65 protein-coding genes (1 of these 65 only partly in view) are annotated in these 53,715 nt (G+C 60.0%); 32 read left to right on the top strand and 33 right to left on the bottom strand.

Annotation, left to right across the window (positions count from 1 at the left end):
• The 12 genes from ACGHJ7_RS12335 to ACGHJ7_RS12280 form a co-directional block, all read left to right on the top strand.
• A protein-coding gene (locus ACGHJ7_RS12335; RefSeq protein WP_390478100.1) for a hypothetical protein crosses the window boundary here: on the top strand, positions 1–586 show its 3' end. 1,466 nt of this gene lie to the left of the window's left edge; the window shows 586 of its 2,052 coding nt (coding positions 1,467–2,052); the start codon falls outside the window, past its left edge; the stop codon is at positions 584–586.
• A gap of 157 nt (positions 587–743) precedes the next feature.
• A complete protein-coding gene (locus ACGHJ7_RS12330; RefSeq protein WP_390478097.1) occupies positions 744–1,148 on the top strand; it encodes a YybH family protein in 405 nt (134 codons plus the stop codon).
• Positions 1,145–1,726 (top strand): VOC family protein, encoded by a 582-nt coding sequence (locus tag ACGHJ7_RS12325; RefSeq protein WP_390478094.1) that lies wholly within the window; start codon positions 1,145–1,147, stop codon positions 1,724–1,726. Before ACGHJ7_RS12330 ends, ACGHJ7_RS12325 begins: the two co-directional genes overlap by 4 nt.
• 57 nt (positions 1,727–1,783) lie before the next feature.
• Positions 1,784–2,755 (top strand): sulfotransferase domain-containing protein, encoded by a 972-nt coding sequence (locus ACGHJ7_RS12320; RefSeq protein WP_390478091.1) that lies wholly within the window; start codon positions 1,784–1,786, stop codon positions 2,753–2,755.
• On the top strand, positions 2,752–5,433 hold the full coding sequence (locus tag ACGHJ7_RS12315) for an SMP-30/gluconolactonase/LRE family protein (protein WP_390478088.1): 2,682 nt from the start codon (positions 2,752–2,754) through the stop codon (positions 5,431–5,433). The genes ACGHJ7_RS12320 and ACGHJ7_RS12315 overlap by 4 nt, the downstream gene beginning before the upstream one ends.
• Complete coding sequence (locus ACGHJ7_RS12310) at positions 5,430–6,212, top strand: SDR family NAD(P)-dependent oxidoreductase (protein WP_390478085.1); 783 nt, start codon at positions 5,430–5,432, stop codon at positions 6,210–6,212. Before ACGHJ7_RS12315 ends, ACGHJ7_RS12310 begins: the two co-directional genes overlap by 4 nt.
• Before the next feature lie 13 nt (positions 6,213–6,225).
• Positions 6,226–6,630 (top strand): nuclear transport factor 2 family protein, encoded by a 405-nt coding sequence (locus tag ACGHJ7_RS12305; protein ID WP_390478082.1) that lies wholly within the window; start codon positions 6,226–6,228, stop codon positions 6,628–6,630.
• Positions 6,627–7,454, top strand: a complete 828-nt coding sequence (locus ACGHJ7_RS12300) for a GNAT family N-acetyltransferase (RefSeq protein WP_390478079.1) — start codon at positions 6,627–6,629, stop codon at positions 7,452–7,454. Before ACGHJ7_RS12305 ends, ACGHJ7_RS12300 begins: the two co-directional genes overlap by 4 nt.
• Positions 7,451–8,845 (top strand): peptide MFS transporter, encoded by a 1,395-nt coding sequence (locus tag ACGHJ7_RS12295; protein WP_390478076.1) that lies wholly within the window; start codon positions 7,451–7,453, stop codon positions 8,843–8,845. Before ACGHJ7_RS12300 ends, ACGHJ7_RS12295 begins: the two co-directional genes overlap by 4 nt.
• The gene (locus tag ACGHJ7_RS12290; RefSeq protein WP_390478073.1) at positions 8,842–10,164 is read left to right on the top strand and encodes an MFS transporter; all 1,323 of its coding nucleotides are present in this window, start codon (positions 8,842–8,844) and stop codon (positions 10,162–10,164) included. Before ACGHJ7_RS12295 ends, ACGHJ7_RS12290 begins: the two co-directional genes overlap by 4 nt.
• Positions 10,161–11,501, top strand: coding sequence for an APC family permease (locus tag ACGHJ7_RS12285; protein ID WP_390478070.1), 1,341 nt, complete (start codon positions 10,161–10,163; stop codon positions 11,499–11,501). The genes ACGHJ7_RS12290 and ACGHJ7_RS12285 overlap by 4 nt, the downstream gene beginning before the upstream one ends.
• On the top strand, positions 11,498–12,280 hold the full coding sequence (locus ACGHJ7_RS12280) for a hypothetical protein (protein WP_390478067.1): 783 nt from the start codon (positions 11,498–11,500) through the stop codon (positions 12,278–12,280). The genes ACGHJ7_RS12285 and ACGHJ7_RS12280 overlap by 4 nt, the downstream gene beginning before the upstream one ends.
• A 165-nt stretch (positions 12,281–12,445) precedes the next feature.
• Here ACGHJ7_RS12280 and ACGHJ7_RS12275 read toward each other — a convergent pair whose 3' ends face one another.
• The 7 genes from ACGHJ7_RS12275 to ACGHJ7_RS12245 all read right to left on the bottom strand — a co-directional run bounded on the left by ACGHJ7_RS12275 (position 12,446) and on the right by ACGHJ7_RS12245 (position 18,493).
• Entirely contained in the window at positions 12,446–13,369 is a 924-nt protein-coding gene (locus ACGHJ7_RS12275) for a HEPN domain-containing protein (RefSeq protein WP_390478065.1), read from the bottom strand.
• Positions 13,370–13,497: 128 nt separating this feature from the next.
• Entirely contained in the window at positions 13,498–13,974 is a 477-nt protein-coding gene (locus ACGHJ7_RS12270) for a CopG family transcriptional regulator (protein ID WP_390478063.1), read from the bottom strand.
• Entirely contained in the window at positions 13,971–15,965 is a 1,995-nt protein-coding gene (locus tag ACGHJ7_RS12265) for a conjugal transfer protein TraG (RefSeq protein ID WP_390478060.1), read from the bottom strand. The genes ACGHJ7_RS12270 and ACGHJ7_RS12265 overlap by 4 nt, the downstream gene beginning before the upstream one ends.
• Positions 15,966–16,065: 100 nt before the next feature.
• Positions 16,066–16,767 carry an RES family NAD+ phosphorylase gene (locus tag ACGHJ7_RS12260; RefSeq protein WP_390478058.1) on the bottom strand — a complete coding sequence of 234 codons (702 nt, stop codon included), beginning with the start codon at positions 16,765–16,767 and terminating at the stop codon, positions 16,066–16,068.
• Positions 16,754–17,185, bottom strand: a complete 432-nt coding sequence (locus ACGHJ7_RS12255) for an antitoxin Xre-like helix-turn-helix domain-containing protein (RefSeq protein WP_390478169.1) — start codon at positions 17,183–17,185, stop codon at positions 16,754–16,756. Before ACGHJ7_RS12255 ends, ACGHJ7_RS12260 begins: the two co-directional genes overlap by 14 nt.
• Before the next feature lie 169 nt (positions 17,186–17,354).
• The gene (locus ACGHJ7_RS12250; protein ID WP_390478055.1) at positions 17,355–18,155 is read right to left on the bottom strand and encodes a sulfite exporter TauE/SafE family protein; all 801 of its coding nucleotides are present in this window, start codon (positions 18,153–18,155) and stop codon (positions 17,355–17,357) included.
• On the bottom strand, positions 18,155–18,493 hold the full coding sequence (locus tag ACGHJ7_RS12245) for an ArsR/SmtB family transcription factor (protein ID WP_390478053.1): 339 nt from the start codon (positions 18,491–18,493) through the stop codon (positions 18,155–18,157). The genes ACGHJ7_RS12250 and ACGHJ7_RS12245 overlap by 1 nt, the downstream gene beginning before the upstream one ends.
• Positions 18,494–18,573: 80 nt before the next feature.
• On the opposite strand from ACGHJ7_RS12245, the gene ACGHJ7_RS12240 reads away from it, so the two are divergent.
• From ACGHJ7_RS12240 to ACGHJ7_RS12230, 3 genes are read left to right on the top strand one after another with little or no spacing between them, the layout of a single operon-like run.
• On the top strand, positions 18,574–19,026 hold the full coding sequence (locus tag ACGHJ7_RS12240) for a beta-lactamase hydrolase domain-containing protein (RefSeq protein WP_390478050.1): 453 nt from the start codon (positions 18,574–18,576) through the stop codon (positions 19,024–19,026).
• A gap of 42 nt (positions 19,027–19,068) precedes the next feature.
• Entirely contained in the window at positions 19,069–19,974 is a 906-nt protein-coding gene (locus ACGHJ7_RS12235; RefSeq protein ID WP_390478047.1) for an MBL fold metallo-hydrolase, read from the top strand.
• Between the two features lie 58 nt (positions 19,975–20,032).
• Positions 20,033–20,491 carry a DoxX family protein gene (locus ACGHJ7_RS12230; RefSeq protein ID WP_390478044.1) on the top strand — a complete coding sequence of 153 codons (459 nt, stop codon included), beginning with the start codon at positions 20,033–20,035 and terminating at the stop codon, positions 20,489–20,491.
• A 100-nt stretch (positions 20,492–20,591) separates the two neighbouring features.
• On the opposite strand, the gene ACGHJ7_RS12225 is transcribed toward ACGHJ7_RS12230, so the two are convergent.
• Positions 20,592–21,995, bottom strand: a complete 1,404-nt coding sequence (locus ACGHJ7_RS12225) for a relaxase/mobilization nuclease domain-containing protein (RefSeq protein WP_390478041.1) — start codon at positions 21,993–21,995, stop codon at positions 20,592–20,594.
• 90 nt (positions 21,996–22,085) lie between these two features.
• Between ACGHJ7_RS12225 and ACGHJ7_RS12220 the strand changes: the two genes are divergently transcribed.
• A complete protein-coding gene (locus ACGHJ7_RS12220; protein WP_390478039.1) occupies positions 22,086–22,223 on the top strand; it encodes a hypothetical protein in 138 nt (45 codons plus the stop codon).
• Positions 22,224–22,574: 351 nt separating this feature from the next.
• Here the strand turns inward: ACGHJ7_RS12220 and ACGHJ7_RS12215 are convergent, their stop codons facing one another.
• The 19 genes from ACGHJ7_RS12215 to ACGHJ7_RS12125 all read right to left on the bottom strand — a co-directional run bounded on the left by ACGHJ7_RS12215 (position 22,575) and on the right by ACGHJ7_RS12125 (position 35,953).
• Positions 22,575–23,255 (bottom strand): lytic transglycosylase domain-containing protein, encoded by a 681-nt coding sequence (locus ACGHJ7_RS12215; RefSeq protein ID WP_390478036.1) that lies wholly within the window; start codon positions 23,253–23,255, stop codon positions 22,575–22,577.
• 4 nt (positions 23,256–23,259) lie between these two features.
• The gene (locus ACGHJ7_RS12210) at positions 23,260–23,592 is read right to left on the bottom strand and encodes a DUF736 domain-containing protein (protein ID WP_390478033.1); all 333 of its coding nucleotides are present in this window, start codon (positions 23,590–23,592) and stop codon (positions 23,260–23,262) included.
• A complete protein-coding gene (locus tag ACGHJ7_RS12205; RefSeq protein ID WP_390478030.1) occupies positions 23,589–24,170 on the bottom strand; it encodes a S26 family signal peptidase in 582 nt (193 codons plus the stop codon). Before ACGHJ7_RS12205 ends, ACGHJ7_RS12210 begins: the two co-directional genes overlap by 4 nt.
• Positions 24,167–24,694, bottom strand: a complete 528-nt coding sequence (locus ACGHJ7_RS12200; protein WP_390478166.1) for a DUF2840 domain-containing protein — start codon at positions 24,692–24,694, stop codon at positions 24,167–24,169. Before ACGHJ7_RS12200 ends, ACGHJ7_RS12205 begins: the two co-directional genes overlap by 4 nt.
• A gap of 161 nt (positions 24,695–24,855) precedes the next feature.
• Positions 24,856–25,737, bottom strand: a complete 882-nt coding sequence (locus tag ACGHJ7_RS12195) for a replication initiator protein A (protein ID WP_088712515.1) — start codon at positions 25,735–25,737, stop codon at positions 24,856–24,858.
• A gap of 9 nt (positions 25,738–25,746) precedes the next feature.
• Positions 25,747–26,019: an AlpA family transcriptional regulator gene (locus ACGHJ7_RS12190; RefSeq protein WP_010240237.1), complete on the bottom strand. Its 273-nt coding sequence runs from the start codon at positions 26,017–26,019 to the stop codon at positions 25,747–25,749.
• Between the two features lie 573 nt (positions 26,020–26,592).
• Positions 26,593–26,814, bottom strand: coding sequence for a hypothetical protein (locus ACGHJ7_RS12185; RefSeq protein ID WP_054523320.1), 222 nt, complete (start codon positions 26,812–26,814; stop codon positions 26,593–26,595).
• 400 nt (positions 26,815–27,214) lie between these two features.
• Positions 27,215–27,601, bottom strand: coding sequence for a single-stranded DNA-binding protein (locus ACGHJ7_RS12180; protein WP_390478025.1), 387 nt, complete (start codon positions 27,599–27,601; stop codon positions 27,215–27,217).
• A gap of 269 nt (positions 27,602–27,870) precedes the next feature.
• Positions 27,871–28,140: a hypothetical protein gene (locus ACGHJ7_RS12175; protein ID WP_390478023.1), complete on the bottom strand. Its 270-nt coding sequence runs from the start codon at positions 28,138–28,140 to the stop codon at positions 27,871–27,873.
• Positions 28,141–28,211: 71 nt separating this feature from the next.
• A complete protein-coding gene (locus ACGHJ7_RS12170) occupies positions 28,212–28,565 on the bottom strand; it encodes a hypothetical protein (protein WP_390478021.1) in 354 nt (117 codons plus the stop codon).
• Between the two features lie 283 nt (positions 28,566–28,848).
• On the bottom strand, positions 28,849–29,256 hold the full coding sequence (locus tag ACGHJ7_RS12165) for a hypothetical protein (protein ID WP_390478019.1): 408 nt from the start codon (positions 29,254–29,256) through the stop codon (positions 28,849–28,851).
• 14 nt (positions 29,257–29,270) lie between these two features.
• Entirely contained in the window at positions 29,271–29,942 is a 672-nt protein-coding gene (locus ACGHJ7_RS12160; protein WP_390478016.1) for a DUF2231 domain-containing protein, read from the bottom strand.
• 230 nt (positions 29,943–30,172) lie between these two features.
• Positions 30,173–30,904 carry a PepSY domain-containing protein gene (locus tag ACGHJ7_RS12155; RefSeq protein ID WP_390478014.1) on the bottom strand — a complete coding sequence of 244 codons (732 nt, stop codon included), beginning with the start codon at positions 30,902–30,904 and terminating at the stop codon, positions 30,173–30,175.
• Between the two features lie 27 nt (positions 30,905–30,931).
• Positions 30,932–31,372, bottom strand: coding sequence for a YybH family protein (locus ACGHJ7_RS12150; protein WP_390478011.1), 441 nt, complete (start codon positions 31,370–31,372; stop codon positions 30,932–30,934).
• A 103-nt stretch (positions 31,373–31,475) separates the two neighbouring features.
• Complete coding sequence (locus ACGHJ7_RS12145) at positions 31,476–32,789, bottom strand: copper resistance protein B (RefSeq protein WP_390478008.1); 1,314 nt, start codon at positions 32,787–32,789, stop codon at positions 31,476–31,478.
• Positions 32,786–34,594 (bottom strand): copper resistance system multicopper oxidase, encoded by a 1,809-nt coding sequence (locus ACGHJ7_RS12140; protein WP_390478005.1) that lies wholly within the window; start codon positions 34,592–34,594, stop codon positions 32,786–32,788. The genes ACGHJ7_RS12145 and ACGHJ7_RS12140 overlap by 4 nt, the downstream gene beginning before the upstream one ends.
• A 57-nt stretch (positions 34,595–34,651) precedes the next feature.
• The gene (locus ACGHJ7_RS12135) at positions 34,652–35,212 is read right to left on the bottom strand and encodes an RNA polymerase sigma factor (protein ID WP_390478002.1); all 561 of its coding nucleotides are present in this window, start codon (positions 35,210–35,212) and stop codon (positions 34,652–34,654) included.
• 6 nt (positions 35,213–35,218) lie between these two features.
• Positions 35,219–35,653 (bottom strand): periplasmic heavy metal sensor, encoded by a 435-nt coding sequence (locus ACGHJ7_RS12130; protein WP_322293667.1) that lies wholly within the window; start codon positions 35,651–35,653, stop codon positions 35,219–35,221.
• A 3-nt stretch (positions 35,654–35,656) separates the two neighbouring features.
• Positions 35,657–35,953, bottom strand: coding sequence for a hypothetical protein (locus ACGHJ7_RS12125; protein WP_284054754.1), 297 nt, complete (start codon positions 35,951–35,953; stop codon positions 35,657–35,659).
• Positions 35,954–36,104: 151 nt separating this feature from the next.
• Between ACGHJ7_RS12125 and ACGHJ7_RS12120 the strand changes: the two genes are divergently transcribed.
• The 11 genes from ACGHJ7_RS12120 to ACGHJ7_RS12070 all read left to right on the top strand — a co-directional run bounded on the left by ACGHJ7_RS12120 (position 36,105) and on the right by ACGHJ7_RS12070 (position 44,489).
• Positions 36,105–36,791 (top strand): class I SAM-dependent methyltransferase, encoded by a 687-nt coding sequence (locus ACGHJ7_RS12120; protein ID WP_390477998.1) that lies wholly within the window; start codon positions 36,105–36,107, stop codon positions 36,789–36,791.
• The gene (locus ACGHJ7_RS12115) at positions 36,788–37,255 is read left to right on the top strand and encodes a DUF411 domain-containing protein (protein ID WP_022674325.1); all 468 of its coding nucleotides are present in this window, start codon (positions 36,788–36,790) and stop codon (positions 37,253–37,255) included. The genes ACGHJ7_RS12120 and ACGHJ7_RS12115 overlap by 4 nt, the downstream gene beginning before the upstream one ends.
• A 44-nt stretch (positions 37,256–37,299) precedes the next feature.
• Positions 37,300–37,560, top strand: coding sequence for a DUF5676 family membrane protein (locus ACGHJ7_RS12110; protein WP_022674324.1), 261 nt, complete (start codon positions 37,300–37,302; stop codon positions 37,558–37,560).
• A gap of 201 nt (positions 37,561–37,761) precedes the next feature.
• A complete protein-coding gene (locus ACGHJ7_RS12105) occupies positions 37,762–38,508 on the top strand; it encodes a helix-turn-helix domain-containing protein (protein WP_390477995.1) in 747 nt (248 codons plus the stop codon).
• A 170-nt stretch (positions 38,509–38,678) separates the two neighbouring features.
• A complete protein-coding gene (locus ACGHJ7_RS12100; protein ID WP_390478163.1) occupies positions 38,679–39,986 on the top strand; it encodes an APC family permease in 1,308 nt (435 codons plus the stop codon).
• 100 nt (positions 39,987–40,086) lie between these two features.
• On the top strand, positions 40,087–40,848 hold the full coding sequence (locus ACGHJ7_RS12095; RefSeq protein ID WP_390477993.1) for a MauE/DoxX family redox-associated membrane protein: 762 nt from the start codon (positions 40,087–40,089) through the stop codon (positions 40,846–40,848).
• Complete coding sequence (locus ACGHJ7_RS12090; RefSeq protein WP_390477990.1) at positions 40,845–41,258, top strand: potassium channel family protein; 414 nt, start codon at positions 40,845–40,847, stop codon at positions 41,256–41,258. The genes ACGHJ7_RS12095 and ACGHJ7_RS12090 overlap by 4 nt, the downstream gene beginning before the upstream one ends.
• Positions 41,255–41,782, top strand: coding sequence for a DUF305 domain-containing protein (locus ACGHJ7_RS12085; protein ID WP_390477988.1), 528 nt, complete (start codon positions 41,255–41,257; stop codon positions 41,780–41,782). Before ACGHJ7_RS12090 ends, ACGHJ7_RS12085 begins: the two co-directional genes overlap by 4 nt.
• On the top strand, positions 41,779–42,267 hold the full coding sequence (locus ACGHJ7_RS12080; protein WP_390477985.1) for a DUF6692 family protein: 489 nt from the start codon (positions 41,779–41,781) through the stop codon (positions 42,265–42,267). Before ACGHJ7_RS12085 ends, ACGHJ7_RS12080 begins: the two co-directional genes overlap by 4 nt.
• Before the next feature lie 94 nt (positions 42,268–42,361).
• Positions 42,362–43,066 carry an NAD(P)-dependent oxidoreductase gene (locus ACGHJ7_RS12075; protein WP_390477983.1) on the top strand — a complete coding sequence of 235 codons (705 nt, stop codon included), beginning with the start codon at positions 42,362–42,364 and terminating at the stop codon, positions 43,064–43,066.
• A 70-nt stretch (positions 43,067–43,136) separates the two neighbouring features.
• Positions 43,137–44,489 carry a rhodanese-like domain-containing protein gene (locus tag ACGHJ7_RS12070; RefSeq protein ID WP_390477981.1) on the top strand — a complete coding sequence of 451 codons (1,353 nt, stop codon included), beginning with the start codon at positions 43,137–43,139 and terminating at the stop codon, positions 44,487–44,489.
• Between the two features lie 76 nt (positions 44,490–44,565).
• On the opposite strand, the gene ACGHJ7_RS12065 is transcribed toward ACGHJ7_RS12070, so the two are convergent.
• From ACGHJ7_RS12065 to ACGHJ7_RS12055, 3 genes are read right to left on the bottom strand one after another with little or no spacing between them, the layout of a single operon-like run.
• Complete coding sequence (locus ACGHJ7_RS12065) at positions 44,566–45,027, bottom strand: DoxX family protein (protein WP_390477978.1); 462 nt, start codon at positions 45,025–45,027, stop codon at positions 44,566–44,568.
• A 41-nt stretch (positions 45,028–45,068) separates the two neighbouring features.
• Positions 45,069–45,977 (bottom strand): MBL fold metallo-hydrolase, encoded by a 909-nt coding sequence (locus tag ACGHJ7_RS12060; protein ID WP_063505479.1) that lies wholly within the window; start codon positions 45,975–45,977, stop codon positions 45,069–45,071.
• A gap of 43 nt (positions 45,978–46,020) precedes the next feature.
• Positions 46,021–46,473, bottom strand: a complete 453-nt coding sequence (locus ACGHJ7_RS12055) for a beta-lactamase hydrolase domain-containing protein (protein WP_063511301.1) — start codon at positions 46,471–46,473, stop codon at positions 46,021–46,023.
• Between the two features lie 98 nt (positions 46,474–46,571).
• On the opposite strand from ACGHJ7_RS12055, the gene ACGHJ7_RS12050 reads away from it, so the two are divergent.
• The 4 genes from ACGHJ7_RS12050 to ACGHJ7_RS12035 all read left to right on the top strand — a co-directional run bounded on the left by ACGHJ7_RS12050 (position 46,572) and on the right by ACGHJ7_RS12035 (position 49,103).
• Entirely contained in the window at positions 46,572–46,904 is a 333-nt protein-coding gene (locus tag ACGHJ7_RS12050) for a helix-turn-helix transcriptional regulator (RefSeq protein ID WP_063505481.1), read from the top strand.
• Positions 46,905–46,923: 19 nt separating this feature from the next.
• Positions 46,924–47,724: a TSUP family transporter gene (locus tag ACGHJ7_RS12045; RefSeq protein ID WP_390477973.1), complete on the top strand. Its 801-nt coding sequence runs from the start codon at positions 46,924–46,926 to the stop codon at positions 47,722–47,724.
• Positions 47,700–48,308: an MBL fold metallo-hydrolase gene (locus ACGHJ7_RS12040; protein WP_390477970.1), complete on the top strand. Its 609-nt coding sequence runs from the start codon at positions 47,700–47,702 to the stop codon at positions 48,306–48,308. Before ACGHJ7_RS12045 ends, ACGHJ7_RS12040 begins: the two co-directional genes overlap by 25 nt.
• 525 nt (positions 48,309–48,833) lie before the next feature.
• Entirely contained in the window at positions 48,834–49,103 is a 270-nt protein-coding gene (locus ACGHJ7_RS12035) for a hypothetical protein (protein WP_390477967.1), read from the top strand.
• Positions 49,104–49,634: 531 nt separating this feature from the next.
• On the opposite strand, the gene ACGHJ7_RS12030 is transcribed toward ACGHJ7_RS12035, so the two are convergent.
• The 3 genes from ACGHJ7_RS12030 to ACGHJ7_RS12020 all read right to left on the bottom strand — a co-directional run bounded on the left by ACGHJ7_RS12030 (position 49,635) and on the right by ACGHJ7_RS12020 (position 53,517).
• Positions 49,635–50,297: a peroxiredoxin gene (locus tag ACGHJ7_RS12030; protein ID WP_390477964.1), complete on the bottom strand. Its 663-nt coding sequence runs from the start codon at positions 50,295–50,297 to the stop codon at positions 49,635–49,637.
• 135 nt (positions 50,298–50,432) lie between these two features.
• Positions 50,433–52,997, bottom strand: a complete 2,565-nt coding sequence (locus tag ACGHJ7_RS12025) for an NAD-dependent epimerase/dehydratase family protein (RefSeq protein WP_390477961.1) — start codon at positions 52,995–52,997, stop codon at positions 50,433–50,435.
• 94 nt (positions 52,998–53,091) lie between these two features.
• Positions 53,092–53,517, bottom strand: coding sequence for a CBS domain-containing protein (locus ACGHJ7_RS12020; protein WP_390477958.1), 426 nt, complete (start codon positions 53,515–53,517; stop codon positions 53,092–53,094).
• On the opposite strand from ACGHJ7_RS12020, the gene ACGHJ7_RS12015 reads away from it, so the two are divergent.
• Positions 53,516–53,715: hypothetical protein (locus tag ACGHJ7_RS12015; RefSeq protein WP_390477955.1), on the top strand; the 200-nt coding region annotated here is incomplete at its 3' end. The genes ACGHJ7_RS12020 and ACGHJ7_RS12015 overlap by 2 nt on opposite strands.

Genomic DNA, 53,715 nt, shown 5'->3' with positions numbered 1-53,715 from the left:
CTATGCGATGCTGAGCGTGGCCCAGCTCAATCTCGGCGACATCAACGCGGCCATATCTGCCGGACGAAGGATGGTCGATCTGGGTATGCCTGGAATGTGGCTTGCCAATGCCCTTTCAATCGCCGGGAGGCGCGAAGAGGCCGTTGACTTATATTACCGCTCCAGACTGCTGATGAACACGGTCATTCTGCCCCCCGCCGGGACCGAACCCATGGCCGATGAGGCGCGCGACGTCTATTGGCGGATTGCAGCAAATGGATGCTGCAGCGGCAGGGCCGAGGATCGCGAAATCTACTGCCGAATGCTGGACGGGCTTCATGCAACCATGCCCGATCCATTTGACCCTTCGATTGCGTTTCCGGCGATCTGGATGGGACATGCCGAACTCGTCATGAAGCTCTATTCGGGACAGATTCACCCTGCGAACATGTTTGGGCTGATGAGCATGTGGACCGATGCAGACCCGATCAATGCGGTGCGTGGGCACCCCGGTTTCATGGATTTCGCCGAGCGGATCGGATTGGTGGCCGCGTGGGAAAAGTACGGCTGGCCAGATCTCATTCCGCACGATCCACGCACGAATTGACGCTTTTTTGACGGTCGGCCGGATTGACGCAAGGCCGCCTCCTCAGCGAAAAATCTCTTTAGCAAACACGCCAAGAGTGAACCTGCCCTAGTCCTGAAAAGCCCTGCTTTTCGGACCTGGCGGAGCTTTGCCGGGACAGATTTTTGGGGAGTGCGAAATGACTGATACCATGTTGGCAGGCGCGGATCTGCATCACCTCTACGTTGCCGCGATTAACTCGAACGATGCGGCATTGATCGGAGAGCGCCTGAGCGACGATGTCGTCTTCCAGACCCCCGGCGAACCCGAACTGATTGGCAAGGAGGCGGTGGCTGAATGGGCATCGAGCTTCTTCGAGGCATTCGAAGCCCATTGGGACAAGCACGAGCAATCCTTTGAGCAATCGGGCGATCTCGCAATCAGCCGCTACACCTACACCGCGCGGATCCGTTCACGCGAGGATGCGAAAACCTTCGACGAAGCGGGAAAAGGCACCTGCGTCTATCGCCGGGAACCCGACGGCAGGTGGCTGCTCGCCATCGACAGCTGGAGCGTGAACGAGCCAGTGGAAGATGCGGCATGACCGTCCCCACACCGAAGCCAGCCCACGTCGTTTATCGCACGCGGCGTTTCTCTGAGATGCTCGACTGGTATGCCGCGGTGTTCGGCGCGAAGATCGTCTATCGCAACCCGGCGCTCGCATTCCTTGCCTATGACGAAGAGCATCACCGGTTTGCCTTCGCCGATCTCGACGTGATCGCTCCGGGCGGCGATGCCGACGACCGTGGTACGGTCGGCGTCGATCATGTCGCTTACGATTGCCCGTCCATGATCGCGCTTCTCGAGGCTTACGAGCGGCTCAAGGCCGGGGGCATAGCGCCCTATTGGTGCGTCAATCACGGAATGAGCGCTTCGCTCTATTACGCCGATCCGGATGGCAACCAGATGGAATTCTCGGTCGACTGCTTCGCCACTAAGGGAGAATGCAGTGACTATTTTACTGGGTCGCAGATTGGCGACAATCCGGTCGGTGTCGAATTCGATCCCGATGACTGGTTGGAGCGGCTGCGCGGGGGCGGAGACGAGCGGGAGCTGCTTCAACCCGATCCAGCAGGTGACGTCTCTCCGATCCGCGGCGCGCTGGAGATGATTGCGTCGTAACCGGGCTCAGCATCGCCTTTTTCATGCTTCGATAACTGAAAGAACAGGGGAATTTCGATGCTCATAAGGCCGCCCGAACAGGTGATCCGCAACTGGCACAGCGACACGTCTTGCTGGGCCGAGTTCGAACTGCGCGCGGGCGACATTGTGGTGGTGACCCCGCCAAAATGCGGCACCACATGGGTCCAGCGAATTCTCGACATGCTGCTCAACAGCTCGGCTGCGCAGCGCGAGTTCACCATGACGCAGCCGTGGCTCGACGCCTATTTCGTACCCAAGGATATCGTCCTGCCGGTGCTGGAGGCGAGCGAGGAGCCGCGTTCGCTGAAGTCGCATGCCCCGCTCACGGCGCTGCCGCTGCACGACGACGTTCTCTACATCAATGTCGCGCGCGATCCGAAGGATGCGTGCATGTCATTCCATGACCACACCACCGCCTACACTTCCAAGACCCTTGGCGAGCTCGACGAACGCGGGGCGCGGATCGAAAAACTCGGTGCGCCCTATCCGCGGGCGCCGGGCGATGCGCGCGCGTTCTTTCGCCGCTGGCTCCGCGATCCTGAATATGCTCCCTTCGACGATTACACAGCGTGCGAAATGTTTGAGCTTGAGCGCAGCTTCTGGGAGGAACGGCGCCGCTCCAATGTGCTGATGGTGCATTACAACGACCTGAAGGCCGACCGCGACGGCGAGATGCGCCGCATCGCCGAGTTTGTCGGGATCACGATCGACGAGCCGCTGTGGTCCGATATGGTCGAGGCAGCAGGCTTCGCTGCGATGAAAGCGGGGAGCGAAGCGATGCTCCCGAACCTTGCCGAGGCCTTCGAAGGGGGCCCGCGGCGCTTCGTGAACAAGGGCACGAACGAACGCTGGCGCGGTGTGCTGACCGACGCCGACCTCGCCGATTACCGGACGCTTCTCGCGGCAGAGACAACGCCGGACCTAGCCGACTGGCTGGAGAACGGCCGCCTAGCTTCGTTCGATCCCACACCACTGGACAGACATATCGAGCGGGAGGACGTACGATGACTACGCGCACACTCATAAGCACCGTGCTGGTGGCAGGGCTGGCTCTGTCTGTGCCCGCAGCTGCACAGGACAGCGTCGTTGAGAGCGAAGTCAACTACCTCACAGGCGACCCCGCCGATTGGCCGCCGGAGCTGGAGGCGACCGTCGCGGCGCCGGACAATCATAGGATATTGCTTGAAACCGATCAGGTGCGCGTTCTCGAAGTCACACTGGCTCCCGGTGAAGAAGAGCCGTTGCATTTCCACCGCTGGCCCAGCGTCCTCTACATCCAGCAGGCGGGAGATTGGATCGACCGCGACGCTGAAGGGAATGTGATTTTCGATTCACGCGAAGTGCCGCCGATGCAGTTTCCGCTCACTATGTGGAAGGGGCCGGAAGCACCACACTCTCCCGTCAATCTGAGCGATGATGTCGAAGTCCGTCTGATCCGGGTCGAGATCAAGGAAGGTATTGGCCGGTCAGCGGGCGTGATGCAGTCTTCGCTGTCTCCCGCCGGCCGCTCGCCGACCCATGCCGAAGACGCAGCCGGGGAGGCTGCCGCCCTGGAAGCAGCCAACGCTTTTCTCGCCACCCTAAGCACCAAGGATGCCGAGGCCTATGCGGCCATAACCATCCCGCAAGGGCGCGGCACGGGGACCGAAATCAAGGCCGACGGGTCGCGCATTTTCTTCACTTACACATTTGAAGAACTGGTAAGGGCTTTGCCTACAGCAATACCGGATGGCGCTGTGGAGGCGCTCGTCAATCCAATGGTCCGGGTCGATGGCGACATCGCTATGGTGTGGTCCGACTATACCTTCACTATCGATGGCCAGCTTTCGCATTGCGGCACCGACCATTTCGATCTGGTCCGGCGCGATAGCGTCTGGCGTGTGTTCAATCTGACTTGGACCACGCGCCATGACGATTGCGAGAGGCTGATCGCGGCACAAGATTCCCCGATTGAGCAGTTTGCGCGCGACTATGCTCGCGCCTGGTCGAGTGGAAAGCCTGAAGAGGTCGCAGCTCACTACGAGGCCGATGGTCGGCTTGCAGTTAATGACGCCGATCCGGTAATCGGACACGACGGCATTGCTTCGGTCGCACGCCGATTCATGACTGACCTGCCGGACATGAGGGTGAGCTTCGACGGGCTTGATCGCGATGGTCAGCGAATAATCTTCCGTTGGACGTTGACAGGCACCAATACGGGGCCGGGTGGCACGGGTGCCCGAGTAGAGATCAGTGGTGCAGAGGCTTGGCTAATTGGAGCTAACGGTTTAATCGCAGATTCGCTTGGCAGGTTCAACGAGGACGAATACGCGCGACAACTGGCAACCGCATCTGCGCCGCCCTCCCAACCCTTCAGCTTCTTTCCCGCCGACCGATCATTGACCCATGCCGAAGACGGGGTCGTGCTATCTGATGGTCGCCTGTTGGTGGGCGATTGGGATCACGGGCTGGTCACGCTGGATGGCGATGGCAAGAAGGAGCCCTTCGGCGATTTCGCCGCTGCGGGATTCAGAACCAGGCCCGATCCGCTGTGGAACAGCCCGAACGGCGTGTCGTGGGAGCCGGACGGGCGGCACGTCCTCGTCGCCGATATCACGGGCGGACATATATACCGCGTCGATACCAAGACCGAGGCGGTCGCACGGATCTACGATCACCCTTTCGGCGTGAATGCAGTGGTGCGCGATCCGAGCGGCGCGATCTGGTTCACTCAATCGACCGAGAATACTGCGGGCGAAGGGGCCGAAGCGCGCATGTTTGCAGCGGCCGATAAGCCGTTGGGTGATGGCTCGGTCTGGCGCATCGCCGCAGAAGAGGTGGGCAAGGCAGAACCTCGGGCCGTGAAGGTCGTCGACGGCCTCGATTTCGCCAATGGCATTGTATTCGACCCGGCGCGCGGGCGACTCTATGTCAACGAGATTGTGGCCAACCGCATCCTGAGTTTCGCGGTAGACCAAGCAACTGGCGCGCTCTCGAATCGCCGCGTGCTTGCGACGCTCCCGACCCCGGACAATATCGAACTGGACGATAACGGTCAGCTGTGGGTCGTCAGTCCCTTTGCCAATGCTGTCTACACGCTAAATCCAGACTCGGGAGCGTGGCGGGCCGTCTTTGCGCCCGCACCCGAGGCCAGTGAACGGATCATCACCGAGACGAGGCGTCGGCAGAGTGCTGGCGAGCCCATCCTGCCCCTGCTTACACCGGAGATGTGGGGGCCGATGCCGGGTCTGTTGACCGGTGTGATCCTAGCGCCCAATGGGACAGTCTATATCTCGGGGCTTGGCGATGCGCTGGTTAAGCTGGACGGAACTGATCCGCCGGAAATAGACCTTACTCCAATCCTCGCCAACCGCACGCGTGTGATCATCGACGGAATTCGTTCAGGCGATGTGTCGGAAATTATGGCGCTTTTCGGCCCCGGATCGCTCTATGCGGCGGACAGCGAGACGCTGCTGTCGGACCCCGCTTCGATCCGCGAATTCTGGATCAATGTTGCCGCTAGCCCAGCGCATGACGCAACGCTCGAAGTGCTGCGGATCGAGCGGCTCGGCCCCGACGCCTTTGTTGAGATCCAGAAATACGACGTTTTCGACGAAGCGGGCGAACGACTGTTCGGCGGCTACGCTTCGCTGCTGTGGCGCAAGGTTGGAGGCCGCTGGATAATCGCAGCGGATGTTTCGAATTGAGCGGCCCTTCCGCCTTCGACCTCACCGGCAAGGTCGCCATTGTCACCGGGGCAGGCAGCGGGATCGGCAAGGCGACTGCCGAACTACTCGCCGAGCGTGGAGCTTCGGTCGTTTGCGCCGCAAGAAGCGAAGACAAGATCGCTGCTCTTGCGGACAACATCGGCACAATTGGCGGCAAAGCCAGTTACATCCGTACCGACGTTGCCGAAGCCGAAGATGTGCAGCGGATGGTCGCGCACGCGGTCGAGACCCATGGACGGCTCGACATCGCGGTCAACAATGCCGGGATCGGGGCCGAGGTCTACCCGATTGTCGACACGCCCAACGAATGGTGGGACCGCGTTCAGAACACCAATCTGCGAGGCAATTTTCTTTGCCTCAAATACGAAGCGCGCGCCATGCTCGCTGCAGGCAATGGCGGATCGCTTGTGAATGTCGGCTCGGTCAATTCATTGCTTGGTTGCCCGATGGTTGCGGCCTACTGCGTTTCGAAATCGGGGCAACTGGCGCTGACCACCTCGGCATCGGCAGAGCTGGCTTCGCAAGGGATACGGGTACACCTCATGTGCCCCGGCGTTACCGACACACCGCTGCACCACGAGATCAAGGGCAATCTGGGCGTCGAAGCCTTTGAGGCCGTCAAGGCGGGCATTCACCTGCAACGGTTCGGTGAACCCGAGGAAATCGCGCGCGCCATCGCCTTTCTCGCTTCCGACGAAGCAAGCTTCATCACCGGCACCACGCTGACCGCCGATGGCGGGTTTCACCTCACGCTTTGAAGGAAAAAAGCCAATGCGAACCAATCTGGAAACAGTACAAGCGCTCTACGCGGCCTTTGCCGCTGGCGATATGGACGCCGCAGCTGCGGTCATGGCGCCCGATATGGAGTGGCGCGAGGCGGAGAATTACATCTTCGCCGACCGCAACCCCTATGTGGGTGCCGAGGCGGTATTCAACGGGGTGTTTGGACGAACAGCGGACCTGTTCGATGACTTCGCGGTCGAGGTGGGCACCTTCGTATGCGAAGGCGAGACCGTTGCGATGCAGGGCCGCTATTCGGCAATTTCCAAAGCGACGGGCGAGCGGGTAAATCCGCAGATCGTCCACTGGTTCAAGGTCAGAAACGGTCAGATTGTTAGCTTTCAGCAACATCTCGATACGCTCGCCATGGCCCGCGTATTGGGTGAGGTTCGATGAGCAGCGTTACAGGGGACGCCTCGGGCCCGCGCCTCGATGCACACGGCAGCGTTGTCAGCATGATTGACGGCTGGACCTATCTCGTCGGCCAGTACCCAAACCATGAAATCCAAATTGAAGGTCCGGTTAGGTCCTTCATTGCCAATGTCGACAACGCCTTTCTCAACATGCTGCTGGTCGCGGAGCCGGTCAGCGAACCCGCTGTGTTCCGGGCGGCACTGGCGGTTGCTGGAAAGATCATGGCATCCTGCCCCTATCCAACCATGCTCGCCAGCGTGCCGGCGTGGTATCCAGCGGATGGTCCCGACTTGTTCGAACGGCATGGCTTTGCACCGGCGCTCGATATGTGGGGCATGGCGGCTAGCGAAATCCTGCCGTCGCGTCGGTCCGAACCGGATATCGACTGGCGGAAAATCCATGAAGTGCAAGGCTCGGTCGACATCGGGCTCGTCAACGCGGCGGCTTACGACATGGACCCTGCGGCGTTCGCGATGACCGAAAATCTCCACCAATGGTCGGGTCAGCATTTCGCCATTGTCGGTTATGAGGGCGATACGCCGGTGACCGCCGCACTCGCCTATGTGCAGGAGGCGCAGATCTATGTCGGTTGGGTCGCCACCCTGCCGGATCGCTATGGCCGGGGTTTGGGCGAAGCCGCCATGCGCCGCGCCATCGTTGCCGCTCAGGAGGCCGCAGGACGTCCCCTGCCAATCTGGCTCCATGCTACCGAAATGGGTCGCCCCCTATACCGCAACATGGGCTTTGCCGATACGGCACTGATGCGCCTCCATACGTGGCCCGGTGATACGCGGGTGGATGGATGACCACCGAACCTGCCACAGTTCGCACCTTCCTCGGCCATCCGCGCGGGCTCGCCTATCTCGCCTTTACCGAGATGTGGGAGCGGTTCTCATATTACGGGATGATCTCGCTGCTGCTCCTTTACATGGTGCAGGAACTGATGCTGCCCGGCAGTATCGAGAATGTCGCAGGGATGGACGGCCTGCGCAGGACGCTCGAAAGCATGTTTGGGCCGCTGACCGCGCAACAGCTGGGCAGCCAGATTTTCGGGTTCTATGGCGGTCTCGTCTTTTTGACACCCATTATCGGCGGCTGGCTGGCGGATCGGTTTTTCGGCACGACGCGGATGGTGGTGGCGGGCGTCCTGCTGATGACTGCCGGGCATTTCCTGATGACGTTCGATCAGAGTTTTCTGATTGCCCTGCTGCTGCTGATTGTCGGTTCTGGCGCACTCAAGGGAAATATCGCCTCGCAGGTTGGACAGCTCTATCCTCCGGGGGAGGAAAGCAGGCGATCGCGCGGTTATCTGATCTTCTCGACCGGCATCAATATTGGAGCATTGCTCGGCTCGCTGGTGTGCGGTGTGGTCGCGCAGATATTTGGCTGGCACTTCGGTTTCGGCCTCGCCGGATTGATGATGCTGGTCGCGCTTGGAGTATACCTCGCCGGGCGCAGATATCTGCCCGCGCCTCCTGCGCCCAGGAAGGCAACCGCCCCGCGTGAACCGTTGCGGCGCGAGGACAGGCTGACGCTGGTTTTTATCGTCCTGATCCTTGCTATCGCAGCATTCGGTTTCACCGGCTGGGCGCTGGCCTTCAACGCCGGATTCATCTGGACCGAGGCGCATGTCGACCTGACGACACCGCTGGGCGCAGTCCCGATGGCGTGGTTTGTTTCGCTCGACGCGCTGATGAGCATCGCCGCGCCGATCAGCCTGATCGTGCTCTGGCGCGAACTGGCAAGGCGCGGCAGGGAACCGGGCGACCTTACGAAAATCGCCATCGGCTTCCTTCTGCTTGGCCAGTGCATGCTGGTGTTTGCATTCGGCGCACTCTCCGCCGGTGACGGGCGCACCAACATCATCTTTCCGCTCATCACGTTCATGCTAACAGGTGCGGGGTTCATGTGCGCATGGCCGGTGATCCTCGCGCTCGTGTCCCGCCGCTCACCGCCGCAGGTGAGGGCGATGATGATGGGTGTTGCCTATCTGGTCGCTTTTGCCAGCAGCACGTTCGCAGGCGTGCTTTCCGGACAATATGAAACGATGCCGCCCGAGCGCTTTTTCCTTGCCATGGCCGTCATCCCGTCGGTCGCCGGACTTGTTCTGCTGGTGATCCGAAGCCGTCTAATCCGCGCGCTCGACGCCAACGCGCAACCGATTCCCACGCTATCGCCCATGGAGCAGCCCGCATGAGCGATGCCACACTTGCCGACACGACTCTACAACGCGCTTGGCCCTCGCTGGTCGAGAACAAGCCACTGCGTTTTGCGGCGGTCATGATCCTTTACTTCATGCAAGGGGTGCCTTTGGGCCTGTCGCTTATAGTTTTGCCTGCTTGGTTCGCGGCGGCGGGAGCTAGTGCGGTCGAGATCGGCGGATTTGTGGGCTTTGCGGTCCTGCCGTGGTCGCTCAAACTGTTCGCCGGACTTCTGATGGACCGTTTCGCCTATCGCCCGATGGGACGGCGGCGCGCATGGATCCTGATTGCGCAAGGCTGCCTGGTCACGGTCCTTCTTGCGCTGGCTGCGGCCGCGCCGGACGCCAGCCAGATCGCATTACTCGCCAGCTTCTGTTTCGCGCTCAACATGTGCGCGATCTTTAACGACGTTGCGGTCGACGGCATGACCATCGACCTCGTACCTATCGAGGAACGCGGCGCAATCAATGGATGCATGTTCGGATCGCAAATCGTGGGAATCGCAGCAACCAGCTTTATCGGCGGACAAATGCTGGTGGCAGGCGGCACGGCGACGACCGCGCTATTTTTCGCAGCCTTGGTGGCCGTGCCCTCGGTGATCGTCAGTGTGTTTCGCGAACGGCCGGGCGAACGGTTAATGCCGTGGACCAGCGGCAGGCCGTCTACCGAATGCGAGGCGCTCCAGCAGGACGCCTGGTGGCCAATTATCAAGGGTGTGTTTGTGTCGCTCGCCGATTGGCGAATAGTCGCCTACCTGACGGGCTATGCTCTGTTCTGTGCGAACTGGGTTATTCTCGATAGCGTCAGCCCGGTCCTGAGCGTCCAGGAACTGGGCTGGAAAAGCGAGAGTTACAGCAGCTTCGCCGGCACAGCGAACCTCGTTGCCGGGCTGTTCGGCATTGCGATGACCGGCCTCCTTGTAAAATGGATCGGGCTTTCCCGAATGGTGACATTGGTCGCTGTAATCCTGGTATTGCTCGCTCTGACTGGAGGCATCACGTATTCGAGCTGGGATGGAAGCTGGTTGTTTTCGTCGATCCTCGTCTCGCAGACCATAGCCGCGACTCTGCTGACGATCCTTCTCATCGCATGGGGCATGATGCTGAGCAATCCGGCCGTCGCCGCGAGCCAATTCGCGCTGATCATGGCGATTCCCAATCTCTCGCGTTCCATGATGGCGGGCATATCGGGCCAGGTCGTCGAAACGTACGGATATGCCGCCGCCTACTTTATCGCAGCGGCGCTGACGGTCGTCACGATCGCGCTTTGCCTGTTTGCTTCCAGTCGAATCAGTGCGCGAGTAGACGCGGCATGAGCGATCCAGCAAACAAGCTCCAGAAACGCCTCGGCCTACCCTTCGCCATAGCGATTATGGCGGGAGCGGTCATTGGCGCTGGCATTCTGCGCACGCCCGGAGTGGTCGCCAACGAGGTGCCGGTATTCTGGATCGCCATGACGCTATGGGCGCTGGGCGGCGTCTACGTATTCCTGTCGGTCAATGTCGCGTCCGAACTGACGACCGCATTGCCAAAAGCAGGCGGTTTCTACGTGCCTGTGCGCGAGGCTTATGGCGATGGTATGGGGCTGCTCGCCGGTTGGGCGATCTGGGTGGGCTATGCCGCGGGAACGGCTGCGCTAGCGCTTGCCTTTGCAGATTTTCTCGGCACCGCGATACCGTTCGTCGCCGCCAACAAGATCGCCTTCGCCCTGACCGCCCTGCTGGCCGTGACCTTGCTCAACCTGCCGGGCGTCGAAGAAGGACGGGTCTCGAATATCCTCGGCATGGTCATCAAGCTTTCTCTGCTCGCCTGTGTCGTTATCGCGGCAGTGGTTGTCGGTCCGGCGGCGCCGCAGGTAGCATCCGAAGCCACGCCTGCGCTCACGGCTCCCGACGCGGCCATTGGCTGGATCGCCCTAATCACGGGCTTCCAGATCGTGCTGGGAGCTTATGACGGCTGGCAGGGTCCGGCATTCTTCGCCGAAGAGGACAAGGATCCCGCGCGCAACATTCCGCGCGCCTTTTTCCGTTCGGCGGTGATCATTTTGGTGGTCTATCTCGGTATCAATCTGTGCGTATTCACCGTTCTCAACATGGAGTCATTGCGTACGTCGGAGTTGCCGGTGGCGCTGGTGATCGAGGCGCTGCTCGGCCCGGTTGGACGAACCGTTACGGGCATAGCGGCCGCTGTCATGGCGCTGTTCACGCTGAACGCCATCATCATGACCAATCCGCGTATTCTGTTCGGACTGGCGCGCGATGGCTTGTTCGTGAAGGGCGTGGCAAAGGTCAATCGCGGCGGCACGCCTTGGGTAGCCCTGCTTATCAGCTCGGCCATCGCCATCCCGATGATCCTGACCGGCGCCTATGTCTTCGTGTTCAAGATTCAGGTCGCGACCGGTATTCTCGCTGGGGTGCTTTATAACGCGTCCTATTTCACCCTTCGCGCTAAACGGCCAGACCTGCCGCGACCGTTCCGCGCGATAGGCCATCCCGTATTGCCCGCGCTGATCCTGCTCATCACTACTGCACTGTTTTTTGGTGTCATCATCGCCGATCCCGAAGCTGGTCTGTGGACTGCGGGCCTGATCGCAATCTGCGTCCCTGTCGGTATCCATCTTGGCCGCCAGAGGCGACAGGCTACAAAGGCATGATCCTGCGCCGAATCTCCGAGCATCTGCGTATGCAGAACTGGACCGTAGTCATCATTGAGTTCGCCATTGTCGCATCGGGTGTCTTTCTCGGTATCCAGCTTGGCAATTGGAATGACCGGATGCGCGAGAAGGAAAGCGCCGAGATACTGGTCAATGCCCTCGATGCCGAATTTGCTCTGATAGAACAGCGCACTCTCACCAGTATCGAATTTCACCATGAGAACATTGCAGCACTGACGGGTATTCTCGAAGCACTGGAGCGAGAAAAGCTGGCGGAAGAAGACCGAGACCTGTTCGAATCCGGACTGCGGCGCGGTTACATGCGAGCCAGCTATATGGGGTCGACGACGCTGCGCGAGACCGTTTCGAGCGGTCGGCTTGGTCTGATCGAGGATCCGCAACTCTTGCAAGCCTTGCTCGACTATGAGCAGGAGACCGAGCTTGCTATCCGGACGGCGGGAGAAATCCGGGACATTTCAAATCAATATGTTCCCGCTTTCACCGCCCGATATTCCTATGATTTTACCACCGACGCCGAGAATATCTATCGCGCCGACGGCAGGGAAGAGGATGGCGGGGGAGCGGCGATGGGGTTTGGCCTCTCGCGAATTGGCGAATATGACTTCGATGCAATGGTTGCCAACCCGGACTTTGTCGAAGCCGCCGAAGAACTGCGCGAGACCCAGCGTCTTTGGCTCAATCTGCGCATCATCAACCTTGGGCGCATCAGGAATGTTCGAAGCCGGATCGGTGACTATAGATCGCATCGCGGGGAGTGAAGCCGCGGACCGACAAACCGAACGGCATCGACAGTTGCGATCAGTCAAACATGTTACAGACAATGTCCGCTCTTATGGCCCAACTTCCCGAAGCGCGACGTCTTCAATTGGGGCGCATAGCAGTCATCTAGTAATATACGCTCAGACCCAATAGGCGAGAGTCGATCAAGCGCCTGTTTCACTCCTGAGCTTTTCGAGGCGCTCCGAACATATCTCGTGTACTACGCAGCCGAGTTCTTCCACTTGTTCGCCAAGCCATTCAAGCTCCTCCTTGGTGATGCGGTAATGCTTTGAGTAGCGCGCCTTTACGTAAGCTTCCTTGAGCTTCTCGAACCGCGCACGATCACGCTTGGTGTCGCGCGGCCAGACATAGGTCAGGCGAGGGTCGATCCGCTCGGCCTGTGTTCGGAGGAAACCGAGATTGTGTACATGCGGTGTGTAGAAGGTGCAGACCAGAAGTACGCAGTGATAGAGGAATTCGGCTGCCTGGTGAGTATCGAAAGCTGCTTCTTTTAGGCGGCCCTGGCTAGCTGTGTATCGGGCCGTGTCCAATCGGCCAGCACCACCTGGAAACCACTCGTCAAAATACTCCTGCGCCATTGTCAGCGCTTCACCGGCAGTCTTGGGCTTCGGCGTGTGGAGCTCGGTGTCATCGGATTGGTAAAGCGCGATCCCGTCTTTCGCGACATCCATGAAGAAATAGCGTCCGTGCGCGAGACCGTCGTTCACCTCCTGCAGGGTGTGAACGATGAAGTTGACCGGCGTCTTCAGCGCCTTGGTGACGCCGTATTCGCGCATCAATCGGTCATCGAGTTTCGACCAGTATTTCACCCTATCGACCAGCCGCTTGTCGTTGACGATGATGAGCAGATCGTAGTCCGACTGGTAGCCCTTGGCGGTATGCGGTTCATCGACCCAGGTGCCGCGCGCATAGCTGCCGTAAAGTACGACCTTGAGAATGCGACCGGCCTTCTTCCACTCGTGCTTCGCCAGGGCAAAGGCATCGTCGAATTCTTCGAAGATCAGCTGCACCACGCGCTCAAGTTCGCGTTGCTTTTGCGGAGGCAGGTGATCGAGTTCGGTGCGCATTACTGGACCTTTAGCAAGCACTTGGAATGGTTGCACCCTCGCATTCCTGCCGGTGCGCCGGCACATCCAAGAAAGTGTGCCTCTCCTCTGTTCGGTGGGTTTCCCCGCCGGACTATCGAAGACCTCTGTCAGGGCTCCGCCGGAGACTCCGGACTGTTTCCGTCTTCTTTCTCAATCTCATCCAGCCCCGGTTCCGGAGCCGCGCGAATGAGATCGTCAGCGAGATGCCTGCCTGTCTCCATGCGACGCGCGAGCGCTTCGACAAAGAAGTCGAACCGCTTTTCTGCATCGGCACGCGCGGCGGCATTGGCTTCCGCCGGCATAGCCGGGGTCACCGCCAGCCATCGCCTGAGATAGAGCGCGAAAGCCTCGTTCCCGACCTCGATATGATAGTCGAGCTTGCCGATCTGTCGGCTTATGCGATCAAGTCGTCGGCTAAAGGCCGCCTCCATGCGCTCCGATCCGTCGGGTGAGAGGAAAGAGGCAATGGCAGCTTCCACTACCGAAGCCTGCGAGACGCGCTTGCGGCCCGCATAGTCTGCAAGCTGCCTTGAAAGGGCTGGCGGCAAGCGAAACGTGTGCTTGATGCGGTTGCCCTTGCTCATAGCTCGATCCCGTCGCCAGGATCGAGTGCAGCGCGCCGCGCATTGGCCTGCATCCGCTCGGCCATTCTGCGATTGCGGTTTGCCTGCTCGTCGTCCGTGCGGTCGCCAAACTCAAATTCGTTGGGGATTTCGACTGGTGGCGGCGCCACATCCTCGTATTCCGGCAATTCAGGCGATTGGCGGATCCCGCCATCGGACTGGCCATTATCGACCTCGTACTCTTCAGACCCGGCTACGGATTTCTCCAATTGCGAAGGCGGGCTCACATGTCTATCGTGCCATTCGCCCTCGTCCGGCGCGAAGTCCGACTTTTCAATCACTGGTGGACGCTCCACCCGTTTGCTGAGCCGGGGATCGCGGTAGTAGCGCGCTTTCCTGGCGCGGATCGGATGCACGCCTGCGAGCATCACGATTTCGTCGGTATCGGGAAGCTGCATGATTTCGCCTTGAGTCAGAAGAGCGCGCGCCGTCTCCGAGCGCGAGACCATCAGGTGACCAAGCCACGGGGAGAGGCGGTGTCCGGCATAATTGCGCATCGCCCGGGTTTCGGTCGCGGTTCCGAGGGATTCCGAAACGCGCTTGGCGGTTCGCTCGTCATTGGTCGCGAAGCACACTCGCACATGGCAATTATCGAGAATGGCATTGTTCTGCCCGTAGGCTTTCTCGATCTGATTCAATGACTGGGCGATCAGAAACGCCTTGATGCCGTAGCCCGCCATGAAGGCGAGCGCGCTTTCGAAGAAGTCGAGCCTACCCAAAGCGGGGAATTCGTCGAGCATGAGGAGAAGCCGCTCGCGATCGGCACCTTCCTGCAGGTCCTCGGTCAGGCGTCTTCCGAGCTGGTTGAGGATGAGCCGGATGAGCGGCTTGGTGCGGCTGATGTCTGACGGCGGGACGACGAGATAGAGCGTGACCGGCCGGCCCTGTGCCACGAGGTCCGCGATGCGCCATTCGCAATGCCGCGTGACGCTGGCGATGACCGGATCGCGGTACAGCCCAAGGAACGACATGGCGGTCGAGAGCACGCCCGAGCGTTCGTTCTCCGACTTGTTGAGCAATTCTCTCGCCGCGCTCGCGACAACCGGATGGACGCCGTCTTCCCCCAGATGCGGCGTGTGCATCATTGCGGTCAGTGTTGCCTCGATGGATCGGCGCGGATCGGAGAGAAAATTCGCCACTCCGGCGAGTGTCTTGTCAGGCTCTGCATAGAGCACATGCAGAATGGCTCCGACGAGAAGCGCATGGCTGGTCTTTTCCCAGTGATTGCGCCGTTCAAGCGAGCCTTCAGGGTCGACCAGGACATCGGCGATGTTCTGCACGTCGCGAACCTCGTTGATGCCGCGCCGCACCTCCATCAGCGGGTTATAGGCCGCCGACGCCTCATTGGTCGGATCGAACAGTAGCGTGCGGCTAAAGCTGGACCGGAATCCAGCAGTCAGCTCCCAGTTCTCACCCTTGATATCGTGGACAATCGCCGAATGCGGCCAGGTCAGCAGCGTCGGCACGACAAGTCCGACGCCTTTGCCGCTGCGCGTCGGCGCGAAACAGAGCACATGTTCGGGTCCGTTGTGGCGTAGATAGAGATTGTCGTGCTGGCCGATGATGGCGCCCTTGCCTGCCAGAAGGCCAGCACTTGCTATTTCTGAACGGGTCGCCCAGCGCGCCGAGCCATAGGTTGCGCTGTTCCTGATCTCTCGGGCGCGCCAGACCGACATGCCGATCGCGACCGCCACCGACACGAGACCGCCCGATGCGGCGATCATTCCGCCGGTCTCGAAGATGCGCGGTGCATAAGCTTCGTAGCTGAACCACCACCAGAAGATGGCGTAAGGCGGATAGACGGGCGACCCGGAAAGATTGAACCACGGCGCACCCAGTTGCGCCTGATAGCCAAGCGCGTGCGCCGTCCACTGCGTGCCCGCCCAGATGCCTGCGAGCGTGAGGGCAAAGACGACGATTATCTGACCCCACAATATCCGGGTTGCCGACAAGGCAGCCTCCTTTCGTGGAGGGCAGCACGGCGGCTTTGCATCGCATATTCAAGTCAGAAGCTGTGTAAGCGCAGGCTGGCGTAGCAAAAGCGGGAAGCTGCTAGATTGCTTCCCAACTATAGTCCGGATTGCCCGACCAGGTCAGGCGGTACATCGCTCCTTGCGCGACCGATTGCACGACATTGGGCCACAAGGCCGTTATGCAAGTTCCACCCGCATGGCGCACAGAGGGATAGATGATACCGTTATGGCCGACGGCGCGGGCCTGCGCCGCTAGAGCATTGCCGACAGGATAGCCCTTCGTCTTGTCCGGATCGAGGGCCGGGTGACCGGTCTGGTCGCGCAGATCGATAAAGACGCCTGCCATGCTGGCGATCATCTCGCCATATTCGACAACGGCATCGAAATCGCCGGCATCGGCGAGCGCCTGGGTCAGGTGATGGCCAACCTCGGCGATGCAGGTCTCGACATCGAGTGCGGCATACCATGCGCCGCGATTCGCGGGATTGAAGCGATTGGGCTCGCGCGGTTTGGCGTAAGCAAAGCTCGCATTGATGAACCTGGCATGCGGCACGCCGTGAACCAACTCGTCAGCTGTCAATCCTCGAAACCCGCGCTCTTCGGCGATCAGGCGCGAACTCGTCGCCCCCTCGATCTCAGCGAGCAGCGCAAGCTCGTCATCATTGTCGGCCAGCGGAGCCATGACCGCTTCGCGTAAACGCGCGCTGGAAACGAGCCGGACAGTCCGCTCGAACGCTTCGCGGATCTGCGGCGGCTCGCCTGCCTCCTCAGAGCCCGCCACGAAGCGCGTCGATGTATTGTCGGGCCTCTAGCATGCGCGGAATGCCGCCTTCGATCATTGCCCGGATCGGCGAGCGGCGATCGAACACCGGCGCCCTGTTTTCGAGCTTCGGCCAGCGATCGGCCATGTCGTTGGCAAACAGCAGGTGCAGTCCCTTGAACAGGCCGATCAGCGCCGACGCGCGGGTCAATTGGTCCTGACCGAGCGAACCCTCCCAGGTCCCGGCTTTCATCCGGTCCCAGGTGCTTTCGGACACGCCGAGCAGCGCGGCGCCTTCGGCGTTGCTCGCACCCCAGGCCTCGGCAAGGCGCAACACGGCTTTGACCGCAGCGCCAGTAAGGCGGCTGCGATCACCGTCACCTGCAAAGGTCTGGAGCCCCGTGGGAGCTTTGGCATGCTGAACTACCGAGCTAGCCATATCGCATCTCCTGACGCTGATATAAGCATCATGTGATGCTTTTGTCAAGTCTGCTTGTGACTGCGATGGGCCTGATCCTTGAAGATAACAGACAACGCAGAACCACAGTATTCACTATATCCGACCAGCGAATGCAGACTGGCAGCCATATGTCGCGCAGCCTGTCAGCCTACGTTGCGGTGAAGAACAGCCATTGGCCGACAATAAATATTCCAACCGCGATGATCGTATAGGAAAACAGGCGGGTAAGTGTCCGCTTGTGGTCACCCAGGCGACGAGACGCCAGCGAGCCCATGAAACCGCCGATTGCTCCTCCAAAGATAAAGCTCGCGGCGATGTGCCAGTCGACCAGACCGTCGAGCGCATAATTGGCGGCGGTTGTCGCGCCCAGCGCCGAGACCGAGACAAGAGAGGACCCGATCGCGTTCAAGATCGGCATCGCCGTTGCAGCGACAAGGCCGGGGACCACCAGAAACCCGCCACCGATGCCGAAAAAACCAGCGAGAGCGCCGACCAACACGCCGCCCAGCGCAAGGCGCGGAGTAAGCCGAAGCGCTGTTTGCGACGTTAGCTTCACGTCGGGATCGCTGCCACCCTTGTGATCGCGCAACATTGCAAGTCCAACGACGACCATTACCAAGCCGAACAGTCCAAGCAGGAGATCTCCCGAGGTCATTTTACCCAGCGTGGATCCAATCGCCGCACCGATGACGCCGAAGGTGGCGAAAGTTCCGGCGCAGCGCCATTTCACCGTCCCGTTTCTGGCATGAAACGCCAAGTTGAATAGGGCGCTTGCCGTCACTGCCGCAGCGGAGGTCGCAATAGCGACGTGCATATTCCGCACTCCCACAACATACAGCAGCAAAGGAACGGCAAGGATCGAACCGCCGCCGCCAATCAGGCCGAGCGCGAAGCCGACCAGTCCGCCCGAACCTATCGACAGCATATATTGTAGAAACGATGCTTCCATCAGTCAGGCGGCAATTCAGAGGCAGGCGGCAAGGCCTCTCCGGGCTCCTTGCAGTAGAGGTCATAGAGCGTTTCGAGCACTCGGCGCGGGGCATGTCCGGCAAGCGAGTAGTAAATGGTTCGCCCTTCGCGTCGCGGGGTGACAAGACCATCCTTGCGCAGCAGCGCAAGCTGCTGCGAGGCAGCGGCCTCGCGGATGCCCAGCAGATCGGCGAGATCACCTACGCTGCGCTCGCCTTCGACTAGCTGGCAGGCAATCATCAGCCGGTTGTGACTGCCCAGCGCCTTGAGAAGGGCGAGTGCTTTGCCAGCCTGCTCATACATGTCTTCAGGTCTCATAGTTGCATATATGCGCAGATGTGCATATATAGTCAAGTCTGACGGCGCTAAGTTGCGTCATTGCAAACGAAGGCGAGAATATGAACGACGTGAAACAGATCGGTAACCGCTATGCAGTCGGCATGGCCCCTCCCTCGAGCCAAGACCTGTCGCAGCTAGCGCAGGCCGGCTACAAGTCGGTGATAAACCTGCGCTGCGAAAACGAGCCCGACACGCCCATGAATCCCCAGCTCGAGGGTGAGAAAGCCGCTGCGCTTGGCTTGGAATACCGCAACATTCCGGTCGCGGGCGATGCGCTGACCGGTGACCTGGTCGACCGCTTCCGCGATTGCGTCAAATCGCTACCAGGCCCGCTCTTTGTACATTGCGCGTCCGGAAAACGAGCGGGCGCGTTCACGATGATGCATGTCGCGGCTGAAAATAACCTCAGCGGCGAGGCCGCGCTCGCGCAAGCAGAAGAAATGGGCTTTGCCTGCGATCAACCGGCGCTCGCAGAATTCGTACGCGATTATATCGACGCGCAGCGTGGCTAAACGAGCGACAAGTATCTTCTCCTGCACAGAAAGATTATCGACATGCACCCCCAGATCCAGCCATTCTTCGACGAGTTTACGAACACGATAAGCTATGTCGTGCGCGACCCGGGATCGATGGCCTGCGCGATTGTCGATCCCGTGCTGGATTTTGATCCGGCCTCTGCTCGTACAGATACGAAATCCGCTGATGCGATGATCGACTACGTGGAGTCCCACGGACTAGACTGCCGATGGATACTTGAAACGCATGTACACGCGGATCACCTTTCGGCGGCCCCTTACATTCGCGAACGCCTTGGCGGGAAACTCGCAATAGGCGGCCGTATTACCGTGACACAGGAAACGTTCGGTCCGATCTTCAATGCCCGGCAGGACCTTGCCAGCGATGGCAGCCAGTTCGACCATCTTTTCGAAGATGGCGACCAATTCTTTGTCGGCCGCCTATCGGCCCGCGCGATCCACACGCCCGGCCACACACCCGCCTGCATGACATATCTGATCGGAGACGCGGCATTCGTAGGAGACACCCTCTTCATGCCCGACTTCGGCACTGCGCGGGCCGATTTTCCTGGCGGAGACGCGCGCACGCTCTATCGCTCGATCCGCAAGATCTATGCGCTGGACCCCGAGACCCGCCTGTTCATGTGTCACGACTATTTGCCCGAAGGTCGGACCGAACATCGCTGGGAAACGACTGTCGGAGAGCAACGACGCAGCAACGTCCACATGCGCGATGATGTCACCGAGGACGAGTTCGTCGCGATGCGCGAAGCGAGGGATATCCAGCTTGGAATGCCCAAGCTGATCCTGCCCTCCATCCAGGTGAATATAAGAGCCGGCAGGATGCCGCCAACCGAAGACAATGGCACCGTATACCTCAAGTTGCCCGTCAATGTCCTGGGCACTCCCCATTCGCCTGAAGAAGCCGGCCCCCGGACGCAGTAGTCCCGGTCGTCCGGATTTGCCTCAAATCGGATGCCAATAGCAGGATGAGAGAATACGCATGCTCAGGAAGCTGGACAACACGCTTGCCCGAATGGCTGAGAAGGTCACAATAGTCGATCCGGTTTTCCGTCTATCGATCAGCCTGATCTTCATTATCGGTGGCCTTGGGCATTTCTTCGCTCACCAGCACATGCTCGGCAGAATGCATCTCTCGCCGTGGAGGTCCCACGTCGAATTGATTGGCAACCCCTCGGTCCTATTGTGGCTTTCCGGTGCGATTTTCATAGCAGCGGGGATCACACTGGCCTTGGGTTGGATGACGCGGATTTCGGCAGCAGCCCTTTTTCTGACACTCGTGCCGATTACGGTCGCCGTCCATGTCGCCCCCGGGCACACCGGGCCATTGCTCAAGAACGTCGCGATCCTGGGATCACTTTTCTATCTATTTGTTCGCGGGCCCGGTCGCTGGGCGCTGGACCATCAGCTTCAGCCATTCATAACACACCGCGATAGGTAAGTCCGACCGCCCCGGTGATGGTGATCCAGCTTCGCCGGCTCCTTGCCAATTTGCACAACTATCGTGTTCCTTCGTGATGACATTGCGAATTGTGCCTCCATTAGATCCCCTTTTGCGGAGAGCGCGCAAAGCTCCAATCGATACCGCCGCGCGCATTGGCCTTGCCTGTGATCTCTTCTCCCAGATGCCGCTCTAGGTCGCGCCGCCAAGGCACAAGCTGAAAGCATAGCCCGTCATTGATCATGGCGAAGCGGCCTGAGGCCAGCGAAATGCGCTCGCGGTAAATGCCGGAAATATGATCGCCTTCCGTCACTGGATTGGCCAGATGAACATGACGCGCGGCCAGCGCTTCACCCGCCGCGTCCAGTTCCTGCTTGCGGAGTGTACCCAGCAAATTGCGCACCAGCGTCACGCTCTTGCCATGTCGCTTCGCCAGACCTTCATCAACGAGCCATTCACGGCGCTCGTTAAGAGCCTGCCGGACTTCATTGCCGAAGCCGCCTCCCAGCGGTTCGGCTCGAGGCGACAGCAGCTGCCGATCGAGCCAGGTCGCCCCGCGCGCGTCAATCTGTCGGTCAAGTGGCAGGTCCGAACGCACCAGCAGGCTTTCGCGCCGACGTCCCTGGCGGTTGGTCCATTCGCTTGTCTCGACGATCGCACCCGGAGCTGCATCGCTCGTCTGATCCAGATCGGGAAAGCGAAGAAAATGTGCGCGACCGTCGACTCCTTCGACGATCGCATAGGCCTCGCCCGTCAGCTCATTATGAAGCCCGCGCTCGACCAACCTCCCGATGACTCGCCGGTTCTCGTCTTCTCCGTGCAGCGCGAAGGATGCAAGGGCGCCTTGCGCGCCCCGTCCACTCATCGCCTTGTGCAAGGTCTTGATGATGTCGCTGCGCTCGCCAAGCGCACGCAAGGTCGGTTCGCAATCTGCGGCCAAGGTCCAGCGCGCCGACCCGACCCGCTCAGCCAATCCCATGCGTTCGAGCGTTCGTGCGCGGCCGATAAGGAATGCGCGGTTGCTGCGCGGTGTCGCATCGACCTCGGGGCGCAAATCGACCACGCCGAGATCGTCGCGCTGCTCTTGCAAGCGGCGGTCGAGTGAGGTCCAGCGCTCGGCATCGACCTCGCGGCGAAGCGCCAGCTGAATATCGCGCTCGCTGCGCGGCCCGAGTTCAATATTGACGCGCTCCTGGGCACGGGCACGCATGCCTTCGCTGATATAAGAGCGATCGATCACAAGATCTTTGCCGTCCGAGGCTACGCCGCGGACCAGAACATGGACATGCGGGTTGTCGGTATTCCAGTGATCGACCGCCACCCAGTCGAGCCTCGTATCGAGGTCGCTCGCCATATCTTCAAGGAGTTCGCGCGTGAAAGCGCGAAGGTCAGCCATCTCACTCGCGTCTTCCGGCGACACGATGAAGCGGAAGTGATGCCGGTCGTCTTCGCAGCGCGCGGCGAAGGCATCGCCGTCGGCCTCATCCGAGAAGGCATCGAACATCTGGGCATCCGATCCGTCACGGGTGACGCCGTCGCGTTCGAGATAGGCGATGTGGCGGGCGAGCGAAGCCGCGCGGAAACGGGTGCCGCCGTGACGAACGACGCGCGCCTTGATGATGACCCGCCGCTGGAAAGCATCGGGGCGACCTCGGAACGCAGCATGTTTGCCGCGCCCCAGGTGGCCGGTTCCGCCACCCGCCCGGCCTCGCCCGAGCGGTGTAAAGCCTGACCGGCGCGAGGCCTGCAGCACGCGTCCGACCAGCGTACCGGCCTTGCGATAGGCGCGCGCATCATTGTCTCTTGACCGACCGGGTCTGATCTCGAATTCATCGTTAGCCACAGACAGGAGATCCGCAAGACGGCGCTTCCAGCATTGAAAAGCCTAAAGATTTCGATCCAAGCGCCTGCTGGTCCATCGCAGAGGCGGCGCAGATTGCCGAATAAAACCAACCACCTGCACCCCGACCGACGGCGGTGCTTTTATCTCGCCATCCCTTCCTTCCTTTGATGCCTGGGTCTCCGCTCCTACGCCCGCTTTCGCCAGAGAACGCATGCTCGTGCGAAAGTGCGAGGCTCGCCTTCATCGGGAGGAAGCCGTCGAGACGGGCGCGAAAAGATCGTGCGCGGGTTGTTCCGGACGCGCAAAGGGGTTCGCCGCGGGACCGGCTGTAACCACCTCGTTCAACTCTTGTCGCGCCGCGCCGGAAGGCGGCAAGACGCCGGCCGGAGCATTACGGGTTTGTAAAGGTGCCGCTGCAAAAATGCGCTCAGACTGCAACAGCTGCGCAATCCGGGCGACATAGCGGCGGGTTTCGAGCGGCAGCGAACGCCGTCCGGCAAGCCAGTCTTCGTAGCGTCCCGGGCCCGCATTGTATGCAGCGAGGAAGCCTTGCGCGCCGTAGCGATCGTACATTTCGCGCAAGTAAGACGTACCGGCCAGAACATTGTCGCGCGGGTCGAACGGGTCTTGCCCGAGCGAGAACCGGTCGCGCTGCCGCGCCCAGGTTCCGGGCATGAGCTGCATGAGACCCATCGCGCCTGCGCTGGAAACGGCCCGCACCCGGCCCGCACTTTCGACCCGGATCACCGCATAGATCCAGTGCTCGGGAATGCCGAATTGCTGCGATGCTTCGCTGACATGCGCTGCAATCTCGACGTGAGGCGACAGTCGGATGGGTTGCGGCGATTGCGCAAAGACCTGCGCCGGACTCGCCGCCAGCATGGCGGCCAGGAGTCCCGGCGGAAGATATGAGCCAAGCACGGAATCAGTCCTTTGCCGTGCGGCGCGTGCCGCGCGACCATATGAGGACATGGCTCTGGTCGTCGGCACTGAACAGATTGGCACGCAGGGGCCGCGCCAACACCGGATCGTCGATGAGGAGCGTAACGAAGCTGCCTGCCTTGTCGCCAACATGTTCCCAGCCTGCACCCACCTCGTAGGTTTCCTCGCCCTCGCCTGCCAGGATGCGATAATCCGGGGCGTTCTCGGTGTCGCCAGGATCGGCGGCCACCAGAGTCAGCGGTCTATCGATAGTCAGGGTTTGCAGCCGCCCCTCGAAACCGTCAGGTGTGGCTGTAAAAGTGCCGATACAGGTCATTGTGCGTCTCCTTCAGTGACGTTGGGGATGGGAAAGTCGGCGAGCGAGGCAAGCAAGACATAGTCTCCGTCGCCCGCTTCATCGGTCCAGACGGGCCGAGCCCGCCCGATGACATCGGTGCGTGCGACAGGCCCGAAATAACGCCCGTCAAAGCTGCCGACGGCGCGTCTGTTCATCACGAACAGTTCATGCGCAGCGATAGTCCGGCAACCTTCCCAGACGGGCAGTTCGCGTCCAAGGCTGTCGCGCCGGCGCGCCGCGCCCGCAGGCGTTCCATTGATTTCGATGAGCAGGTCGCGCCGGCAGACCGTATCCCCGCCGAGCGCCGCAACCTCCTTGATGAGCGGAACGCCCGCAGGAAGATAGCCGTGCTTGGCGAGGTATCGCTCCAGCCTGGAAGCAGGTTCGATAGCGACCCGGTCGCCTCTTTGAAGATCGGTCGTTGCGCCGATGGAATACAGTCCAACCGGCACGCTGGCAGTCGCGTTCCAGACCAAAAGTCGCGAGAGCGGCATTGCGATGCTGGCCAGTGTCGCTGCCGCGACCATGCCTGCCAGAAAGGCGGTGCGCCGCCTCATGATTGCAGCTTTCGCCGCCGCAGCCAGTCGCGATGGCGCGCAGGGGAATAGGAACGTACTTGCATGCCCCCTGCCAGCCTGTTGTGGACATGATGCCAGTGGTCGGGAGCTACATCGCAGGGATCGATGCCAACGTCCTCGATCGCATCGATCAGCGCAAAGACCTGGCGAACCTTTGGCCAGCTTCGCACCGAGAGCAGGATTTGCGCGCCAGGATCGACCTGCGGCAGAGTGGTGAACGGCTCGCCGAAACCGGCGGCTTGGGCGATCGTGAGTGTGGAGCCAACGGTCCCGTAGTCGTTCGAAGCCCACCGAACCAAGGCAAAGACCTGTCCCGGAGCATAGCTTTCGATACGCGTCCGGCGATTGAGGATGCGCTCTGCAACGGGCTTGCCGAACCGAAGCCAGTCTTCCTGCACGCCGCCGCGCCACACCAGCGTGACATGCGTAAGTGGCGGATCACCGGAACCTGCCTCGACCGGTTCCGGAGGCGGAAGCGAAGCGCGCGCTGCGCTTTTGCACAGGCGTGGCTGTGTTAGCAGGAATCTGAAAGATTCCTTGTTAGCATTGTTAAGGGCTTCGCAGGCGCCGCGTTTTCGGCGAGTCGCGCAGGCTCCCGGTTCCCGATAGTCCGGGAATAGGGTTCCCGATCGTCCGAACGTCATGGTTCCCGATAGTCCGAACATCACGCACCCTTTTCCACAGGGGGCAGCCCGATACGGCGCCGCGCGGACGCGAAGGGATCGACAGGCGCTGCAACGAACAGGAGCCGCTCGCGGCCGAACTGGTGCTCAAGAGCGAGATTGTAGCCGGGGAGCGACTGGCGGCGAACGATGGCCCGCACTTCGAAAGCGAAACGCTTCAATGGCGAGAGCGCGCCGGACTTCAAATGCAGGTGCGAAATGTCGAAACTCCACCCGCCCTTCTGCTTCCCGCCATGCTTGCGTACGATGCGATAGAGCCAGCGCTCAAGACCGCCGGTAAGCGCGAAATAGGCCGGGTCGATGGTCAGGACGAGCGCACGATCGAGCACGCCCTCGTAGAGCCAGTCCGGCACGATCATTTCGATGCCGAGCGCGCGCCCGTTGTCGTCGAGCCGTTCGCGCCATTCGTTGATCCAGGAAAATCGTCGGCGGCGTCGCGCCCCGGCCTGCCGGATGGAGGTGGCAATGCTGGTCGACTGCAAGCGGTCGAGCGCCGCCTTCAGGCGCTCGTAGCCAGCCTTTCCGGTTCCGCGCCGGGTGAAGGTAAGGATTTCATGGGGCGTCGCCGCGATAAGGCGCGAGGTGGCTTTGCCGGCATCGCGCGCCTCGACGATCTGGCTCGCTACCCAGATCAGTACATCGGCGTCCCAGATGGTGGCCATGCCATGTTCGGCGGTCGCTTCGACCAGAATGGCGACCTCGCCCATGCGAAAGTCGATCGGCTTCACTCGCTTCGACTTGGCGAGGCTGAAGAAAGGCCAGGCCATCAGATCCTGCGCATCGCGCGCGGCGATGTCGCTGCCCGCGCCGACGAACAGGTCGAGCTGTCCGGCCCCGCCGTCCGATGTCTTCAAGGAGCGCATGGTATCGCCTCAGCGCCGGACCGGACCGGTGTAGCCGTCGATCCGCTTGGCAGGATGAACGACGCCCTTGCCCGGATCGCTGGTCGAACGGCGCAAGCCCTGCTCGGCCCAGGCATCGAGATCTTCGGGCCGATAAACGATGCGGCCGCCGAGCTTGTGGTAGACCGGCCCTGTTCCATAGCATCGGTGCTTTTCGAGCGTGCGCGGCGAAAGCCCCAGATGCACCGCAGCATCTGGGGTGCGCAGATAGCGGGGTCGGACCGGATCGGGAACGGCGGGCATAGGGTTAGCTCCAGGAGGCTTGGGTGACTGCGGCTAACTGCCGCTGATTGCGGAGGGTGATGGCGCAAGCCTTGGCAATGGGGGGAGCGACACAATGCTGCGTTCGGATTTGTCGCCCCTTCCGGTCGTGAGCTTGGCAGGATCGAGGAGGGGCGGCATCCGGGCAAAGCCCGACGCTTTCGCGTTTGCTCAGCAGGCTTTCGGCTGCAATGCCGAAGGCTCAGAGCAATGAACCGCACCTGCGAGAGAGGCAGTGGCCAAGGGCCTGTGGGAAGCAAGGCAAGCGGGGCCTGTCGCGGCCGTAGCTTCCCGCTCGCCCGACCCGCTGCCGGTTCGCAAGTGCATGCGGGGCCCCAAAACACATAATGCCGCACCCTCAGGAGCGTATCGCCAGATGCGCGGGACAGAGTGCGTCCCCAGCCCCGCTCCATTTATCCCGATCGCCAGTTGGCCAAGCCGATGTCTGGAGAACCGCCGATTACTGCTGGATCGAAACTTGACCCTGTAGTTCAGCCCATAAGAGACACGAAAAAAGGGCAGGAACCGCTGCTGGTCCCTGCCCTGCAGTATGCCTCAGAACTCGTCGAGCATTCCGCCATGGACGGTATGAACGACTCGGATCGCAAGATGCGGGGGCAGCGCGTTGTAATCGCCTTCGTCGACCGCGCGGTATCCAAGCTCGTCATCCTCGATGACATGCTGGTCGAAGAAGCTGTGCAGGGCCCGTTGTTCGGCTGTCGCCAAAGCCTCGAAATAGTTGCGCGAGGGCAGTTTGCATTTCGTGAAATAGGTCATGATAATCCTCCTGAAATCTGTCGCGAGACGACAGGAGGTTGGCCGATGGGCCCGGGCAGACCGGGTCACAGGATCGCCTGACAGGGCGACCGCGAAGCGGCGCAGGGGGAAACGGTTTTGTCCGGTGCCGGATGCAATCCGGCGGCGGACAAAATGGTGGGGCCCCTGCCGTCCTTGATGCGGGCGGCGCAGGACCATCATGCTGGAAATGCGGTAAGCCAGGCCAATCCAGTCCACCTCAAACGACCGTTTCAGATGATCGCTGCCATAATGGGTCGGGCCCTCCGGGCAGCGCCTGGCTATTCCCCGGAGAGAAGTACGAGCGGAAGGACGTGTGAACAGCGAAAGAGGCCCTGCCGTTTCCGGCAGAGCCTCCTTTGGCTGGTTCGATGGCGCCGGATCAGTCGATCGGAGGAGCGTCCTGGTTGTCGCCGCCATTGGCCCGCGAGAGGAAATCGACCTTGTCGGCAAGGATCTCCGAGCCATACCGCGTCACACCGTCCTGGTCTTCCCACTGCGTGTAGTGGATACGGCCCTGGACCGAGACCAGCTGGCCTTTCGAGCAATACTGACCGACGGTCTTGGCAAGGCCGTTGAAGCAGGTCACACGGTGGAATTCGCTGTCCTTGGCGGTGTAGCCGTTATCGTCCTTGTAGGTCTTGCCGTCCTTGTCGCGCGCGGGACGATCGGTGACGACAGTGATCCCGGTAACGCTGGTTCCGCCCTTGGTTTCGCGGGTGTCCGGATCGCGGGCGATACGGCCGGTGAGGATTGCGATATTGGTCATGAGATAAGTTCCTTCAGTTCCTCAAACCGGAGACCATCTCCGGCTTGCGAACATCCAGAAGAAGCAGGGCATGGGAGGACTGCACCGCAGGCCTGAAGGGCCGAAGGGAAACCTGTTCATGACGGGTGGTGCGGGCAGGCGGCGAAGCCGCCAACACGGCCGGAAAGGAACGGGTTGCGGCTCCTCAGCTGACCTGGTTCAGGACTGTTCGCGAAGAAAGCCGGATGGGTATCGGGTGCGGGTCTGAAGGTGCCAGGACCCTGCTGCAATCAGCTTACTTCATTGCTTTCCGATGCCGCCAGGAGATCCATGAAGTTGCGGGCTGCTTCCCGGTCTTCCTCGTTCTCGAAGGCCACGTCGAGGTCGGGGGCAGACCCGAGCAGGTAAAGCATGGCCCACAGGGCAAAGCGTTTTCCCCGGTCCTGCTCCAGACCGAGATCGACCTGGCATCGCTCGATCCCCGAGGCCAAGGTTTCTGCGCCAGTCGCTCCAGGATCGGCAGTGCCAAAATAGCGGATGAGAAGCGTATCAAGGTCCATCGCACTCTTTTCGGATCATCGGTCGGGCCGCGGCGAGGAAGGCCAGCATTCGTGGCCCGGTCATGCGTCGCTCAATCAGCGGTGGGTTGCTCGCGAAGCCGCCGGGCGCGCTCGACGAAGTGCTCCATCTGGGTGGCAGCGTGCAAGGTAAGCGGATGCGGCTTCGCATCGGCACGCGGGGATATGAATTCCGCGATTTCTTCGATTGCTGCAAGCTGATCGGCGCTGGCCTTCGACAGAAGGCCGAGCACCATGTTCTCAAGGGCGATCACCCTGATGCGCAACTGGATGATCTCGGCATCGGAAAGCGACGGAATATCCCATTTCTCGCAATCGGCAGCGAGCGCTTCCTGCGGCCCGCAGGGCAATGCCCCGCCTTCGTCTTCCCAGCGCGACAGCGCCCCGGCTTTTCCCGTTTCCGACATATGCGGTTCCTTTCATAACCAACGAGGCGATCGTCTGCACGCTGCTCACATAGCACAAAGCCCTACCGGGATGCGCCTGGCACGGCGACAGCGAAGCCGGGCAAACGGAACCCCGCGCGGGTTGGTCTTCACGCGGGGTTCCTGAACGACCCCTTGGGGGCACCTGCGACCCGCAGGGCTTCGGGGGGAGGCGGGGCCGTCCTTTCCTGATCTTGCGTTGTTCGTTGCGATTTCTTGCCGAGGGTCTCTCCTGAATAACCGTGTCACCGGGAAACGCGTCCGATCACATGCCTTCCATGTCGTGATCGGCCATCGAGGACATGTCATGGCCCGCATGGGGATCGGCGGGTTGGGTCGCTTCGCTCGCGGGTTGCGTGCGCGCTGCTGGCGCTGCGGGTGTGGCAGTTGCGCGTGATGCGGGAGAGGCAGCAGGCCGTGAGGCGGTCGGCGCGGCGCCATTTGTCGAAAGAGCGTCCTCCCGAGCGGTCGCTGCCTCATCTTCGGAGGGAGAGGCTGCCGGATCGGCAAGACCCGGCTCGCCTGCCGTGTCAGCCACCACCGCAGCCTCGCCCATAGGCGAAACCTCGGTGATCGGTGTGCTCTCCTGCGCCTCGTCGCAAGCAGCAAGAGCGGACATCAAGGGCGCGATCGCGAGAAACCCGAACGCCGCATTCAATCTGGAAGTACGCATGCTCTTCAACTCCTTCAGAGCCAGGAAATACCTAGGTGGTTCGGTCCATGCGCGAGCTCGCCGCCAAGAAAGCCCTGGATGAGAACGAGCGCCACCATGGAGAAGATCGACGCGCGCAACCAGGCGCGGCTCTGGCTCGGCCTGCTCGCGAGATAGGCCATCGCAATACCGAGAACCGCGATCAGCATACCGTTCCACCGATGCACCTGCATGACGGCATCGCCGCCGAACCACAGCCCGGTGTGAATCCATCCGAACAGGACTGCGACGACCGCGCCGATGGCCCCGCCGTAGACAAGCACGCGTACCGCACTTTCCAGGCCCGCTCCTTTCCGGCGCATAACGAACAATTCGGTGGCCGCAGCCATGAGAAACAAGGCGATCGGGAAGTGGATCGTTGCCGGATGCAGCTTCTTCAGTACGGCCATGACGCCGGTTTCACCCTCCGCCGCATGGCCACCGGCTTCGTCTTGGCCTCCACTTGCTTCGTCGTGCCCGGCTGAGGGCTCGCCGGCCGCTCCGCCGTCGCCCATCTGCGCCATGGCCGCCTGGTCGGGCGCATCGCCATTGGTGACAGCAGGCGCGGCGCTCGTCTCTTCGCCGTGCTTTTCGTCGCCATGAGCCTGAACGGGTCCGACGAAGAGCAGGCTTGCGGCGAGCAGCGCCAGAAATGAGGGGGCTTTCATGTCTCGTATGTCTCCCGGCCCGGCAGTTGTAGTGCGACCTATGTGCCTGATACGCACGGCAGCCGCCTGCCCCTCACATTAATTTGCTGGTATTGGCGCGACAGAAGTGCGCCCGCGGGGTCACGTCTGCTGCCGGCACGATCGCGATATTCGAACGCATTCGGCTCTTGGCACCGCACAGCTTGCAGAACGGGAATATGAAATGTGCCTGCCCGAACAAGCCCATGGGCTCAGGCGAGCTTGCTCTTCTTTGTGCGACGGCGCAGCCTCGGCATCCGGTTCGCCAGCAGAACGAAACCCGACAGGGCTATGATTGTGCCGCCAATGCCGAACAGCAGAAGCCACCAACTGTTGATGCGATCGCGCTCGGTCCAGTCCATGATGTGCAGGCCCCAGATGAAATCGAACAGGCGCCATGTATCGCTGCGCGCCGCCCCGAGCGTGCCGCTGGCGGCATCGATGTAGATGCGTGTCGAAGCCTCGTCGGCATAGGTGACCTGCCAGGCCGGAAATGGCCCGCGAAACTCTGTTCCGACGGGGTCATCGACGATCCGTGCGGCCTCGATGGTCGTGCGCGGCCCGGTCCATGCGCGCAAGGCGATGGATTTTGCCGTTGCCGCCGAGATGGGGGAGAGTTTACGCCCAGTCACCGGATCGTGGAGGCTCACGCTACCGTCAACCTTGCGGACCTCGGTCACGGCATCGCCGTCGAGCGAACGTGTCGTTACCGCCGAAAGGGTGCCGTCATTTGCGACCCAGGCCGGAAGCGGAGCGTCGGCGGGCAGCGCCTCTCGTTCACGCGAAACGACATGTTCGGAGCGAACTTCTTCCAGGTCGAGAAACGACATGAGGGCGCCGGTTCCCATCCACAAGAGAACCTGGACACCGACGAAAATCGCCAGCCATTTGTGGATCTTGCTGCCGAGCACATGCAGGCGCAGCTTCAGCGACGGCGTTGCCAACCGGTGCTACCTCTTCGAAAGCCGTAATCAGTTGCGCGGCGCGCGCGACGAGGAATGGTACTGGACGATTCTCCACCCGTCCGCATCGTGAGCAAGCACCGATGTCGCCACGCCGTCGCGCTCGATCACCCGGCCATCGCTAAGTTCGATGCGATAGCCATACGTCTCATAGGCATGGGCTATGTGCCCCATCCGGGTGACGGTCAGCGTGGGGTCGGTAAAGGTGAAGCTCACGATCGCGTCGAGCTCGGGGCCCAAATGATGCTCCATGTAATTGGCAAAGCTTCCTTCGGCCTTGCCATTCTCGAAGATCGCCGAATCTTCGGCGAAGAGCGCGCGCATCGCCTGTGCGTCGCGCGCTTCAAGAGCGGTGCGATAGGCCTTGAGGGCCTCCTCCGCGCCCGCAACATCGTCGGTCGAGGCGTCCATGGCGTGCATCTGGTGGCCGCCATGGGATGAATGATCCATTTGCTGCGCGAATGCAGCCGTTGGAATCAGCGCAAGAGCGAACGCAGTCGATGCGATCCGTGTGAAAGTCTTGGTCATTTCCTTGTATTCCTTCTCTTTAGATTCAAAACCAGAACCTTACGCCCACGACATAGTTTGTGACGCTGGGATCCTCTCCCTCAGCACGCGCAAAATCCGCGCTGCCGCCGATGCGCCATTCCTGCGAAACGCCGACATAGGGCGCGAACTCACGTGCGAACTCGTAGCGCAGACGCAGGCCTGCCTCGATCCGGTCGAGGCCGGCGCCGATGCCCAGCTCGGGAATATCCTGCGCCGAAAGCGCGATCCCGGCTCTCGGCTGGAGGATCAGTCGCTGCGTGATACGCTGGTCGAGTTCGCCTTCAATCGCCGCCGTCACATCGCCTTTCGTAGAAACGAAAGCTGCGGCATCGACCTCGAACTGGTAAGGCGCGAGCCCTTGGATGCCGACCACCGCATGGGTACGCTCGGGACCGGTCAGATCCTGACGGACACCGGTCTGGAAATCGAAGAAGGGTGCAATGGCGCGGCTCCAGAGCGCCTGGACCTCGGCGCCTTCTATGGGTTCGCCAAAGCTGCCTTCACCCTCGGACTTGAACCAGAATTTGTCGATGTCGCCGCCATAATATCCCTGGATGTCCCACAGATATCCATCCTTCCCCTCGCGGGCGCGGTATTCGAGCCGGTCGCCCTGAAACCAGAAGCGCATTCCTCCGTCAGTCTCGCGGACAAGCTCGCGGCGTGCTTCGTTCATGGCTTCCTCGCCCCAGATGGCGACCGCCGCGCGCGCTGGGCCGCTGCCGGCTTCGGGAGGAGGCGGCAGCAGCGGGATCTCGGCATCCGAGCCCATCTGCATCGCCGAGTGGTCCATGCCCTGCATGTCCTGCGAACCCGTCTGCCCATGGTTCATCTGGCTGTGATCCATCTGCCCATGGTCCATCGACGAACTGGCCTCCGCCTGTCCCATCTCGCCGTGATTCATCTGCGAATGATCCATCGCGCCTTCGGCGGGCTTGCCCTGCGGCATCGAGCCGTGATCCATTCCTTCATGACTTTCGGGCGATGCCTGTGGACGGGCAGCGTCCACAGGCATTGTCATGCCAGAATGGCCATCCTGAGCGGTCACCGCACCATGATCCATGGTTGAGTGATCCATCTGCGAGCGGTCCCTGGCAGCTTCAGGATCGGCAGCCGGTTCGCATGCCCCTTCTGTTACCGGGTGCCCCATCGCGAGATGGCGCTTGGCTTCTTCCTCGCACTTCATCTTGGCGTCAGCCTGCGCCTCGGCGCTTTGCTGCGGTTCCGTCGGCGAATGACCGGCATGCTGCGCCGCGGCGGGGGAGGCGAGAACTGAGCCGGCTGCAACCGATGCGAGCAGGCTGGCAATACGAATTTTCATGCTTCGCTCCCGTCGGGATTGGCGACCGTGACGATCTGAAACATCCCGGCATGCATGTGATAGAGAAGGTGACAGTGGAAGGCCCAGTCGCCCGGCTCGTCCGCCGTCAGGTCGAACTGCGCACTGCCGCCCGGCTGCAGGTTGACCGTGTGCTTGAGCGGTTGACGGTCGGCCGGCGCGCCATTGACCAGTTCGAAGAAATGACCGTGCAGGTGGATGGGGTGCGCCATCATCGTGTTGTTGATGAGCTTTACACGCACGCGCTCGTTATATGCGAAGCGGATCGGCTCGTCCGAAACGGCGGAGAACTTCTTGCCGTCGAACGACCACATGTAGCGTTCCATATTGCCGGTCAGATGGATTTCCATCCGCCGCGAGGGCGTGCGGGTCTCGCGATGCGGCGTCAGGGCGCGGAGTTTACGATAGTCCAGCGTGCGGTGCGGGACACCGGCGAGGCCGATCCCAGGGTCGCCCATCCGATCGATCGGGTTCATCGCGACAGAATCGAGGCCGGGTCCGACCTCCACATCGGGAGGCAGGCGCGAAGTGTCGCGCATATTCATACCGGACATGCCCGCCATGCCGGCCATCTCGGCCTCGCCGGACGAACCATGATCCATCCCCGCCATGTCGCCGCCACTGCTGTGGTCCATTCCGGACATGCCGGCATCGCCGCCGGAGCCATGGTCCATGCCGCTCATGCCCATGTCCGCCATGGTGAGGAGCGGCGGATCGCGCAGCGGAGGTATGGCGGCGCGAGCGCCGGGTGTGCTCGCAAGGGTGGCAATACCCATGCCGGAGCGGTCCATGGACTCTGCCACCAGCGTGTAGGCTTGTTGCTCGCCCGGCGTCACGACGACATCGTAGGTCTCGGCAACGCCAATCTGGAACTCGTCGACCTCGACCGGTTCGACATCCTTCCCGTCCGCCTGAACGACGGTCATTGGCAGGCCGGGAATACGGATGTTGAAGAAAGTCATAGCGCCGGCATTGATGAACCGCAGCCGCACGCGTTCGCCCGGACGGAAGAGATACTCCAGATTGTCGAGCGGCCCGTGACCATTCAGCAGGAATGTGTAGCCTGCGCTAGAGATGTCGAGGATGTCGGTCGGCATCATGCGCATTTTCGCCCACATCCGGCGGTCTTCGCCCGAAAGCGGGTAATCGTCAGTCCAGGTGTTCTGATTGTAGTTGAAGTAGCCTTCGCCCTTCTTCAGTTTGTCGAAGATCGTGTAGGGCGACATATCGCTGAATTCGCTCAGCACCACGATATATTCGCGGTCGGCCTGAACCGGATCGGGTCCGGCGGGATCGACCACGATCGCGCCGTAGTGCCCAGCCTGTTCCTGCAACCCGCTATGCGAGTGCCACCAATAGGTTCCTGCCTGCCGCACGGGAAATTCTGCAGTGAAGGTTTCGCCCGGCTTTACGCCGGGAAAACTTACACCTGGCACCCCGTCGAGCTGAAACGGCACGAGCAATCCATGCCAGTGGATCGAGGTGTCTTCCTCGAGCTGGTTATGGACGTTCAATCGGACGGTCGTGCCTTCCTTCAGGCGCAACAGCGGGCCGGGGATCGTCCCGTTGACGGCGATCGCTCCGCCGCGCCTGTTGCCCGTCGCGAAGGCAGACCGCGAGACAGTAAGGTCGATATTCGGTCCAACCAACTCGTCGAGCCCCTTGCGGGCATTTCCCGCAAGGATATCCGCCCCGCGGGCCCAAGCCGGCATTGCCCCGGCAAGGCCAAGCAGGCCGAGCCCGCTGGCTCCTGTTCCGAGAAATCTTCGGCGATTGACAGCGATCATGAAAAGCTCCTGAAAATGGTACTCACCGAGTATATACGCGCCGCCCCGTCCGATCCCTCAAAGTTTTTCGAAGCGTTCCTTCAACCTGTTGCGCGCGCGGTAAACGCGGGTTTCGATCGCTTTTTCGGTTGTGCCGAGAAGATCGGCCGCCTCGGCCTGGCTACGCCCCTCGATGGTGACGAGCACCAGCGCCTCGCGCAGCCTTACGGGCATGCGTGCGATCTCGGCCTGGACGCGTGTAAGCTCTTCCCTGGAAACGGCCAACGTTTCAGGACCCGGCAAATCGTCGGCGATGGAATGGAGTTCGTCATCGCCCGACAGCCCGAAAAAGCCCGCGACCTTGCGCCTGCGCAAACGGTCCCGGCAGCGGTTGAGGACGACGGTCGTCAGATAGGGTCCGATCGGCTTGTCCGGATCGAGCCGATGGCGCGTCAGCCACACCGAAGCAAGGCTGTCCTGAACAACGTCCTCGGCCTGGGAAGGAGAGGAAAGCATGCGGGTCGCGAGCGCGAGAAGCCGACCGGTTTCATGCTCGACGAGCTTGCTGAAAGCCCGCTTGTTACCGGCCCTCACCTGCGAGACAAGGGCCTCATCCGGATTGTCGCCCGCCCCTGACATGGCGCTTCAGTCGCGTGGGTCGCGGGTCAGGGCGTCGGAGACCTTGCGGTCGAACTGGCGTTGCTGTTCTGGATCGAGAATCTCGCGCATGTCGAAGACATGGCGCACCGTTGCTTTCTGCAGATCGCCCATACGCGCATGTACCTCGTCGATCGCGGCCGAGACCTCGGGGCCGTATTCGTGCTCGTTTTCCATCGCCTGGGCGAGCCGGGCATTGGCTGCGCGCGCCGATCCTTCGAGCCGTGCCCTTTCGACAGCGAAACGGGCCTCGAGCGCATCGAGACGCTGCTCCTGGTCGGCCGTCAGGGTGAGCTCGTCGTGCACGAAATCGTGGAGGCCGGAGCCTGCCTCGTGATTGGCCCAGCGGTCCGCGGCAATCGCGCCGAGGCATCCTGCGAGCGCTGCGAGAAGGACCGCGAGAACGATATGCGTCGTCTTCAAACCTTATTGCTCCACATGGAGGAGTGCCGATGGGGACAGCTGTTCGCCGAGGATAAGACCCTCGCCAAATGACGCGGAAGACGTGCCATAGCCGCCGGGCCAACCGCTCGTTCCGGCGCCAGCTCCAAGCCCGACGACGAACAGACCGACGAAAAGGGCCGTCCGGCGGCGTCGGTCGGCGATTTCGCCAAGCTGTCCGGCGCGCTGCCAAACGCCATCCATGAAGTCGGCTGGGACCTCGTTGGCGGCGGTGGCGGAAAGCGTTCCGAGCACCGCATCAAGAGAGTGATTGTCACGCATCCGAAAAACTCCTGTGGGTTGCACGTGTCCTATACGCAATAGAATACCCGAACCCTTAAGTTTCTTTTTTGAGGGCTGCGGCCCGGCTGTGCGTATCAGAACGTGCAACGAACAATAGCGAAGGTTGTCTGAACAGATCGGAAATTATGTGGTGAAAAATGCACGCCTCACAGAAGCGGAACGGGAATTCACTCCCCTGCTTGGCAGGAGCTGGCTTACACCGTTCTATGATCGTGCAATTGGTATATTCACCCGTGAGGCGAAATGGCGCCGGGAGACCGTCAGACAGGCTCGGCTTGAACCTGGCGACCGCGTCATCGATGTCGGGTGCGGCACGGGGACGTTACTGCGGGCGTTGATGGCAGACTGTCCCGAAGCGGGCTTGGTCGGCGTCGAACCCGACCCTGCCGCGCTGGCCATAGCCCGCAGCAAGTTCGGACAGGGTGCCGATCTGGTACGGTGGCACAACGGCTTTCTCGACAGCCTCGTGCTTGCCGATGATTGGCGGCCCAACATAATAGTCAGTAGCCTCGTTTTGCACCAGGTTCCGTTGCCGGAAAAACGCGCGATTCTTGACGAGATCGAGAGGTTGCTCTCTGCGGACGGTGTAGCACTTATCGCGGACTATATGCGGCAGGACCGCCCGCTGATGCGCGCACTGTTCCGGACAACCGTGCAATTTCTCGACGGCGTCGAGGATACTCAGCCGAGCGCTGACGGAGCAGTCGAAAAATTGCTGGATGAAATTTTTGCAAACGCAGAGCTGCTCGCTCAAATCCATACCGCAACCGGAACCATTTCGCTCTGGCGCGGCACCAAGAAAGGAAATGTAAGATGATCAAAGACAACCCATCGAAGCCGCTGCGGCGTTCGCTGACGGCATCGGTTCTTCTCACGCTGGCGGCGTGCTCGAATGCCGCACAGGCCGCAACCTACACCATGTTCCGGGATCCGGGATGTGGTTGCTGCCTGAGCTGGGCAGGACATGTCGAGGGCGGCATGGAAGCAGAAGTGGCTTCGGTCGATACTGACGATATGAGTGCGCTCAAGGCAGCCAGGGGCGTACCGCAGGATCTGTGGTCGTGCCACACAATGGAAGTCGATGGCTACATCATCGAAGGTCACGTACCCGCCGAAGCGATCGCGCGGCTCCTGCGCGAAAGGCCCGAGGGAGTAACCGGCCTCGCCGTTCCCGGAATGCCGATAGGCTCCCCCGGCATGGAAATGGGCGACCGAGTGCAGCCCTATGAGGTCATCGCTTTTGGTCCGAGCGGCCACAAAGTCTTTGCATCCTATCCGTAACCGCCACCCGACCCGTATAATCGCAATTCAAGAGGAGATCGCTCATGCAAGACCGCTCGCTCAAATCGTCGATCCTCGCCTGGGGCTGGACACTCAGCCTGTTTCTGCTCCTCAGCTACTTGATCTGCATAGCTTTCGGCCTGCTCGCGCCCGAACGGTTCCATATGCATGAAGCCTGGGAGCCGCTGCTTCCTGGCTTCGAGTGGTTGACGCTGTCCGGATTCCTTGCAGGCGCAATCGGCAGCTTCTTATATGGGTGGTACATTGCTGTGATCGTGGTGCCTTTGTACCGGTACTTCAGATAACGCTCGAGGAAATCAGACTGGCTTGAAACGGCGCTCTATCGATCGGATCGAGCACTCGATCCGGCGCAGATGTCGGATGCGATAAAAGCAGGCTAGCGGCGCCAATTAGAATGACCCGTCAACAGGAGACGAACAATTTCGCGATATCGATCCAGCGACGATAGACATGGTCTCCTTCTGCACACCGTCATAGGCGCGATCATGGGTTTCGCGATCCTTCATCCGGCGACAACACTTGTCTATTGGTATGAATTCGGCGCTTCGAATACTGCCGCCCATAGCAACGCGCTCGCTTTTCTGCTTGACCGCCTGTCTTCGGCATTCGCGTTCGAAATGATGACGATGAGCGCTGTTTATGCAGTCTTGGGCGCTGCGATTGGGCTCGGATTTGGTATTTATCATAGCCGCCTTTTGGATGAACGCTCGAAAGTTCGTTTCCTTGAACGCGAGCTCGAAGAAGAACTACCTTTGCTCATTGCCCGGGGCGAAGGAGAGCATGTCGAGTTCAAGTCGTCTATGCGTTGGGACCGACGCGAAGAGCGCGTAAACCGGCGCCTGCAGCAGGTTGTCGTGAAGACAATAGCGGGTTTTCTCAACCATGAAGGTGGCACGCTATTGATCGGCGTGGAAGACGACGGGGCTGTTGCGGGCATTGAAGCGGATATGCGAACGCTCAAGCACGCTAACCAAGATGGATTCGAACGACTTTTGATGGATACTACAAGAGACGCCCTAGGCGGGCATGCTTGTGCCTTGGTCCATAGTCGTTTTCATATCCTTGGCGGGCTGACCGTTTGCAGGGTGATCGTCGAGAAGAGCGTACATCCAGTTTACTACACCGACGGGGGTGTCGCTCATCTCATGCTGCGCACCGGAAACAGTACCCGGGAGCTGGATGTTCGCGAAGCTCAGGCGCACCTTCAACGAAGAGAAGCCGGGCCGATATAACTTTAACCCGGTCGCACGCAGACGCCTGGATTCTCACAGATTCTTTTTTGAGGGGTGAAGCCCTGCCAAACGTACTTTTCGGCAATGATGTTTTTCCGACGAGAGGACATCCATAGGGGAATGTGTTGCAAGGACATAGTCGCGATCGAACGGGCAGTACTGCCGGATCCATAACACTGTTGGGCGGTGTTGCGATGGGAACCGGCGTCATGATCGGCGCAGGAATATTCGCGCTTACCGGGCAGATCGCCGAACTTGCCGGTCCGCTTTTCCCGCTGTCCTTTATTGCTGGCGCGCTGGTAACCTCGCTGGCGGCCTACAGTTACATCAAGATGTCGAACAAATGGCCGTCCTCTGGCGGTATCGCGATGATCTTGCAAAAGGCATACGGGCCGGGAGTGGTTGCCTCAGCAGCCGCGCTGATGATGACGCTATCGATGATTATCAACGAAAGCCTTGTCGCACGAACCTTCGCAACCTACGCTCTGCGGCCCTTTGGTCTGGAAAGCACCGGCTGGCTTGTGTCCGCCGCGGCGCTCGCCGCTATCGTCTTTGCCTATCTGGTCAATGCGGCGGGTAACAAATCAGTCAGCGGCCTTTCGGTTATCATGTCAAGCATCAAGATCGGCGGGATCGCGATTTTCGCGATTGCCGCGATCTGGGCCAGCGGACTGTGGGGCGGCGCATTTTCAGAGCCGGTAGAGCTATCAAATGCCGATGCTTTGCTTGCCTCGGTCGCCTTCTCGATCCTGGCCTTCAAGGGTTTCACCACGATCACCAACAGCGGCGCTGAGATGGTTGACCCGCACAAAAATATCGGTCGCACGATTATGATCTCGATTGCAGTTTGCATCGTGATTTATCTGCTTGTCGCACTAGCCGTCGGCTCCAGTCTCAGCATCTCACAGATCGTACAGGCGCGCGACTATTCGCTGGCAGCAGCGGCGCGGCCGGCTTTCGGGCAGATGGGTTTCTATTTCACTGTCGCTATTGCTCTCACCGCTACCATTTCGGGTGTGATCGCGAGTGTTTTTGCTGCCTCACGCATGTTGGCCATGTTGACGGAAATGAAGATGATCCCGCACAGCCATTTCGGCATGAGCGGCGGGACACGCAGCCACATGCTGGTTTATACCGTGGTCATTGCCGGCACGCTCGCCGCCCTGTTCGATTTGTCGCGGATCGCTTCGCTGGGCGCGTTTTTCTACCTCGTGATGGACATGTTGGTGCACTGGGGCGTCTTGCGCCATCTGCGCAAAGAAGTTGGTGCAAGCGCAACGGTACTTCTTGCCGCGTTGGCGGCAGATGGCGTGGTCCTCGCAGCCTTCACCGCAGCCAAATTGCGCAGCGATCCTGCGATTGTAGCCTATGCGATCATCGGGATCGCTATCGTATTCTTGGGCCAATGGATCTTCCTCTCGCGCAATCCCGATGCTCCTGCATCACCCGAGAAAGATCAGTCGGAAGAAACGGGATGAACAGGCTTTTCCTTCTCGATTGTGAAGCTCTCGAAGCGAATTCGTTTCGAAACCACACCCGATTCTCGGCGTTTCCCAAAAGAACAGCCAGACAGACCCAATGGAGCGATTTATGACGACCCGAACAGCGACGGTTTACCGCATGGTGATGGAGGATCATGTCTGTCCCTATGGTCTCAAGACGATCGATCTCCTCAAGCGGCAAGGCTTTGAGGTCGACGATAATCACCTGACAAGCAGGGAAGAAACCGACGCGTTTAAAGACAAGCACCACGTTGAAACCACGCCTCAGACCTTTATCGAAGACAAGCGCATCGGTGGTTACGACGACGTTCGCGAATTCTTTGGCAAGAGCCGCTCGCAGCCCAAGGAAGGCGAAACCAGCTATCAGCCCGTCATCGCGATTTTCGCGGTGGCGCTGCTGCTCGCGCTCGGACTGAGCTGGGCCTTCTTCGACAATCTCTTTACCGTGCGCGCGGCAGAATGGTTCGTGAGCCTGTCGATGACCTTGCTGGCCGTCCAGAAGCTGCAAGACGTGCGCAGCTTCTCGACCATGTTCCTCAACTACGATCTGCTGGCCAAACGCTGGGTCCCCTATGGCTTCGTATATCCGTTCGGCGAAGCCGCCGCGGGTATTCTCATGACCGCTGGCGCGCTGACCTGGTTTTCGGCACCGCTGGCACTGTTTATCGGGACTATTGGCGCCGTCAGCGTATTCAAGGCGGTCTACATCGATAAGCGCGAGCTCAAATGCGCCTGCGTCGGGGGTAGCAGCAACGTGCCGCTTGGCTTCGTCTCATTGACCGAGAACCTGTTCATGATGGGCATGGGTCTGTGGATGGGCGCAAAGGCCTTCCTATGATCATTGCGCTCATTCTTGCCGTCGCCCTGTTCCTCTTGGCTATCGCCTCACACCTCGCGATCCTTGGTGTCGGCCACCGCCTCCTCGGCCGCAGGCGAGACACGCTGGCCAAACTTGGCGTCTCGCTGCTCGTCCTCAGTTCGCATTTTCTGGTCGCAATCCTTTTCGCGGTCGGCTTCTGGCTAGGCGCGGAATGGGATCTTGGAGGGTTCGACAAGGCCCCGACAATGGACTGGATGGACTACTTTTATTTCTCGCTCATCAATGTGACCACGCTTGGTCTGGGCGACATCTATCCGACCGACCACCTGAGGGTGCTCGCCGGCATCGAAGCCCTGACAGGCTTCGCACTCATCAGCTGCTCGGCGCAGCTATTCTGGACCTTGATGCATGAAGGAGAAAAAGCATGACTGAGAAGACGCGCCACTCGGACAAGGGAGGGGGAGGCAGCTACTGGCGGTTCATGGCCATGGTCTCGACCTCAACCGTGATCATGTTCTTCCTGATGTATGCCAACACGTTCACAGTTGACGACCTGTTCTGGAGCGAAACCCGCTTCTGGATGATGTTCGTCATGGGCGGAATGATGATGATCGTGATGCTCCTTTTCATGTGGGGCATGTACAAGGACCAGACCAAGAACTTCATCATTCTTGGCATCGGTGCCGTCGTGTTCGCCCTCGCCCTGTGGCTGGTGCGCAGTCAGACCACCGTCGACGATACCGAATATATGGCCGCGATGATCCCGCATCACTCGATCGCGATCATGACCAGCGAACGCGCAAGCCTGAAGGATCCAAGAGTGCGCGAACTCGCACAGGCTATCATCGTAGCCCAGCGCCGCGAAATCGCCGAGATGAAATATCTGATCGACGACATCGAGCAGAACGGGCCGCGAACCGAAGAACGCCTGCCAGAGGAGATGCAGCAATGAAAAACTTCGCGCTTATAGCGGCCATCGCATTGCCTCTCGCCGCCTGCAATTCCAACACCGCCCCGGGCAATGACCGCGAGGCACAGCTAGATCCGCCCGCATCCGCAGCCCCCATTGAGGATGCTGCCACTGCTCTGGCGAATGTCAGCCCCGGCCTGATGCTTCCCGAAACCATGAATGGCGCAGATATCGCTGCGCTGGGCGCGCAGAATTCCTGCCAGTTTCGTCTGACCGAAATTGCCTTCCCGTCCTTCGTCTACGACGATAGCGGCCAGGGTGCGGTCAAGATCAACGGTACCCTTATTCCGGTCACTGCCGATGGCCCGGACAGTTATTCGAACGGCGAGCTTCGCATCAGGACGCGCCTGCTGGATGATGAAGGCGATGCGGGCCTGCAGATGCAGGAGATAATCGTGGCTGCGCCAAGAGCCAAGGATGAATTCGGCTTCTGGGGTTATACCACCTGCCCCAGCGGCGGAGCCTGATTGAAGCCGGGCGCACGGGCGAGCGATGGCTCGCCCGTGCGCCTGCTCAAGCTGATTTTTCTTGCAGACATCAGATCTGAATAGGAGCGATCCCATGCCCGATACCAGGCCGATCGCCGTCTTCGGTGCCGGCGGCAAAACAGGCACCGAGCTTTTGAAGCATGCCTTTGGCCGCGACGTACCGATCCGTGCCTTTGAACACAATCTGCCCGAACCGAGCGAGCGCATAGGCGAGTTCGAATATATCGACTGCGATGTTCTGTCGGATAATTTCGCACACCAGCTTGATGGATGCCGCGCGGTGATTTCAACTCTCGGTGTCGGGTTTGGTCCGAGCAATGCCATCGATCCGCCACCGCTTTATACCGAAGGAACGCGAAATCTGCTCGAAGCGATGAAGCAAGCCGATATGGACCGAATTGCCGTGATCTCCGCGGCGTTCGTCGAACACCAGTCGAGCGTCCCTGCCTGGTTTGAGCTGACGGCCAAACCTGCACTGTTCAACATCCTGGAACAGATGCGTGCAATGGAGGCGATGCTGAGTGACGCTCCGGGTGTCAGATGGACTGCTGCGCGGCCCGGCTGGTTGCTTGACGAACCCTATACCGGCGAAGCGGTAATTACCGACGAACGGCTGGCAGATGGTTGCTTTAGATGCCGTCACGCGGATCTTGCAGCGAGCCTTCTCGAGTTCGTGGTCGAAGACACCTGGATCAATGCGAAGCCCGCCATCGGTCGGCCCGAAAGCGAGAGCTTAGAGAGACCTGCCGCCATCAAAGCTGAACTTGGGATCGATTGAGCCTGGCACCACCGATTGAAAGCAGTCGGACTGAACGTCACAAATTACGGATAAAACACAAGGAAGCCACATGTATTTCGAGACGATCAAGACCCCGGGCCTTTCGCAACTCTCCTACATTATCGGTGCAGGCGGGCAGGCTGCGGTCATAGATCCGCGCAGAGACTGCGAAATCTACGTCGACAAGGCCCGCGCCGAAGGACTGGAGATCACCCATATCTTCGAGACCCATCGCAATGAGGACCTCATCAGCGGATCGCCGATCCTTTCCGAAATGACCGGCGCGAGGGTCTATCACGGGCCCAATCCAGCGGGCGAAGTCCTGTTTGCCGAGACTGCGCGCGAAGGCGATTGCTTTGAACTGGGTCAACTGAAAATCGAAGTGCTTGAAACGCCCGGTCACACTGACGACCATCTCGCCTTCGTTATCCATGACAGTGAATATTCCGAAGGACCGGTTGGCGTCTTCACCGGCGATGCGCTGTTTGTCGGCGATGTCGGGCGAACCGATTTCTATCCCGAACGCAAGGAGGAAGTTGCCGGGCTGCTGTACGATTCCCTGCAAAAGATTTGCCGTCTCGGAGACCAGGCAATCATTTACCCGGCGCATGGCGCGGGTTCGGTCTGCGGATCGGGTATGGCGGACCGGGAATTCTCCACGGTCGGCCACGAGCGACGCAACAATCCGCGTCTGCGCATCTCTGATCGCGAGGAATTCATTCAGGCAAAAATAGCAGAGCACCATTACCAGCCGCCCTATTTCCGGCTGATGGAGCGACTCAATCTGGAAGGCGCCGATGCTGCGCCGCGCATCATGCGGCCCCGCCGCATTGGGCTAGAGGAAATTACCAAGAGCGGCGCTGACCACCTGATCGACGTTCGTGAGCCGCTTGGCTATGCTGGCGGCCACCTGCCGGGCGCGATGTGCCTTCCTGTGGGTATGATTCCGGCTTTTGCCGGGTGGTTCATCGGCGAGGGCGAGACGATAGCGCTGGTCGCCTCTGAAGAAGACCAGCTTGCCAAGGCGATGGCGCATCTGGTGCGCATCGGTTTTGACAACATCATTGGTGGTTACGTGGGCGTCGTTCCTGCAGCTGCACAGGGCGCGGCGATGCGCAGCGTTCCCATGATCAACACCGATGAAGTCGCGCAAAGACTCGATCAGAACGGCGGCCAATGGACCTTGCTCGATGTGCGTGATCTCGAGGAGCGCCAGCAAACCAGTATCGATGGCTCAGAACATATCTACGTCGGCGAGCTGAATACCCGCTGGAAAGAGCTAAAGCAGGATCATCACTACACGCTGATGTGCGCCAGCGGGATGCGCGCGAGCGTTGCTGCGGGCTGGCTGGCCAGCAAGGGTTTCGAGCACCTCGACATCTATCTTGGTTCCATGGGGGCGTGGAAGAACGCGTCCGGCTGAAGCGCGTAGCTTGAAGCGCGAAACTCTTGCAAAGCACGTCAAAATCTTTTGCGAGATTTTGCTCGTATGTGGCGGGTCAGCGTGCTCGTCGCTCAACTAGCGGCGCGACCGAGCGCCGTATCCATTGAATGACTTCCTGGTCCGCGAACGAAGACAAATGCCAGCGCCCCCAGGATAGCGATATTCTTGAGTAGAGGCCTGTGTGGCCAGGGGCGATATGGATCGCGAAAGTTATCGGAACGAGAGTGAGAAATAGCGCGGTGCATGAGAGCCGAGTCATCCACCCCAAGGCCAGCGATGTGCCTGCACCGATGAACACCAAGCCAGACAGCCACAAAAGGATGGACGCATCACCAATTAAAACAACATGATCTTTCCATGGCGACAATGCCATCCGGTCAAGCATATATTCATGCGCAAGAAAATGCCCCACTCCGCCGATGACGAATATGAGGCTCAAAGAGAGGCGGAAGACCGGATCGATCAATCGCACTTTTGTGGCCCATGTCGCTAGGTTGTTTTCGACATTCCGGATCATAATGTACCCTCCACCCTCAGGTTGATGCATCGACGGCAAACTTACTGGGTGCGTGGACCTGTTTCTTCGGGCGGTGTTTGCGGTTCACCCAAAACGTTGACCGGCAGTTTCAGATAGATCGTGCCGTTTTCTTCTGCGCCAGGCATGTTCCCACCACGAATGTTGATCTGGATTGATGGCAGGATGAGACGTGGCATACCCAGCTGTTCGTCGCGCTCCTCTCGCATGGCCACAAATGCATCCTCGCCGATCCCGGCGTGGACATGGATGTTGCTGTGCTTTTGGTCTTGTACCGTAGTTTCCCACCGATGCTCCGAGCGGCCTTCCGGTAGGTAGTCGTGACACATAAACAGCCGCGTCTCGCCTGGTAGCTCGAAGATCCGGCGAATAGAGCGATAGAGCGTACGTGCATCGCCGCCGGGAAAGTCGGCGCGCGCCGTGCCGTAATCGGGCATGAACAGCGTATCGCCGACAAAGGCGGCATCGCCGATAACATAAGTCATGCACGCGGGCGTATGTCCCGGCGTATGGAGTGCCCGAGCCGATATGGTGCCCAGGTCGAAGCTGTCATTATCGGCAAACAAATGGTCGAACTGGCGCCCATCGCGCGGCAGGTCCACCCCGGCATTGAAGATCGGACCGAAGGTATTCTGCGTGACGGTGATCTGGCTGCCGATAGCGAGTCTGCCGCCTAGCGCGCTGCGAATGTAAGGTGCGGCGGACAGGTGATCGGCATGGACATGGGTTTCCAGTATCCACTCACATTTGAAACCCTTCTCCCGGACGAAATCGATCACCTTATCGGCGGACTTTGTCGCGGTTCGTGCCGCTGCGGCATCGAAATCGAGCACCGGATCGATCACCGCGCACACCTTGGCCGCGGGATCGGACACGACATAGGTCACCGTATTGGTATTTGTGTCGAAAAATGCCTCTACGTCAGGTTTCATCGAAAGCTCTTTTTGTATGCAGGTTGAAGGCGGGTCGGAGTGATCAGTCCTGCGCTCGGTCGACGTAATTACGGACAAAATCTTCCAGCGCCGGTTCATCGCAAACGAAGCCCATATCCGCCGCTTGCTGCAGCGTCGCGTCGCCGCCCATTCCCTGTTGCGCCGCCAGATGCATCATTGTGAAGGCCCCTGCGCGCTTGCCCGAAGCGCAATGGACCAGCACCGGCTTCGGGAGCGCTTCGACGCTGGCCCTGAATTCATCGACGAGTTCATCCGACATGGCGCCGCCCGCCACCGGCAGGTGACGATATTCGAGGCCAAGCGATGCCACAACTTCACCTTCCCGGTCCGGGGCGATTGGCTGATCCGCCTCATCCTGGCAGCGCAGGTTGACGACGGCTTTGTAACCATCCTCCGCCAAGGCGCGCAGGTCGCTCTCGGAAGGCGGAGCAGCCGAGACGGCGAAACTGTCGTTGAGGGTCTTGATGTGGGTCATAAGGAATATCCTGGATCTGGTTCAAAGCTCCCGGCCCGCAATAGCGCGGCGGCAGATTACGATTGACTTTATATGCACACCTTCGCATATATGCAAGTATGCAAGCCGAAGATATTCGCAAACAAGCCGAAAAGGCGGTGACCCTGCTCAAGGCATTGGGCAGCCACAACCGCCTGATGATCGCCTGCCAGCTTGTGGAGGGCGAGCGCAGCGTGGGCGAGCTGGCCAATTTGCTGGAGATCGGTGAAACCGTCGTCTCGCAGCATCTTTCGCTGATGCGCAAGGACGGTCTGGTCGCAGCGCGGCGAGACGGTCGCTCAATCCACTATTCCCTGTCCGGCGATGCGACACGGCGTGTGCTGGAAACGCTTTACGCCATCTATTGCAGTCCGGACGGCGAAGCCGGCAGCGGACCCGGCGAGACAAGTTAATGACGGCTGCGCCCGCCTGATGGATATCGGTCTTGTTCAGGCGTCATTGTCGCTAGCCTCAGGGCTCCTCGTGGGGTTCTCGCTGGGCTTAATCGGCGGCGGGGGATCGATCCTCGCCGTGCCGCTATTGATCTATGTTGTCGGCGTTCGCGACACACATGTCGCAATCGCCACATCCGCTGCCGCCGTGGCCGCGAGCGCCTTGGCCAACCTGCTGTTACATGCCCGTGGCGGAAGTGTGAAATGGCGTTGCGCAAGTCTTTTCGCGGCATTCGGTATTATCGGTGCAGCGGCGGGATCGACTGTGGGGAAGATGACACAAGGCGATCTCCTGCTGGGCCTGTTCGGCTTGGTGATGATCATTGTCGGCCTGTCCATGTTACGCGAAAAATCGGGCGGGTCCGACCCGGATGTCCGCCTTACCGCAGCGACCGCATTGCGGTTAACCCCGCGGCTGGCGGCCGGTGGGTTTATTGTCGGCGCACTGTCCGGCTTTTTTGGTATCGGCGGCGGGTTCCTGGTGGTGCCGGGCTTGGTTGCAGCGACGGCCATGCCGATCCTCAATGCGATCGGCTCCTCGCTGGTTTCCGTAACGGCTTTCGGCGCCACCACGGCCGCCAATTACGCATTGGACGGGCTGATCAATTGGCCGATTGCCGGGTTCTTCATTGGCGGAGGCGCGATGGGGGGCTGGCTGGGAACCCGGGCCTCGCACAGCCTCGCGGCGCGCAAGCGGACGCTAACATACATCTTCTCTGCAGTCGTGATCCTTGTCGGTGTGTTCGTCACCGGTGAATGGGTGACGACGGATTTGTTGTGATCGCCGCCATTCGGCGTCATATGTCCAGACGCAGACTGCGCAGTCTGACAGGGTGCAAGGTCTCTTACCCTGCCGATGACAATATCTCATGTGCGGATGTGGAAGTGAGCGAAGAGGAGCCCCTAGCAGTAGGCGAGCTGACCATCCGCGCGCTGTTTACACCCGGCCATACCGACAAACATCACTGCTACCTGATAGAGCAGGGCGGCCATACGCAGGTGTTCACTGGCGACGCGCTCCTGATCGATGGGTGCGGTCGCACCGATTTCCAGAGCGGCGTTTCCGCCACTCTCTACAAATCAGTCCGCGAAAAGCTGTTCGCCCTCCCGGAAGATACGCTGGTCTATCCTGCACATGACTACTCGGGCCGCCAGGTATCAACGATCCTGCAGGAGCGCACACGCAATCCTCGATTGAACGACGGCATCTCGCTTTCCGAGTTTCAGAGGATCATGGCCGAACTCGACCTGCCCTATCCTAATAAAATCGACGTTGCCGTGCCTGCCAATTTAAAGTGCGGTGATTGCGTCGAAGAAGCTGTCGGGCACATGCATGAGATCGGCGGGAAGTCGCCGCAGGGATAGGTTGTCCTGCCATAGATAATGCGGAAGCCCGCGCCGGTTATCACGAACTGTGCGCACGCCCCCATCATTTGATCGAACTAGGGGACTATCACCAGAACCATATCTGGATGGCAAATCGAACTGGTATGCTTCGGGATCGAGGAGTTTTTCCAAATCCGTCGAAATCAAGATCGCTTTGGTTCCGCTCGATTCCGAAAATGCTTCCCCTCAAACCTTGCCAGGCAGCATCAGTCTGAATGACATGCCGGGCCGAAAAGCGGCTGGAACCATCGTTGCGCAATGGCCCATCGTATCTCTTTGCTGGCTTCAGCTATCGCATCAAACGGAGCATAATGCGAGTGTCGATCTCTCAGAGCATGAGACTACATGAATGCTTTCATGAGAGTTGGCTCGAACAAGCCCCAAGCGGCAGCGATGAAGCTCAACGCAGTTGCAACCAGGAGCATAATTATCTGAGGGTTCAAGAACCATTTATGTGCGGCTTGGGAATCGCAATGACATTTGCGCCGATATTTCCGTAGAACAATGAGCCAACTAGTCGCCACCGCAATCATCGAAAGGGCGGTCATTGGCCAATGGAGCGAACCCAGAGGTGCCAAAATACTGCTCAAGCCCGCACTTAATCCGGCAGCGGCCAGCACCAACGGCAGAATGCAGCAAGAGCAAGCTGCCAAAACAGCAGCCGAACTGCTTATGACACTCACAAAGGTGGTCTTGCTTTCATTCAAAGGAAATGGCTCGACAGCATTAATCTGTTTAGCCATGAAAGGACTAGCCGCCACGGGCGGCTCTTAACCACATGTGATCTTTGAATAGATCTGCCATAGTACTCTTTCGACCAGAGGTTTCCCAAGTGAGAATTTTTCGTATTCCGCAGTTGTAGCGTAGCCTTCAACGAATTGAAGGTCGATGGTAAATTGCATCACAGTTTTCTTGCGGCTCCTCAAACCCGCAGTACGCAGCCCTGGTGTCCCAGGTCGATGGACGCCGCAGTCCTTCCGCCAGCATACCTGCGCTCGAGCGTCATCATACCAGAAAGACGGAACCCCGCGCCCAGGGTTGGGTCAAGCGCGGGGTTCCTGAACGGCCCCGGGACACCTGCGACCCGCAGGGCTCGGGGGGAGACGGGGCCGCCATTCAAGTAATGAGGAGACAACCAGTCGGGGATCGAATTTGGTTATTCACTGCATCTGAGCTCTCACGTTTCTTGAAAATCGATATATCGAACGGATAGGTCCACTCAGAGATGTGGCGCCGCAATCAAAACGTAGCACGAGCATGCTGGATTCTCGCCGACACTCAATCGCTGGGAACTTGCTCGCTCAATCAGTCGATCGGTTCTGGAACCACGCGCAAGTATGGTTTTTTTTCGTCCCAGCCAGCAGGATATATCGCCTTCGCATCTTCGTCCGACAAGGAAGGCGGAATGATCACGTCATCACCTTTTTGCCAATTGACCGGCGTCGCGACGCCCTTGCGTTCGGTGAGTTGCACCGAATCCAGCAGCCGAAGCACTTCATCGAAATTTCGCCCGCTGCTCATCGGGTAAAGCAGCATGGCACGAATTTTCTTGTCTGGCCCGATGATATAGACAGCGCGGACGGTGGCGTTATCGGCTGCGGTTCGCCCCTCCGCAATACCCGCTTCGTCGGCCGGCAGCATATTATAAAGCTTGGCGACCTGTAGGTCGCTGTCGCCGACCACGGGATAGTCGATCTTATTTCCGCTCACCTCCTCGATATCGGGAAGCCAATCGCGATTATCCTGGCTGCTGTCGACCGAAAGGCCAAGAATCTTGGTGTCGCGTTTGGCAAATTCCTCGCCAAGCCCGGCCATGTAACCAAGCTCGGTCGTGCAAACCGGTGTAAATGCCTTGGGATGGGAAAAGAGGATTGCCCAGCTGTCACCCATCCAATCATGGAAATGAATGCTGCCTTGTGTGGTCTGAGCTGTGAAATTGGGGGCTGTCGAGCCAATGGAAAGGGTCATGTAAATACTCCTACTTATCTTGTGGGAACTCAGGGCGCATTTCTAGCCATGCTCTGAGAAAAATGCGGGTTCGACTTCGGCTTGACCTTGGTCCTCAAGGATGAACGCCAGAGCCGCTTTGCTCGGGTCAATCGGTCATACGACAAACCGATCCCAGCCCGCATAATGCTCACCGCTTCGCTTACCGCGAGGCAGGCTCAGTCCGATCAAGAGCAGTCCGACCCCAACCGAGGCCACCGTTCCGGCAGCCGAAGCCCCTGCAAGCATGAAGGGCGCTGCGACCAGCCAGGCACCGAATGCAGCGTTGATGAAGCGCAAGGCGCGCGCGACTTCCGCGGTCGCGATGATTGCCACCGTAATCACCAAAGCACCCACCACGTGATCGCTGTTGGCCATCGCCCCCTCGCTGCCAAGCGTTATCCTTGTCAGCATCAGCCACGCTCCCAGAGCCGTGCTGGCCACCAGGGTCCACGGGAAGGTCACGCCGCGCACCGTGTTCGTCCAGATCGAACGCGCGTCGGTCATATAGTCGGTATCGTCGATTTCACCGTTTGACACTGCGCCGCCCTTGAAGAAGGTACGAACGAGTGACTTGCCTTCCTTTTTCGACCAGTAGAGATACTGTCCCATGGCGATGACTTCATCGAGCGAGAACGGGATCATGATGAGCATCGCAAGCGCAGCAATCAGAGCCGGCGTACTCCACGTCCCGATCAATATCGGCTGAATGATCACGAAATAGATACTGACCACACCGAGCGGAATGACCAGAATGCCGAAGAAGGTAACCATCCACGGCATCGTGCGCCAGCGCGTGCGGGTTCCCATGACCGCCATCAGGATCTCGAGCACATAGCTGACCGCCCCTAGTCCGGCATCCGGGATCGGCCACGCCTTGGATACATCCGACGTGATGATTTCCTCGGTGCCGTTCTTGGGATCGCCAAGCGATCCGGAGAAAAACGGCTCCCACGCCACATCGATATGGCCAAGCTGGTAGGAGGTAAGCATGCGCGATATCAGAAGGCCGATGATGCCCATCGCCACGATCGGGAATCGCTGGGCATCGGTCGAGGGACTGTAGGTCCACCCGGGCGGGATGGACTTCTTGTCCATCATCCCTTCCATGCTCATGCCGGGCATCATTGGCACCAGCACCGAGAATGCGATCGCCAATGTACCAACCAGGAGATTGGTCAGATATTGGGCCGCGCTCGGACTCCAGAAGAACAAGGGCGCGAAAAGCAGCCAGATGCCGACAAAGGCCGTCGCCCACTGCCCCAACCAGGCGGTGCGCTTCGAAAGCGACATCGCGCCGAAGATCATCAATGCGATCCCGCTCAGCATATCGCTTAGGGCAAGAGCATTGGCCCGCCATTCGATCGACGGCAAACCCCGCTCGAGAGTGACCGCTACGACCGAAGCACGCGCAGTATCGGCGGATACGACGTCATAAACACCAGGACTTGCAGCAAGCCACAGGCCAAGCCCGATGACAGCAAACTGCGTCCAACGGGTACCGCGCTGGGGGCCGTCCATGTCGTGCATGTTGCCGTCCATCTGGTGCCCATCATGAGCCATGTCGGTGTCATGCGATGGTAGTCGCGCCGGTTCGGTCTTCGCTGCATCCGAACTCTTTGGATGCCAGGCCACGCGGGACGTGTTCAGCTTGTTCGTTTCGTACCAGTCCTGCGGGTCGGCTTGCAACGCGTCGATGATGGTCGGAAGCGTTTCGCGGAGCGAGTGCTCTGGCTCCCACCCCAGCAGTTTCCGGGCGCGGGAGATATCGAGAATGTAGTGAGCGTTTGCGTCATCGACCATCCATTGCTTGACGAATCCGTCATGACCGAGGACTTCTTCCTCGATCCACGTGCCCAGTTTCGCCACGCTTTTTGGAATGCGCACTGTCGTCCATTCCTCGCCGTGGATCTGGCAATGAACGATGTCTTGAATCTCGGCGTATCCAAGCGTTTCGGGCTCTCCGACAAGTATCGGCATCTCGCCCTCGAGGTCAGTGCGATGAGCGATAGTCTGCTCGACCGCCTTGGTCAGATCGTCAAGATGCAGTGCCGACTGCGCAGCGCAAAGCATCCCCGGATACAGATGCGCCGACACGCGATGCTCATAGACACCGGCAATCTGTTCGGCGAGAAAGGCGGAGTGCCCCTCGTCGTCGTAAACCCCCGCAAATCGCAGGAATACAACCGGAATGTCGCCACGGTTCTCGCGCAGTACCTGTTCCGCATCGGCCTTCGATTGAGGGTAAGGCCAGGTCGGTCCAAGTGGACTGGATTCGTCGATACGCTCGTCGGGCAGCTGTTTGGGCTCGTGAACAAGCATGGAGCTTGCATAGATGAACTGTTCGATGTCGAAGGCCTGCAGCGCCGTGATCAGGCGGCGTGAACCCTCGACGTTGACCTTCTCGTAGAGAGGATTGGACTCACCAGTAATGTCGAAATACGCGGCGAGGTGAATGCAAGCGGCAATTTCAGATCCAAAGTCGCTCCTGACCTGTTCGAGAGCAGTCGCAACAGACGCATCATCGCCGAGATCCATGCGATAGGACGCGGCGAGATCGGGATCGTCCTTCGCCGGAGAGCGGTCGAGACCGATCACGCGATAGGTGCGGCCGAGCCGCTTCGTGAGCGCGCGACCGATAAATCCGCTCGCGCCCGTGATCAGAATGATTTGCTTGTCCATTCAGAAAGCCTCGATGCCGTTTTTGAGTTATCTCCACTTGGTTACGCAGCGGATGGCAGCCACCCCTCAAGGGACGGCTGCCAATTCCTGTCGCTTAGCAGCAACCCGAAGACTTTTCGTCCGCGCGCGCTCGTGAGATTTCCTGAACGAGTTCGGCTGTCTTCGCATCCCTACCGGTTCGGGCGATGTCGGCCTGGGACACCATACCGCAGCATTTTCCGTCATCGTCGATAACCGGTACGCGGCGTACCTGGCTGTTCTCCATCGAGGTCAGGCAGTCCTCGAGCGAGGTATCGGGGGTGACACTCACGACGGATCGGGTCATAACCTCTTCGATCCGCGTTTCTGCCGGCATGCCCTCTGCAACCGCGCGGCAGCACACGTCGCGATCTGTGATTACACCGACAAGACCGCCGTCGTCGTCGACGACCGGGATTTCACCGCAGTCATGTTCGACCATCAGCTTTGCTGCCTCCTGAAGGTTTTCATCTTTCTTGCAGCAAGCTGGATCGCTGGTCATGATTTCGCTGATCTTCAAGTCTCTCTCCATTATGTTTGGCGTTGTGTCCGACACCGAGAAATCTTCGGGCGTGCGCCTCAAGAAGAATTTCCTGTCGAATCATCAGGTCGCAAACCTAGTGTTTGCCATCGTTGGAAGGTCAAGGGGTGGTCTGAGCCGATTAGAACGCTGTGCGCCGGGCGAACTTCTTTCTTCTAT

This window comes from Altererythrobacter sp. MTPC7, assembly GCF_042851395.1.
Classification (GTDB): Bacteria; Pseudomonadota; Alphaproteobacteria; order Sphingomonadales; family Sphingomonadaceae; genus CAJXSN01.
The sequence above is the reverse complement of the archived record's forward strand: the minus strand, read 5'-3'. Positions and strand labels throughout refer to the sequence as shown.

What these genes read in the sequence shown, in the direction of transcription:
- ACGHJ7_RS12330 (WP_390478097.1), top strand. Translation starts at nt 744, where the DNA reads ATGACTGATACCATGTTGGCAGGCGCGGATCTGCATCACCTCTACGTT.
- ACGHJ7_RS12325 (WP_390478094.1), top strand. Translation starts at nt 1,145, where the DNA reads ATGACCGTCCCCACACCGAAGCCAGCCCACGTCGTTTATCGCACGCGG.
- ACGHJ7_RS12320 (WP_390478091.1), top strand. Translation starts at nt 1,784, where the DNA reads ATGCTCATAAGGCCGCCCGAACAGGTGATCCGCAACTGGCACAGCGAC.
- ACGHJ7_RS12315 (WP_390478088.1), top strand. Translation starts at nt 2,752, where the DNA reads ATGACTACGCGCACACTCATAAGCACCGTGCTGGTGGCAGGGCTGGCT.
- ACGHJ7_RS12305 (WP_390478082.1), top strand. Translation starts at nt 6,226, where the DNA reads ATGCGAACCAATCTGGAAACAGTACAAGCGCTCTACGCGGCCTTTGCC.
- ACGHJ7_RS12300 (WP_390478079.1), top strand. Translation starts at nt 6,627, where the DNA reads ATGAGCAGCGTTACAGGGGACGCCTCGGGCCCGCGCCTCGATGCACAC.
- ACGHJ7_RS12295 (WP_390478076.1), top strand. Translation starts at nt 7,451, where the DNA reads ATGACCACCGAACCTGCCACAGTTCGCACCTTCCTCGGCCATCCGCGC.
- ACGHJ7_RS12290 (WP_390478073.1), top strand. Translation starts at nt 8,842, where the DNA reads ATGAGCGATGCCACACTTGCCGACACGACTCTACAACGCGCTTGGCCC.
- ACGHJ7_RS12285 (WP_390478070.1), top strand. Translation starts at nt 10,161, where the DNA reads ATGAGCGATCCAGCAAACAAGCTCCAGAAACGCCTCGGCCTACCCTTC.
- ACGHJ7_RS12280 (WP_390478067.1), top strand. Translation starts at nt 11,498, where the DNA reads ATGATCCTGCGCCGAATCTCCGAGCATCTGCGTATGCAGAACTGGACC.
- ACGHJ7_RS12275 (WP_390478065.1), bottom strand. Translation starts at nt 13,369, where the DNA reads ATGCGCACCGAACTCGATCACCTGCCTCCGCAAAAGCAACGCGAACTT.
- ACGHJ7_RS12270 (WP_390478063.1), bottom strand. Translation starts at nt 13,974, where the DNA reads ATGAGCAAGGGCAACCGCATCAAGCACACGTTTCGCTTGCCGCCAGCC.
- ACGHJ7_RS12255 (WP_390478169.1), bottom strand. Translation starts at nt 17,185, where the DNA reads ATGGCTAGCTCGGTAGTTCAGCATGCCAAAGCTCCCACGGGGCTCCAG.
- ACGHJ7_RS12250 (WP_390478055.1), bottom strand. Translation starts at nt 18,155, where the DNA reads ATGGAAGCATCGTTTCTACAATATATGCTGTCGATAGGTTCGGGCGGA.
- ACGHJ7_RS12245 (WP_390478053.1), bottom strand. Translation starts at nt 18,493, where the DNA reads ATGAGACCTGAAGACATGTATGAGCAGGCTGGCAAAGCACTCGCCCTT.
- ACGHJ7_RS12240 (WP_390478050.1), top strand. Translation starts at nt 18,574, where the DNA reads ATGAACGACGTGAAACAGATCGGTAACCGCTATGCAGTCGGCATGGCC.
- ACGHJ7_RS12235 (WP_390478047.1), top strand. Translation starts at nt 19,069, where the DNA reads ATGCACCCCCAGATCCAGCCATTCTTCGACGAGTTTACGAACACGATA.
- ACGHJ7_RS12230 (WP_390478044.1), top strand. Translation starts at nt 20,033, where the DNA reads ATGCTCAGGAAGCTGGACAACACGCTTGCCCGAATGGCTGAGAAGGTC.
- ACGHJ7_RS12225 (WP_390478041.1), bottom strand. Translation starts at nt 21,995, where the DNA reads ATGTTCGATGCCTTCTCGGATGAGGCCGACGGCGATGCCTTCGCCGCG.
- ACGHJ7_RS12210 (WP_390478033.1), bottom strand. Translation starts at nt 23,592, where the DNA reads ATGACCTGTATCGGCACTTTTACAGCCACACCTGACGGTTTCGAGGGG.
- ACGHJ7_RS12205 (WP_390478030.1), bottom strand. Translation starts at nt 24,170, where the DNA reads ATGAGGCGGCGCACCGCCTTTCTGGCAGGCATGGTCGCGGCAGCGACA.
- ACGHJ7_RS12195 (WP_088712515.1), bottom strand. Translation starts at nt 25,737, where the DNA reads ATGCGCTCCTTGAAGACATCGGACGGCGGGGCCGGACAGCTCGACCTG.
- ACGHJ7_RS12190 (WP_010240237.1), bottom strand. Translation starts at nt 26,019, where the DNA reads ATGCCCGCCGTTCCCGATCCGGTCCGACCCCGCTATCTGCGCACCCCA.
- ACGHJ7_RS12185 (WP_054523320.1), bottom strand. Translation starts at nt 26,814, where the DNA reads ATGACCTATTTCACGAAATGCAAACTGCCCTCGCGCAACTATTTCGAG.
- ACGHJ7_RS12180 (WP_390478025.1), bottom strand. Translation starts at nt 27,601, where the DNA reads ATGACCAATATCGCAATCCTCACCGGCCGTATCGCCCGCGATCCGGAC.
- ACGHJ7_RS12175 (WP_390478023.1), bottom strand. Translation starts at nt 28,140, where the DNA reads ATGGACCTTGATACGCTTCTCATCCGCTATTTTGGCACTGCCGATCCT.
- ACGHJ7_RS12170 (WP_390478021.1), bottom strand. Translation starts at nt 28,565, where the DNA reads ATGTCGGAAACGGGAAAAGCCGGGGCGCTGTCGCGCTGGGAAGACGAA.
- ACGHJ7_RS12165 (WP_390478019.1), bottom strand. Translation starts at nt 29,256, where the DNA reads ATGCGTACTTCCAGATTGAATGCGGCGTTCGGGTTTCTCGCGATCGCG.
- ACGHJ7_RS12160 (WP_390478016.1), bottom strand. Translation starts at nt 29,942, where the DNA reads ATGAAAGCCCCCTCATTTCTGGCGCTGCTCGCCGCAAGCCTGCTCTTC.
- ACGHJ7_RS12150 (WP_390478011.1), bottom strand. Translation starts at nt 31,372, where the DNA reads ATGGATCATTCATCCCATGGCGGCCACCAGATGCACGCCATGGACGCC.
- ACGHJ7_RS12145 (WP_390478008.1), bottom strand. Translation starts at nt 32,789, where the DNA reads ATGAAAATTCGTATTGCCAGCCTGCTCGCATCGGTTGCAGCCGGCTCA.
- ACGHJ7_RS12140 (WP_390478005.1), bottom strand. Translation starts at nt 34,594, where the DNA reads ATGATCGCTGTCAATCGCCGAAGATTTCTCGGAACAGGAGCCAGCGGG.
- ACGHJ7_RS12135 (WP_390478002.1), bottom strand. Translation starts at nt 35,212, where the DNA reads ATGTCAGGGGCGGGCGACAATCCGGATGAGGCCCTTGTCTCGCAGGTG.
- ACGHJ7_RS12125 (WP_284054754.1), bottom strand. Translation starts at nt 35,953, where the DNA reads ATGCGTGACAATCACTCTCTTGATGCGGTGCTCGGAACGCTTTCCGCC.
- ACGHJ7_RS12115 (WP_022674325.1), top strand. Translation starts at nt 36,788, where the DNA reads ATGATCAAAGACAACCCATCGAAGCCGCTGCGGCGTTCGCTGACGGCA.
- ACGHJ7_RS12110 (WP_022674324.1), top strand. Translation starts at nt 37,300, where the DNA reads ATGCAAGACCGCTCGCTCAAATCGTCGATCCTCGCCTGGGGCTGGACA.
- ACGHJ7_RS12105 (WP_390477995.1), top strand. Translation starts at nt 37,762, where the DNA reads ATGGGTTTCGCGATCCTTCATCCGGCGACAACACTTGTCTATTGGTAT.
- ACGHJ7_RS12095 (WP_390477993.1), top strand. Translation starts at nt 40,087, where the DNA reads ATGGAGCGATTTATGACGACCCGAACAGCGACGGTTTACCGCATGGTG.
- ACGHJ7_RS12090 (WP_390477990.1), top strand. Translation starts at nt 40,845, where the DNA reads ATGATCATTGCGCTCATTCTTGCCGTCGCCCTGTTCCTCTTGGCTATC.
- ACGHJ7_RS12085 (WP_390477988.1), top strand. Translation starts at nt 41,255, where the DNA reads ATGACTGAGAAGACGCGCCACTCGGACAAGGGAGGGGGAGGCAGCTAC.
- ACGHJ7_RS12080 (WP_390477985.1), top strand. Translation starts at nt 41,779, where the DNA reads ATGAAAAACTTCGCGCTTATAGCGGCCATCGCATTGCCTCTCGCCGCC.
- ACGHJ7_RS12075 (WP_390477983.1), top strand. Translation starts at nt 42,362, where the DNA reads ATGCCCGATACCAGGCCGATCGCCGTCTTCGGTGCCGGCGGCAAAACA.
- ACGHJ7_RS12070 (WP_390477981.1), top strand. Translation starts at nt 43,137, where the DNA reads ATGTATTTCGAGACGATCAAGACCCCGGGCCTTTCGCAACTCTCCTAC.
- ACGHJ7_RS12065 (WP_390477978.1), bottom strand. Translation starts at nt 45,027, where the DNA reads ATGATCCGGAATGTCGAAAACAACCTAGCGACATGGGCCACAAAAGTG.
- ACGHJ7_RS12060 (WP_063505479.1), bottom strand. Translation starts at nt 45,977, where the DNA reads ATGAAACCTGACGTAGAGGCATTTTTCGACACAAATACCAATACGGTG.
- ACGHJ7_RS12055 (WP_063511301.1), bottom strand. Translation starts at nt 46,473, where the DNA reads ATGACCCACATCAAGACCCTCAACGACAGTTTCGCCGTCTCGGCTGCT.
- ACGHJ7_RS12050 (WP_063505481.1), top strand. Translation starts at nt 46,572, where the DNA reads ATGCAAGCCGAAGATATTCGCAAACAAGCCGAAAAGGCGGTGACCCTG.
- ACGHJ7_RS12045 (WP_390477973.1), top strand. Translation starts at nt 46,924, where the DNA reads ATGGATATCGGTCTTGTTCAGGCGTCATTGTCGCTAGCCTCAGGGCTC.
- ACGHJ7_RS12040 (WP_390477970.1), top strand. Translation starts at nt 47,700, where the DNA reads ATGGGTGACGACGGATTTGTTGTGATCGCCGCCATTCGGCGTCATATG.
- ACGHJ7_RS12035 (WP_390477967.1), top strand. Translation starts at nt 48,834, where the DNA reads ATGAGCCAACTAGTCGCCACCGCAATCATCGAAAGGGCGGTCATTGGC.
- ACGHJ7_RS12030 (WP_390477964.1), bottom strand. Translation starts at nt 50,297, where the DNA reads ATGACCCTTTCCATTGGCTCGACAGCCCCCAATTTCACAGCTCAGACC.
- ACGHJ7_RS12025 (WP_390477961.1), bottom strand. Translation starts at nt 52,997, where the DNA reads ATGGACAAGCAAATCATTCTGATCACGGGCGCGAGCGGATTTATCGGT.
- ACGHJ7_RS12020 (WP_390477958.1), bottom strand. Translation starts at nt 53,517, where the DNA reads ATGACCAGCGATCCAGCTTGCTGCAAGAAAGATGAAAACCTTCAGGAG.